Source organism: Phycicoccus endophyticus, from assembly GCF_011326735.1.
Classification (GTDB): Bacteria; Actinomycetota; Actinomycetes; order Actinomycetales; family Dermatophilaceae; genus Phycicoccus; species Phycicoccus endophyticus.
Window position 1 is genome coordinate 167,662 of the sequence record NZ_JAANCN010000001.1, and the last position, 56,027, is coordinate 223,688.

Annotated in this window: 55 protein-coding genes, 1 tRNA gene, 1 other RNA gene and 1 pseudogene (1 of these 58 running past the window's edge); 43 read left to right on the plus strand and 15 right to left on the minus strand. The window is 74.5% G+C overall.

Annotated features, from left to right (window positions below; all coding sequences use genetic code 11):
- Positions 1-7: 7 nt before the first annotated feature.
- The 4 genes from G8D98_RS00800 (at position 8) to G8D98_RS00815 (ending at position 2,578) form a co-directional block, all read left to right on the plus strand.
- Positions 8-80: transfer RNA gene (locus G8D98_RS00800), tRNA-Val, on the plus strand.
- A gap of 1 nt (position 81) precedes the next feature.
- Positions 82-933: a Nif3-like dinuclear metal center hexameric protein gene (locus G8D98_RS00805; protein ID WP_166097848.1), complete on the plus strand. Its 852-nt coding sequence runs from the start codon at positions 82-84 to the stop codon at positions 931-933.
- Positions 930-1,670 (plus strand): zinc ribbon domain-containing protein, encoded by a 741-nt coding sequence (locus G8D98_RS00810; RefSeq protein ID WP_166097851.1) that lies wholly within the window; start codon positions 930-932, stop codon positions 1,668-1,670. Before G8D98_RS00805 ends, G8D98_RS00810 begins: the two co-directional genes overlap by 4 nt.
- Entirely contained in the window at positions 1,667-2,578 is a 912-nt protein-coding gene (locus G8D98_RS00815; RefSeq protein ID WP_166097853.1) for a reverse transcriptase-like protein, read from the plus strand. Before G8D98_RS00810 ends, G8D98_RS00815 begins: the two co-directional genes overlap by 4 nt.
- A gap of 5 nt (positions 2,579-2,583) precedes the next feature.
- Here G8D98_RS00815 and G8D98_RS00820 read toward each other — a convergent pair whose 3' ends face one another.
- Positions 2,584-3,246, minus strand: coding sequence for a maleylpyruvate isomerase N-terminal domain-containing protein (locus G8D98_RS00820; RefSeq protein WP_166097855.1), 663 nt, complete (start codon positions 3,244-3,246; stop codon positions 2,584-2,586).
- A gap of 50 nt (positions 3,247-3,296) precedes the next feature.
- Between G8D98_RS00820 and G8D98_RS00825 the strand changes: the two genes are divergently transcribed.
- Complete coding sequence (locus tag G8D98_RS00825) at positions 3,297-3,773, plus strand: GNAT family N-acetyltransferase (RefSeq protein WP_166097858.1); 477 nt, start codon at positions 3,297-3,299, stop codon at positions 3,771-3,773.
- A 13-nt stretch (positions 3,774-3,786) separates the two neighbouring features.
- Here the strand turns inward: G8D98_RS00825 and G8D98_RS00830 are convergent, their stop codons facing one another.
- The gene (locus G8D98_RS00830) at positions 3,787-5,223 is read right to left on the minus strand and encodes an HNH endonuclease signature motif containing protein (RefSeq protein WP_166097860.1); all 1,437 of its coding nucleotides are present in this window, start codon (positions 5,221-5,223) and stop codon (positions 3,787-3,789) included.
- A gap of 79 nt (positions 5,224-5,302) precedes the next feature.
- On the minus strand, positions 5,303-6,052 hold the full coding sequence (locus tag G8D98_RS00835; RefSeq protein WP_166097862.1) for a dihydrofolate reductase family protein: 750 nt from the start codon (positions 6,050-6,052) through the stop codon (positions 5,303-5,305).
- An 82-nt stretch (positions 6,053-6,134) separates the two neighbouring features.
- Between G8D98_RS00835 and G8D98_RS00840 the strand changes: the two genes are divergently transcribed.
- The 3 genes from G8D98_RS00840 to G8D98_RS00850 are packed head-to-tail and all read left to right on the plus strand — an operon-like array spanning position 6,135 to position 8,266.
- A complete protein-coding gene (locus tag G8D98_RS00840; RefSeq protein WP_166097865.1) occupies positions 6,135-6,548 on the plus strand; it encodes a rhodanese-like domain-containing protein in 414 nt (137 codons plus the stop codon).
- Positions 6,533-7,771: an O-succinylhomoserine sulfhydrylase gene (locus G8D98_RS00845; RefSeq protein WP_187566779.1), complete on the plus strand. Its 1,239-nt coding sequence runs from the start codon at positions 6,533-6,535 to the stop codon at positions 7,769-7,771. The genes G8D98_RS00840 and G8D98_RS00845 overlap by 16 nt, the downstream gene beginning before the upstream one ends.
- A gap of 27 nt (positions 7,772-7,798) precedes the next feature.
- Complete coding sequence (locus G8D98_RS00850) at positions 7,799-8,266, plus strand: SRPBCC family protein (protein ID WP_166097870.1); 468 nt, start codon at positions 7,799-7,801, stop codon at positions 8,264-8,266.
- Here G8D98_RS00850 and G8D98_RS00855 read toward each other — a convergent pair.
- Together G8D98_RS00855 and G8D98_RS00860 are read right to left on the minus strand one after the other, a co-directional pair.
- Positions 8,250-9,137, minus strand: coding sequence for an oxygenase MpaB family protein (locus G8D98_RS00855; RefSeq protein ID WP_166097872.1), 888 nt, complete (start codon positions 9,135-9,137; stop codon positions 8,250-8,252). The genes G8D98_RS00850 and G8D98_RS00855 overlap by 17 nt on opposite strands.
- Positions 9,134-9,880, minus strand: a complete 747-nt coding sequence (locus G8D98_RS00860) for a YaaA family protein (RefSeq protein ID WP_166097875.1) — start codon at positions 9,878-9,880, stop codon at positions 9,134-9,136. Before G8D98_RS00860 ends, G8D98_RS00855 begins: the two co-directional genes overlap by 4 nt.
- Positions 9,881-9,912: 32 nt before the next feature.
- On the opposite strand from G8D98_RS00860, the gene G8D98_RS00865 reads away from it, so the two are divergent.
- Positions 9,913-11,361 (plus strand): RNB domain-containing ribonuclease, encoded by a 1,449-nt coding sequence (locus G8D98_RS00865; protein ID WP_166097877.1) that lies wholly within the window; start codon positions 9,913-9,915, stop codon positions 11,359-11,361.
- 24 nt (positions 11,362-11,385) lie between these two features.
- On the opposite strand, the gene arcC is transcribed toward G8D98_RS00865, so the two are convergent.
- Genes arcC through arcD form a run of 4 tightly spaced genes read right to left on the minus strand, consistent with a single transcriptional unit; the run spans position 11,386 to position 16,126 of the window.
- Positions 11,386-12,297, minus strand: a complete 912-nt coding sequence (arcC, locus tag G8D98_RS00870) for a carbamate kinase (protein WP_166097880.1) — start codon at positions 12,295-12,297, stop codon at positions 11,386-11,388.
- Between the two features lie 18 nt (positions 12,298-12,315).
- Positions 12,316-13,320, minus strand: a complete 1,005-nt coding sequence (locus G8D98_RS00875; protein ID WP_166097881.1) for an ornithine carbamoyltransferase — start codon at positions 13,318-13,320, stop codon at positions 12,316-12,318.
- Positions 13,321-13,336: 16 nt separating this feature from the next.
- Entirely contained in the window at positions 13,337-14,605 is a 1,269-nt protein-coding gene (locus G8D98_RS00880) for an arginine deiminase (protein ID WP_166097883.1), read from the minus strand.
- 15 nt (positions 14,606-14,620) lie between these two features.
- Positions 14,621-16,126, minus strand: a complete 1,506-nt coding sequence (arcD, locus tag G8D98_RS00885; protein WP_166097887.1) for an arginine-ornithine antiporter — start codon at positions 16,124-16,126, stop codon at positions 14,621-14,623.
- A gap of 127 nt (positions 16,127-16,253) precedes the next feature.
- Here arcD and rnpB point away from each other — a divergent pair.
- The 3 genes from rnpB (at position 16,254) to G8D98_RS00900 (ending at position 18,114) form a co-directional block, all read left to right on the plus strand.
- Positions 16,254-16,636, plus strand: an RNA gene (rnpB, locus tag G8D98_RS00890) — RNase P RNA component class A.
- 91 nt (positions 16,637-16,727) lie between these two features.
- Positions 16,728-17,414, plus strand: coding sequence for a cobalamin B12-binding domain-containing protein (locus tag G8D98_RS00895; RefSeq protein WP_166097890.1), 687 nt, complete (start codon positions 16,728-16,730; stop codon positions 17,412-17,414).
- Between the two features lie 43 nt (positions 17,415-17,457).
- Positions 17,458-18,114 carry an MBL fold metallo-hydrolase gene (locus G8D98_RS00900; protein WP_166097891.1) on the plus strand — a complete coding sequence of 219 codons (657 nt, stop codon included), beginning with the start codon at positions 17,458-17,460 and terminating at the stop codon, positions 18,112-18,114.
- Between the two features lie 4 nt (positions 18,115-18,118).
- Here the strand turns inward: G8D98_RS00900 and ppgK are convergent, their stop codons facing one another.
- Positions 18,119-18,898, minus strand: coding sequence for a polyphosphate--glucose phosphotransferase (gene ppgK, locus G8D98_RS00905; protein WP_166097893.1), 780 nt, complete (start codon positions 18,896-18,898; stop codon positions 18,119-18,121).
- Entirely contained in the window at positions 18,895-19,767 is an 873-nt protein-coding gene (gene map, locus G8D98_RS00910; RefSeq protein WP_166097896.1) for a type I methionyl aminopeptidase, read from the minus strand. Before map ends, ppgK begins: the two co-directional genes overlap by 4 nt.
- A gap of 43 nt (positions 19,768-19,810) precedes the next feature.
- Between map and G8D98_RS00915 the strand changes: the two genes are divergently transcribed.
- On the plus strand, positions 19,811-20,014 hold the full coding sequence (locus G8D98_RS00915; RefSeq protein WP_166097898.1) for a methionine aminopeptidase: 204 nt from the start codon (positions 19,811-19,813) through the stop codon (positions 20,012-20,014).
- Positions 20,015-20,018: 4 nt separating this feature from the next.
- On the opposite strand, the gene G8D98_RS00920 is transcribed toward G8D98_RS00915, so the two are convergent.
- Positions 20,019-20,708, minus strand: a complete 690-nt coding sequence (locus G8D98_RS00920; RefSeq protein WP_205859661.1) for a class I SAM-dependent methyltransferase — start codon at positions 20,706-20,708, stop codon at positions 20,019-20,021.
- Positions 20,705-21,577: a 3-methyl-2-oxobutanoate hydroxymethyltransferase gene (gene panB, locus G8D98_RS00925; RefSeq protein ID WP_166097901.1), complete on the minus strand. Its 873-nt coding sequence runs from the start codon at positions 21,575-21,577 to the stop codon at positions 20,705-20,707. Before panB ends, G8D98_RS00920 begins: the two co-directional genes overlap by 4 nt.
- 266 nt (positions 21,578-21,843) lie before the next feature.
- Between panB and G8D98_RS00930 the strand changes: the two genes are divergently transcribed.
- The 15 genes from G8D98_RS00930 (at position 21,844) to G8D98_RS01000 (ending at position 38,085) form a co-directional block, all read left to right on the plus strand.
- Positions 21,844-24,153, plus strand: coding sequence for an immune inhibitor A domain-containing protein (locus tag G8D98_RS00930; protein WP_166097904.1), 2,310 nt, complete (start codon positions 21,844-21,846; stop codon positions 24,151-24,153).
- Positions 24,154-24,257: 104 nt separating this feature from the next.
- Positions 24,258-25,595 carry a type I glutamate--ammonia ligase gene (gene glnA, locus G8D98_RS00935; RefSeq protein ID WP_166097906.1) on the plus strand — a complete coding sequence of 446 codons (1,338 nt, stop codon included), beginning with the start codon at positions 24,258-24,260 and terminating at the stop codon, positions 25,593-25,595.
- A 10-nt stretch (positions 25,596-25,605) separates the two neighbouring features.
- The gene (locus G8D98_RS00940) at positions 25,606-28,605 is read left to right on the plus strand and encodes a bifunctional [glutamine synthetase] adenylyltransferase/[glutamine synthetase]-adenylyl-L-tyrosine phosphorylase (RefSeq protein WP_166097908.1); all 3,000 of its coding nucleotides are present in this window, start codon (positions 25,606-25,608) and stop codon (positions 28,603-28,605) included.
- Between the two features lie 63 nt (positions 28,606-28,668).
- The gene (gene hisD, locus G8D98_RS00945) at positions 28,669-30,018 is read left to right on the plus strand and encodes a histidinol dehydrogenase (protein ID WP_166097910.1); all 1,350 of its coding nucleotides are present in this window, start codon (positions 28,669-28,671) and stop codon (positions 30,016-30,018) included.
- 54 nt (positions 30,019-30,072) lie between these two features.
- Positions 30,073-31,197, plus strand: coding sequence for a histidinol-phosphate transaminase (locus tag G8D98_RS00950; protein WP_166097913.1), 1,125 nt, complete (start codon positions 30,073-30,075; stop codon positions 31,195-31,197).
- Positions 31,194-31,808: an imidazoleglycerol-phosphate dehydratase HisB gene (gene hisB / locus G8D98_RS00955; RefSeq protein WP_166097915.1), complete on the plus strand. Its 615-nt coding sequence runs from the start codon at positions 31,194-31,196 to the stop codon at positions 31,806-31,808. Before G8D98_RS00950 ends, hisB begins: the two co-directional genes overlap by 4 nt.
- Before the next feature lie 4 nt (positions 31,809-31,812).
- Entirely contained in the window at positions 31,813-32,475 is a 663-nt protein-coding gene (locus G8D98_RS00960; protein ID WP_166097919.1) for a hypothetical protein, read from the plus strand.
- Positions 32,472-33,104, plus strand: a complete 633-nt coding sequence (gene hisH, locus G8D98_RS00965; RefSeq protein WP_166097923.1) for an imidazole glycerol phosphate synthase subunit HisH — start codon at positions 32,472-32,474, stop codon at positions 33,102-33,104. The genes G8D98_RS00960 and hisH overlap by 4 nt, the downstream gene beginning before the upstream one ends.
- 79 nt (positions 33,105-33,183) lie before the next feature.
- Positions 33,184-33,924, plus strand: coding sequence for a bifunctional 1-(5-phosphoribosyl)-5-((5-phosphoribosylamino)methylideneamino)imidazole-4-carboxamide isomerase/phosphoribosylanthranilate isomerase PriA (gene priA / locus G8D98_RS00970; protein WP_166097926.1), 741 nt, complete (start codon positions 33,184-33,186; stop codon positions 33,922-33,924).
- Positions 33,921-34,610, plus strand: coding sequence for an SseB family protein (locus G8D98_RS00975; protein WP_166097928.1), 690 nt, complete (start codon positions 33,921-33,923; stop codon positions 34,608-34,610). Before priA ends, G8D98_RS00975 begins: the two co-directional genes overlap by 4 nt.
- A 269-nt stretch (positions 34,611-34,879) precedes the next feature.
- Positions 34,880-35,506: a translation initiation factor IF-3 gene (gene infC, locus G8D98_RS00980; protein ID WP_187566815.1), complete on the plus strand. Its 627-nt coding sequence runs from the start codon at positions 34,880-34,882 to the stop codon at positions 35,504-35,506.
- Between the two features lie 54 nt (positions 35,507-35,560).
- Positions 35,561-35,755 (plus strand): 50S ribosomal protein L35, encoded by a 195-nt coding sequence (rpmI, locus tag G8D98_RS00985; RefSeq protein WP_166097930.1) that lies wholly within the window; start codon positions 35,561-35,563, stop codon positions 35,753-35,755.
- 47 nt (positions 35,756-35,802) lie between these two features.
- A complete protein-coding gene (rplT, locus tag G8D98_RS00990) occupies positions 35,803-36,177 on the plus strand; it encodes a 50S ribosomal protein L20 (RefSeq protein WP_166097932.1) in 375 nt (124 codons plus the stop codon).
- Positions 36,178-36,188: 11 nt separating this feature from the next.
- Positions 36,189-36,992, plus strand: coding sequence for a TrmH family RNA methyltransferase (locus G8D98_RS00995; RefSeq protein ID WP_187566780.1), 804 nt, complete (start codon positions 36,189-36,191; stop codon positions 36,990-36,992).
- Between the two features lie 10 nt (positions 36,993-37,002).
- Entirely contained in the window at positions 37,003-38,085 is a 1,083-nt protein-coding gene (locus G8D98_RS01000; protein WP_166097934.1) for a sensor histidine kinase, read from the plus strand.
- 26 nt (positions 38,086-38,111) lie between these two features.
- Here G8D98_RS01000 and G8D98_RS01005 read toward each other — a convergent pair whose 3' ends face one another.
- Positions 38,112-39,683, minus strand: coding sequence for a catalase (locus tag G8D98_RS01005; RefSeq protein WP_166097937.1), 1,572 nt, complete (start codon positions 39,681-39,683; stop codon positions 38,112-38,114).
- Positions 39,684-39,820: 137 nt separating this feature from the next.
- Here G8D98_RS01005 and G8D98_RS01010 point away from each other — a divergent pair, with 137 nt between their 5' ends.
- The 15 genes and pseudogenes from G8D98_RS01010 (at position 39,821) to G8D98_RS01080 (ending at position 55,176) form a co-directional block, all read left to right on the plus strand.
- Entirely contained in the window at positions 39,821-40,996 is a 1,176-nt protein-coding gene (locus tag G8D98_RS01010) for an MFS transporter (RefSeq protein ID WP_166097939.1), read from the plus strand.
- Positions 40,997-41,190: 194 nt separating this feature from the next.
- The gene (gene pheS, locus G8D98_RS01015; RefSeq protein ID WP_166097942.1) at positions 41,191-42,285 is read left to right on the plus strand and encodes a phenylalanine--tRNA ligase subunit alpha; all 1,095 of its coding nucleotides are present in this window, start codon (positions 41,191-41,193) and stop codon (positions 42,283-42,285) included.
- The gene (pheT, locus tag G8D98_RS01020) at positions 42,285-44,834 is read left to right on the plus strand and encodes a phenylalanine--tRNA ligase subunit beta (protein WP_166097944.1); all 2,550 of its coding nucleotides are present in this window, start codon (positions 42,285-42,287) and stop codon (positions 44,832-44,834) included. Before pheS ends, pheT begins: the two co-directional genes overlap by 1 nt.
- Positions 44,831-45,571, plus strand: coding sequence for an SDR family oxidoreductase (locus G8D98_RS01025; protein WP_166097947.1), 741 nt, complete (start codon positions 44,831-44,833; stop codon positions 45,569-45,571). The genes pheT and G8D98_RS01025 overlap by 4 nt, the downstream gene beginning before the upstream one ends.
- 43 nt (positions 45,572-45,614) lie before the next feature.
- Positions 45,615-46,658, plus strand: coding sequence for an N-acetyl-gamma-glutamyl-phosphate reductase (argC, locus tag G8D98_RS01030; RefSeq protein ID WP_166097949.1), 1,044 nt, complete (start codon positions 45,615-45,617; stop codon positions 46,656-46,658).
- A gap of 5 nt (positions 46,659-46,663) precedes the next feature.
- A complete protein-coding gene (locus G8D98_RS01035) occupies positions 46,664-47,068 on the plus strand; it encodes an ACT domain-containing protein (protein ID WP_166097952.1) in 405 nt (134 codons plus the stop codon).
- Positions 47,065-48,216, plus strand: coding sequence for a bifunctional glutamate N-acetyltransferase/amino-acid acetyltransferase ArgJ (gene argJ / locus G8D98_RS01040; RefSeq protein ID WP_166097954.1), 1,152 nt, complete (start codon positions 47,065-47,067; stop codon positions 48,214-48,216). The genes G8D98_RS01035 and argJ overlap by 4 nt, the downstream gene beginning before the upstream one ends.
- 7 nt (positions 48,217-48,223) lie before the next feature.
- Entirely contained in the window at positions 48,224-49,171 is a 948-nt protein-coding gene (argB, locus tag G8D98_RS01045; protein WP_166097956.1) for an acetylglutamate kinase, read from the plus strand.
- Positions 49,164-50,378: an acetylornithine transaminase gene (locus G8D98_RS01050; protein ID WP_166097958.1), complete on the plus strand. Its 1,215-nt coding sequence runs from the start codon at positions 49,164-49,166 to the stop codon at positions 50,376-50,378. Before argB ends, G8D98_RS01050 begins: the two co-directional genes overlap by 8 nt.
- A 2-nt stretch (positions 50,379-50,380) precedes the next feature.
- Positions 50,381-51,322, plus strand: a complete 942-nt coding sequence (gene argF, locus G8D98_RS01055) for an ornithine carbamoyltransferase (protein WP_166098843.1) — start codon at positions 50,381-50,383, stop codon at positions 51,320-51,322.
- Positions 51,319-51,822 (plus strand): arginine repressor, encoded by a 504-nt coding sequence (locus G8D98_RS01060; protein WP_166097961.1) that lies wholly within the window; start codon positions 51,319-51,321, stop codon positions 51,820-51,822. The genes argF and G8D98_RS01060 overlap by 4 nt, the downstream gene beginning before the upstream one ends.
- Positions 51,819-53,261 carry an argininosuccinate lyase gene (gene argH, locus G8D98_RS01065; protein WP_166097963.1) on the plus strand — a complete coding sequence of 481 codons (1,443 nt, stop codon included), beginning with the start codon at positions 51,819-51,821 and terminating at the stop codon, positions 53,259-53,261. Before G8D98_RS01060 ends, argH begins: the two co-directional genes overlap by 4 nt.
- A 3-nt stretch (positions 53,262-53,264) precedes the next feature.
- Positions 53,265-53,459 (plus strand): annotated as a pseudogene (locus G8D98_RS01070) (DNA-3-methyladenine glycosylase); the annotation flags it as partial.
- A 34-nt stretch (positions 53,460-53,493) separates the two neighbouring features.
- The gene (locus G8D98_RS01075) at positions 53,494-54,111 is read left to right on the plus strand and encodes a DNA-3-methyladenine glycosylase (protein WP_166097965.1); all 618 of its coding nucleotides are present in this window, start codon (positions 53,494-53,496) and stop codon (positions 54,109-54,111) included.
- 621 nt (positions 54,112-54,732) lie between these two features.
- Positions 54,733-55,176 (plus strand): hypothetical protein, encoded by a 444-nt coding sequence (locus G8D98_RS01080; protein WP_166097968.1) that lies wholly within the window; start codon positions 54,733-54,735, stop codon positions 55,174-55,176.
- Here G8D98_RS01080 and G8D98_RS01085 read toward each other — a convergent pair.
- Positions 55,133-56,027: the 3' portion of a phosphotransferase gene (locus G8D98_RS01085; RefSeq protein ID WP_166097970.1), read on the minus strand. Its footprint extends 23 nt past the window's final position; the window shows 895 of its 918 coding nt (coding positions 24-918); the start codon falls outside the window, past its right edge; the stop codon is at positions 55,133-55,135. The two genes, G8D98_RS01080 and G8D98_RS01085, sit on opposite strands and share 44 nt — an antisense overlap.

Sequence of the window (56,027 nt, forward strand, 5' to 3'; positions counted from 1 at the left end):
CCGTCCGGGGCCTGTAGCTCAGCTGGTAGAGCGCCGCGTTTACACCGCGTCGGTCGTCGGTTCGATCCCGGCCGGGCCCACATGAGCGACGAGGCACCCCTGACCCTGCGGGAGGTGCTCGAGGTGATCGAGCGCCTCTACCCACCCGAGAGCGCGCAGTCGTGGGACCGCGTCGGGCTGGTCACCGGCGACCCGACCCAGCCGGTGCGGCGGGTGCACCTGGCGGTCGACCCCACCCTCGCGGTCGTCGCCGAGGCCCGCGACCTCGGGGCCGACCTGCTGCTGACCCACCACCCGCTGCTCCTGCGCGGGGTGCACTCGGTCGCCACGACGTCCGCGAAGGGCGCCACGGTCACCGAGCTCGTCGTCGGCGACGTCGCGCTGTACGTCGCCCACACCAACGCCGACGTGGCGGCCGAGGGCGTGTGCGAGGCCTTCGCCGAGGCGTGCGGGCTCGGGCACACCGAGCCGCTCGCGCTCGTCGAGGACCGGCCGCTCGGCCGGGTGGGTGACCTGCCACGAGCGCAGCCGCTCGGGGCCTTCGTCGAGGCGCTGGCGGCCCGGCTGGAGCCGACCGCCGGCGGGGTGCGGGTGGCGGGCCCGCCCGGGGCCGAGGTGCGGCGGGTCGCGGTCCTCGGAGGGTCGGGCGACGACCTCTTCGACGCGGTGCGGGCCGCCCGCGCCGACGTGTACGTCACCGCCGACCTGCGCCACCACCCGGTCCTCGAGGCCCGCGAGGAGGCCCGCGGCGGGACGCCCTACCTCGTCGACGCCGGGCACTGGGCGAGCGAGCAGCTGTGGCTCGCGCGCGCGGAGCGGGCGCTGCGTGCGGGCCTGGGCGAGCGCGCGACTAGGGTGGACACCCACATCAGCACAGTGCGCACCGACCCGTGGACGTTCGTCGTCGGTGCCGCCGAGGGAGGTAGCACGTGAGAGCCGAGTCCGCCCGTCAGCACCGGCTGCTCGACCTCCAGGCGATCGACACCAGGCTGGACCAGATCGCCCACGCCCGGCGCACCCTGCCGCAGCTGGCCGAGCTGGCCGACCTCGAGGGCAAGGCGCGGCTGCTCGACGACCAGCTCGTCCGCTCGCGTACGGAGCTCGGCGACATCCAGCGCGAGGTGACCAAGGCCGAGGCCGACGTCCAGCTCGTGCGCGACCGCGCCGCGCGCGACCAGGCGCGGCTGGAGGCCGGCGCCGGCAGCGCCAAGGACCTGCAGGCCCTGCAGCACGAGCTGGAGTCCCTCGGGCGGCGGCAGGCCGAGCTCGAGGACGTCGAGATCGAGGTCATGGAGCGGGTGGAGGCGACCGAGCACGACGTCGCCGAGCTCGAGCGCGGCCGGGCCGAGCTCGCCGAGCGCATCGAGGGCCTCGCACGGGCTCGCGACGAGGCGCTCGGACGGCTGGACGCCGAGGCGACTGAGGTGGCCGCGCCCCGGGAGAGCGTCGTCGGCGAGGTGGGCGAGGACCTCGTCGCCCTCTACGAGAAGATCCGTGCCGGCTCCGGGGGCACCGGTGCTGCGCCGCTGCGTCAGCGGCGGTGCGGAGGGTGCCAGCTCGAGCTGAACCCGGTCGACCTCCAGCGCATCCGCGGCGCCGAGGAGGACGAGGTCGTCCGCTGCGAGGAGTGCGGCCGGATCCTCGTGCGGACCGCCGAGTCCGGGCTGTGAGCCGGCGGCTCACCGTCGAGGCCGACGGCGGGTCGCGGGGCAACCCCGGCGTCGCCGGCTACGGCGCCCTCGTCCGCGACACCGACACCGGGGCGCTGCTCGCCGAGCGTGCCGCCCCGCTCGGGAAGGCGTCGAACAACGTCGCCGAGTACCGCGGGCTGATCGCCGGTCTCGAGGCGGCCCGGTCCATCGACCCGGGCGCCGAGGTCCTCGTGCGGATGGACTCCAAGCTCGTCGTCGAGCAGATGTCGGGCACGTGGAAGATCAAGCACGAGGACATGCGGAGGCTGGCGCTCCAGGCGCAGGAGGTGGCCCGGTCGATCCGGGACGCCGGCGGGTCGGTGCGCTACACGTGGATCCCGCGTGCCGAGAACTCCGCCGCCGACGCCCTCTCCAACGACGGCATGGACGGCCGGACCGTGGACCGCGATCTCGGGGCGCCCCCCGAGCGGACGGGGACGGCGGGCGCCTCGGGTTCCCCGGCGCCCCCGGCCACGACGCCCACGCGCGTCCTGCTCGTGGCCGCCGGCGAGGCCTCCGCGGCCCGGCGCGCGGCCGAGGCCGTCGAGGCGCTGCTCGGCGGCGGCCCCCGGTACCTGCTCGAGGCCGGCTCGCCCGACGCGACCGAGACGGCGGCCGAGATCGCCGACGTCCTGCGGGTCGAGCCGGTCGTCGACCCGGGGTGGGCCGGCGCCGGGGACGTGGCCGCGGCCTGGGATCGGGTGGCGGCACGAGGAGGGACGACGGTGGTCGTCTGCCCGGCGGAGGTCGTCCAGGCCGTCCTCGCGCACGTGCTGGGGACACCGCCGGAGCGGGCCGGGCGTCTCGTCGTGGACCCCGGGTCGCTCACGGGGCTCGAGGTGGACGGGGACCTCGATGTCGCGGTGAACTTCACGAACCGCGCCTGAACGGCTCAGCCGAGCACCGGGAGCCGGTCGGCGAGATGCCCCTGTCCGGCGGGCACGGGCACCCGGCCGGTCGCGACGAGGGTCGCGGTGACGTCGTCCCACCCGTCCGGGAGCGGCTCATCGAGCAGTGACTCGACAGTGGCGCGGGCGAGGCGGAGCGGCGCGGTGGGCGCGGACACCCCGACCAGGAGGTCGAGGTGGTGCACGACGTTCTCGACGGCCCACGAGGCGAGCAGGTCGCCGCTGGTCAGGACGTGGCCTTGGAAGAGGTGGCGGCCCTCCCGCAAGGCGTCGGCCGCCGTCAGCGTGCGGTGCCCGAGGTCACGCAGCTTCTCGACGGCGCCCGCCGGCCGCCGGTAGGCGTCGGTGTGTCGGCGCTGGTCCATGAGGGTCAGGACGGGGTCGGTACCTCGGCGGCCCTGCGCGTAGGCCCTCCAATACGTCGCCGCGTCGACGGTGGCCGTCGCAGATGTCGGCGTCGCGAACCCGCCGAGGAGCTCCTCCCATCCCACGACGACGTGCGTGACGACGTCCAGGCGTAGCCACCCCCGGCAGCGGGACGGGGCGAGGAGGTCCAGCTCCTCGAGCCCCGTGCACGCCTCGAGAAAGGCGCGCACCGAGATACCGAAGGTCGTCAGCGCCTCAGGGTGGGGGATGGTGACTCCCATCGGGCCACTGTCGCACGCGTGGCAGTCCGCGAGGCGGCTACGGTCGGATCATGCCGGTGCTGCGGTCGCTGCGCCTCGAGGACCTGGACGCCCTGATGGACCTCCAGCGGGCCGGGGCCGTCGCGGGGCTCGGGCACATCTTCCCGCAGGAGACCCATCCCTTCCCGACCGCGCAGGTGCGGGCCCGCTGGGAGGCGGAGATGCAGGACCCGGGCGTCGACTGCTACGCCGTGGTGACCGCTGCCGGCATCGGCGGGTTCGCCGCGACCCGGGGCGCCGAGCTGCTGCACTTCGGCACGGCGCCGGAGACCTGGGGGAGCGGGCTCGCCGGGTGGGCCCACGACGCGGTGGTGGAGCGGTTGCGGCGGCGGGGACACGGGGCGGCCCGGCTGCGCGTGTTCGAGGAGAACGGGCGCGCCATCCGGTTCTACGAGCGGCGAGGTTGGGTGCCCACGGGGGAGCGGACGCGTACCTCCTTCGCGCCGTACCCGCTCCTGCGGCACTACGAGCTGGCGTTGTCTCCGTGAGCCGGAGGCAGCCTCAGCGGTCCGCGCGGTGGGCGGGTTCGGTGGTGCGCGTCGCACCGTCGGGGCCGTGCCAGGTGACGCTGCCGGTGTCGTCGAGGCGGTAGCGCCATCGGCCCTGGTGCTTCATCCGATGGTGGCGTCGGCAGAGCGCGGCGAGGTTTCCCGGGTCGGTGCCGCCCTCGGGCCAGGGCAGGGTGTGGTCGAGGTCACAGCGGTCGGCCGGCCGGGTACAGCCCCACATCCGGCAGGTGCCGTCGCGGACCGTGACCAGCTCGCGGGTGGCCGCGGGCGGTCGGTAGGCGGTGGAGGTGTGCGAGACGAGCGTGCCGGTGTCGGCCTCGAGGACGGCCCGGGCCACGTGCAGCGGGAGCGTCCCGAGCAGGGCGGCCATGGTGGCGGGGTCGACCCACCCCAGCCCGGGGAGCGGTGTGCCGCTGACCGCGGTGCCGCCGGAGAGGGCTGCCATGGTCGTGGTGAGATCGCCGTCGGGCTCGGGACCCATCTCGACCCAGGACATCTCCTCCCGGGAGGCGGGGGTCAGCTCGCCCAGGGTGGTGACCTGGCCGGTGACCGCGTCGACGACGGTCTCCTCGTCGTCGCGCTCGATGCGGAACCGCTCGCCCTGACGGGCCTCGGGCCCGGTGTCGCCGGTGAGGACGGGAACTCCGAGGGTGACCGAGGCGGCGACCGTGACGTTGCGCAGCACGAGGTCGCTCAGGGCGTCGGCCCGGGACTCGCGGACGCTCAGGTCGGTGTCGAGGGCGCGGTAGTCGGTGGCGAGGGACTCGACGGCGGCCCACATGGCCGCGCTCGTCGCCGTGGGCAGGGCGGCGAACCACTCGGTCATCCCGTCCTCACCGGGGGAGACCTCGACGAGCCGCCCCCGCCGGGTGTCGGCGTCGCGGGCGGCGACCTGGTCGGCGGCGACCCGGGTGGCGACCGTGCGGGCCTGTGCGCTCACCCGGGCGGGGTCCATCCCCGGCAGCCGGGCCGAGAGCCGGGCGTCCACGCGCTCGCACGCGGCGTGGTCGAGACCGCTGCACGCGTCGAGGACCTTGTGCACGCTCGACGCCGCCACCTTCCCGGCGAGCACGAGGTCGTGCAGGACGGGGAAGCGGTGCACGGTGCCGGCGCCGAGGCGCACCTTGCGGCCGGCCAGACCCTCGGTGACCCCGGTGGCGAGCGCCATCTCCGAGGGAGCCATCGGCTCGACGTAGCCGAGCGGGTGGACGCGCTGGGTGCCGGTCAGCGTGAGCTCGAACCGTGCACCCCAGGCGCCGACCGCCCCCTGCGCGGCCTCGGCCGCGTTGACGACCCCCTGGAGGGCACCGGCGAGGGCGTACGCCTCGTCCTGGGTGAGCGCCTGACCGTGCGTGGCCAGCTCACGGCCGAGCGCCGCAGCCTCCTCGTGGAGGGCCGCGATGCGGTCGGCCAGGTCCCCTGCGTCCATACCTCATCATACCGAACGGATGTTCGAAACACAACCCCTGAGAAGCATGAATCACCCTGCGTCACAAACAGTTCCGGCATCAGGGCACGACCTCGAAGTGACTCCACCGGCTGCCGTGGGAACCCCGTTCCTCGTGGACCAGGCGGAGGCGGACGGGGATGTCGCAGGGACCCAGGGGGGGACCGTCGACGACGGAAGGGGTCCCGAGACCGCCGACAAGCATGGGCACCGTGACGACGTGGAGCTCGTCCACCAGGCCCGCCCGCAGCAGCGCCCCGGTCAGCCCGCCTCCACCGTCGGCGACGACGGTCTGGACCCCGAGCAGGTCCCGCAGCCGCACCAGGGCCTCCCGCAGGTCCACCCGACTCCCGTCGGTGACGAGGTAGCCGACCCCGAGCTCGCGCAGCCGCGCGAGGTAGCCGCTCGGCGTCGCCCGGCACCCGAGGACGAGGAGGGCGGTCTCCTCGTCCCCGGTGTACGACCAGTCGACGCGCCCCCTGCCGTCGACGACCCCGAACCACCGCGGTGCCCTGCGCGGGAGGTGGTCGGCCACCCGCCCGGCCGGTGCCGTGCCCGCCCAGGGGGAGTGCCGACCATCGCCGACGAACGAGCCGCTGCCCTCCAGAGTCAGGGTGGGCCGGTGCGTGCGAGCCACCCACTGTCGCCGCGACTCGAGCAGCGCCGTGACATCGGGCGGCCACGGATGCCGCCAGCGCTCGCCCACGGCGGGGTCGAGGAGCCGCTGGCCCCGCGCCGGCGCCACGCGGCCGTCGACGCTGGCCGTCGTGGTGACGACGACCCGCGGGCGTGCGGTAGGAGAGTGCGTCATCCGGGCACCGTAGGACGAGGCGGTGACGTGGCCGAGGTGAGACGGGAACCGGGGCTACAGGGACCCGTCCTACCCTCGGGGCATGAGCTACGCAGGAGACGTGACGCCCCCCGAGGCGTACGCCGCGGTGACCGGGCCCGAGGAGGCCCTGCTCGTCGACGTGCGCACGAGTGCCGAGTGGAGCTTCGTCGGGGTCCCGGACCTCAGCGGCACCGGGCACGAGGCGGCCTTCGTCGAGTGGACCACCTTTCCCGGGGGCACGGTCAACGACCGGTTCGTGGAGGACCTGCGCGACGCCGGTCTCGAACCCGGCCGGCCCGTGTACTTCCTGTGCCGCTCCGGGGTGCGCTCGGTGGCCGCGGCGGAGGCGGCCACGGCCGCGGGCCTGGGGCCGGCCTACAACATCCTCGAGGGCTTCGAGGGCCCGGTCGACGCCGCCGGGCACCGCGCCGTGTCCGGGTGGAAGGTCGACGGCCTCCCGTGGCGCCAGCGGTGACCGGCGGCGAGCCGCTCCCGGACGGCCTGCGGCCGCGCACCCTCGCCGTCCGCGGTGGGCTCGCCCGCAGCGGCTTCGACGAGACCGCCGAGGCGCTCTACCTGACATCGGGGTTCGTCTACGAGTCCGCCGCCCAGGCCGAGGCCGCCTTCGCCGACGAGGTCGACCACTACATCTACAGCCGCTACGGCAACCCCACCGTCGGGGTGTTCGAGGAGCGCATGCGGCTGCTCGAGGGTGCCGAGGCGTGCTTCGCCACGGCCTCCGGCATGGCCGCCGTCTTCACCGCGATGGCGGCGCTCTGCGGCGCCGGTGACCGGGTGGTGGCCTCCCGGGCCCTGTTCGGGTCGTGCTTCGTCATCCTCGAGGAGATCCTCCCGCGCTGGGGCGTCGAGACGGTCTTCGTCGACGGGGCCGACCTCGAGCAGTGGCGCGCGGCCCTCGGCGAGCCGACGACGGCCGTGTTCTTCGAGACGCCGAGCAACCCGATGCAGGAGCTCGTCGACATCGCCGCCGTCAGCGATCTCGCGCACGCGGCCGGCGCCACCGTCGTCGTCGACAACGTCTTCGGCACGCCGGTGTTCAGCCACCCGCTGGCGCACGGCGCCGACGTCGTCGTCTACTCGGCGACCAAGCACGTCGACGGGCAGGGGCGGGCGCTCGGCGGCGCGGTGCTCGGCCCGGCCGCGTTCGTCGACGGCCCGGTGCGCCACCTCATGCGGCACACCGGACCGGCCATGTCGCCCTTCAACGCCTGGCTGCTCGCCAAGGGGCTGGAGACCCTCGACCTGCGGGTGCGCGCCATGGCCGGCTCCGCCCTGACCGTCGCCCAGACCCTCGAGCAGTGGATGGCCGACGGGCGTGGTCTGGCCCGGGTGGTCTACCCACACCTGCCGAGCCACCCGCAGCACGACCTCGCGCTGCGCCAGCTCGAGGGTGGGGGCGGGACGGTCGTCACCGTCGAGCTCGACGGCGGCAAGGACGCCGCCTTCGCCTTCCTCGACGCCCTGCGGCTCGTGGACATCTCCAACAACCTCGGGGACGCCAAGTCGATGACGACGCATCCGGCCACGACGACCCACCGCCGGCTCGGTGCCGAGGCGCGCGCGGCCGTCGGGATCACCGACGGCACCGTGCGGCTCTCGGTCGGGCTCGAGGACGTGGACGACCTGCTCACCGACCTCGACCGCGGCCTCTCCGCCGCCCGGGCCGCCCGCGCCTGACCGGTCGGCGGCTGTTAGCGTCCGGCCATGGCCTCCCGTGACGTCGTGTCCGTCCAGCGGGTCCTGCCCGCACCCCCCGAGCCGATCTTCGCGCTGCTCGCCGACCCCGCGGGGCACGCCCGGATCGACGGCGGTGGCTCGGTGCGCGGGGCGCGCAGCGGTGGGCGCCGGCTCGCGCTCGGCGACCGCTTCGGGATGGACATGCGCATCGGGCTCCCGTACTCGACCCTCAACACCGTCGTCGAGTACGAGGAGGACCGGCGGATCGCCTGGCGGACCGACGCGAGCGGGCCGCTGTCGGCGCTCGTCGGGGGCCGGGTGTGGCGCTACGAGCTCGAGCCGGTCGAGGGCGGCACCCGGGTCACCGAGACCTGGGACCTCTCCGGCGAGGCGGCGCCCAGCCGGCCCGTCGTGCGGCGGATGGCGGGGATGACCCGGCGGAACATGGAGGCGACGCTCGAGCGGCTCGAGACGCTCGTCACCGAGGGACGCTGACCCGCCGCTCCGGCGGCACCCCGGCCATCGCCCAGCGCACGGCCCTCGTCCCGACCAGCCCGAGGACGCCGGCCACCCCGGCCGCCGGCCCGGTGACCGGCAGCCTCAGCTCGCGCCGGGCCCAGCCGGGCAGCAGCGCGACGCCGCCGGACGCGAGCAGGCCGTACCCCGGCCGCGACGTCCACGGCAGTGGCGGGTCGAGCAGGAGGAAGCGCGCGGCGTCCCGGGCGGCCGGCGTCGCCCGCAGCACCGGCCGGTACCGCTCGACGGTGGCCGCGAGCCCGGCCACGTCGGTCGGCACGTCGACCGCCCCGAGGCTGCGGGCCACCACCGCGGCCTGGGCGACGTAGGTGTCGGCCTCCTCGGCACCGAGCGGGTCCGCCGCGAAGCGCTGGAAGGCCGCGAGGAAGCTCCACGCCTCGGCCGCGTGCACCCACAGGAGCAGCTGCGGGTCCGAGGCCCGGTAGGGCACACCGTCCTCGTCCCGGCCCCGGACCCGCTCGTGGATGGCCCGGACCCGCTCGACCGCGGCGTCGGCGGTCGCGACGGTGCCGAAGGTCGTCGCGGCGATGAAGTGCGAGGTGCGCTGCAGGCGCCCCCACGGGTCGCCCCGGTAGCCGCTGTGCCCCGCGACGCCGGCCATGGCCGAGGGGTGCAGGGACTGCAGCAGCAGGGCGGCGATGCCGCCGGGGAACATGGCGGCGTCGGCGTGGACGCGCCACACCGGGTCGCCCGGGCCGAAGCGGCGTTCGCCGTCGGCACCCCAGATGACCGCGGCCCGGTCGGCGGCGTCGGCCCCGGCGACCCGCGCCCGCAGGGCCGCCCCGAGCCGCCGCTGCGCGGCCCGGCCGAGGCGGTCGACGGCGCTCACGGAGGGCTCACCTCGAGCACCCAGGGCGCACCCTCGCGGGCCGGCTCGCGCAGCCGCGTCGGGAACGCCCCGGACACCACGTCCGCCACCGCGGGCACCGAGCGGGCGGTGGTGCCGGCGAGGCACACGTGGCGCGCCACGAGCCCCCGGGTGTGCTTGGCCCCGTGGCTCGCGCCGGGCACCCGTACGTGCACCCAGCGCTCGGCCAGCGCGGGCCCCGGAGCCCAGGCCGCAGCGTAGGCGGCGGAGCGGCAGTCGAGGACGACCCCGCGACCGGCGGCGCGCGTCAGCGGCTCCTCGAGCACCGGGCGCCACCACCGCGCGAGCGGGCCGACCCCCGGCAGGTCGGTGCCCATCGAGAGCCGGTAGGCGGTCACCCGGTCCCGGAGACGGACCGCGCCGTGCAGGGCGGACACGACGACGACCCAGCGGTCGGCGCGGCGCCGGGCGGCCGGGTCCAGCGAGGCCAGGCCGAGGGCGTCGAAGAGGACCCCGGTGTACACCTGCGCCCCCGGGGTCGCCGGCAGGGTGTCGAGCTCGAGGTTGCGCCGGACCTCCTCGTGCAGCCGCGGCGAGACGCCGAGGACCTCGCCGGCGGCGGGGGAGGCGCTCACCCGGGCGAGCGCGGCGGCCACCTCGGCGCGGGCGGGAGCCAGCTGCGGGAAGGACCACGACGCCGGGTCGGCCGGACGCCCCCGGGGCCGGTTCCACTTCGACTCCGACGGCGGGAGGAGGATGAGCACCGCCTCAGCCTACGGACGTTAGGTTGGGCCGCATGCCCCATCCCCGCGTCGTGCTGCGCCCCACCGACGCCGACATCGCCCGGCGCGTCGAGGAGCCGCTGCGCGCGCGCTTCGCCGCGGTCCGCTCCGAGCTCGGCATCGCGGGGCCGTACCCCGCCGACGCCCTCGCCGAGGCCGAGCGGGTCGCCGCCGCGCCGCCCCAGGAGGGCTACCGGGACGAGACCGACGTCCCCTACGTCACGCTCGACCCGCCCGGGTCGATGGACCTCGACCAGGCCCTGCACCTCGAGCGGGCCGGCGAGGGCTACCGGGTGCGCTACGCCATCGCCGACGTGCCCGCGTTCGTGCGGGCCGGTGGTGCCCTCGACGAGGTGACCCGGCAGCGGGGCCAGACCGTGTACTGCCCCGACGCGCGGGTGCCGCTGCACCCGCCCGTGCTCTCCGAGGCGGCGGCCAGCCTGCTCCCCGGCGCGGTCCGGCCGGCCTTCGTTTGGGATCTCGCGCTCGATGCCGAGGGCGTCCTCACCGCGGCCGAGGTCCGCCGGGCCCTCGTGCGCAGCCGCGAGCGGCTCGACTACGCCGGCGTCCAGGCCGCGGTCGACGGCGGTCGGGCCGACGAGCGGCTCGTCCTGCTCCGGGAGGTCGGTGAGCGCCGCATCGCCAGGGAGCGGGCCCGCGGCGGCGCCAGCCTCCCCATGCCCGAGCAGCAGGTGAGCGCCCAGGACGACGGCGGGTTCACCCTGGAGTTCCGCCCACCGGTGCCGGCCGAGGAGTGGAACGCCCAGCTCTCCCTGCTCACCGGCATGGCCGCGGCGCGGATGATGCTCGACGGCGGCGTCGGCGTGCTGCGCACCATGCCCGCCCCGACGCCGGAGGCGGTCGCACGCTTCCGCCGGGCGGCGCGTGGGCTCGGGGTGGAGTGGCCCGAAGGGGTGCCCTACGGCGACCTCGTGCGCGGGCTGGACCGCAGCGACCCGCACCACCTCGCCCTGATCCACGAGGCGACCTCGCTCTTCCGCGGAGCCACGTACACCGCCTTCGCCGGGCAGGTGCCCGAGCAGCCCGAGCATGCAGCCGTCGCGGCGCCGTACGCCCACGTCACCGCGCCGCTGCGCCGGCTCGTGGACCGTTTCGGGCTGCTCGTCTGCGAGGCGCTCGCGCGGGGCCGGGAGGTGCCCGACCCCGTCCGCGCCGCGCTGCCCACCCTGACCGAGCTGATGACCTCCTCCGACCGGGTCGCCCGCACCGCCGAGCGGGCCTGTGCGGACGCCACCGAGGCCGCCGTGCTCACCGGCCGCGAGGGGGAGCGGTTCGCCGCGGTCGTCGTCGACCACACGGAGAAGGGGATGGAGGTCCAGCTCGTCGACCTGCCCGTCCTCGCCGACGTCCGCGGCGGGCGTGGGCCGCTCGGGTCGGCGGTCACCGTGCGCCTGGAGTCGGCCGACGTCGCGAGCGGCCGGGTCGTGTTCGCCGCCGGCTGAGCGGCGCGACGCGGCCCGGGCAGGTCAGCGCGGCAGGCGCACCCGGGTCCCGGCCCGGCCCGCGACGATGTCGGCGATGTCGGCGAGGGCACCGATGACCGCGTCGTGGCCGGTCGCCGTCACGAGGCCGCAGGCCGCCTCCACCTTCGGCCCCATCGACCCGGCGGGCAGCTCGAGCCCGGAGAGCTGCTCGGGCGTGACCGTGCCGAGCCGCCGCCGGCGGGGGGTCCCCCAGTCGAGGTAGACGCCGTCGACGTCCGTGGCGATGACGAGCAGGTCGGCGCCCAGCTGGCGCGCCAGCAGCGAGGAGGCGAGGTCCTTGTCGATGACCGCCTCGACGCCCCGGAGGCGGTGCTCGGCGTCGTAGCACGTCGGGATCCCGCCGCCACCGGCGCAGATGACGACCGTGCCGTCGGCAAGGAGTGAGCGGATCGGCTCGATCTCGAAGATCCGGCGCGGCCGGGGGCTGGCGACGACCCGCCGCACGCCGTCGCCGTCGGGCGCGAGGGCCCAGCCGTGGAGCGCGGCGAGGCGCTCGCCGGTCGCGCGGTCGTACACCGGACCGATGGGCTTGGTCGGGTGCTCGAAGGCCGGGTCGTGCGGGTCGACCTCGACCATGGTGAGCACCGTCGCGAGGTGCTGGTCGGCCGGGAGGAGGTTGCCGAGCTCCTGCTCGACGACGTAGCCGATCATCGCCTCCGTCTGGGCCCCGAGCACGTCCAGCGGGTAGGGGTCCACCGCCCGGTAGGCCGCCGCCTGGAGGGAGAGCAGCCCGACCTGCGGGCCGTTGCCGTGCGCCACGACGACCTCGTGCCCGGGGACGACGAGCGCGAGCCGCTGGGCGGCGACCCGGATGTTGGCGCGCTGGTTCTCGGCCGTCATCGGCTCGCCGCGCCGGAGCAGGGCGTTGCCGCCGAGGGCCACGACGATGCGCATGGGGTCTCCTCCGCGGCGTCAGGCGAGTGCGGAGACGAGGACCGCCTTGACCGTGTGCATCCGGTTCTCGGCCTGGTCGAAGGCGATGTTCGCCTCGCTCTCGAAGACCTCGTCGGTCACCTCGACACCACCGGCGAGGGCCGGGTACTGCGCGGCGACGCTGGCACCGAGCGTCGTCGAGGTGTCGTGCAGCGCCGGCAGGCAGTGCATGAACCGGACACCGGGGTTGCCCGTCGCCGCGAGCAGCTCGCGGTTGACCTGGAAGGGCAGGAGCGCCTCCACCCGCTCGGCCCAGGTCTCGACCGGCTCACCCATCGAGACCCAGACGTCGGTGTAGACGAAGTCGACTCCGCGGACCGCGTCGGTCGGGCTGTCGGTGACCGTCAGGCGGGCACCGGAGCCCTCGGCGAACCCTCGGCACATCGCGACGTGCTCCCTGCTCGGCCACAGGTCCCGGGGCGCGCCGATGCGCACGTCCATGCCGAGCTTGGCGGCCACGAGGAGCAGCGAGCTGGCGACGTTGTTGCGCCCGTCGCCGAGGAAGGCGAACGAGATCTCCCGTAGCGGCTTGCTCGAGTGCTCGGTCATCGTCAGCACGTCGGCGAGCATCTGGGTCGGGTGGTACTCGTCGGTCAGGCCGTTGAACACCGGGACGCCGGAGTAGCGCGCCAGCTCCTCGACGGCCTCCTGGCTGGCGCCGCGGTACTCGATGGCGTCGTACATCCGCCCGAGCACCCGGGCGGTGTCCTTGGTCGACTCCTTGTGCCCGATCTGCGAGGACACCGGGTCGATGTACGTGACGTGGGCGCCCTCGTGGTAGGCCGCCACCTCGAAGGCGCAGCGGGTGCGGGTGGAGGTCTTCTCGAAGACCAGCGCGATGGTGCGCCCCTGCAGGGCCGGCCGGCGCTGCCCGGACGCGCTGGCCCGCTTGAGGTCGCGGGCGAGGTCGAGCAGGTCGAGCAGGTCGCGCTCGCTGTGGTGGACGAGCGAGAGCAGGCTGCGCGGGCGGGTGGTGGAGGACATGGTTGGGTGCTCCTCGTCAGGTGTAGAGCGGGTCGCGCAGGATCGGGCAGGTCATGCACCGGCCTCCGCCGCGGCCCCGGCCGAGCTCGCTCGCGGTGATGGTGACGACCTCGACGCCCGCCTTGCGCAGGGCGGTGTTGGTCTGGATGTTGCGGTCGTAGCCGATGACGACGCCGGGCTCGAGAGCGACGACGTTGTTGCCGTCGTCCCACTGCTCGCGCTGGACCCCGTAGAGGTCCCCGGCGGCCTCGACCACCCGCAAGCGCACCCCGAGAGCGTCGCCGACGGTCTCGACCAGCCCCTGCGGCTCGCGGCGGATGTCGAGCCCGGAGGGGCCGTCGCCGGGGCGCAGGCTGAACGGGACGATGCCGTCGACGACCGGGGCGTAGCTCGTGACGAGGTCGTGGTCGGCGACGGTGAACACCGTGTCGAGGTGCATCGCCGAGCGCGCCCGGGGCAGGCTGGCGACGATGACCCGCTCCGCCGCGCCGGCGGTGAAGAGGTTGCGGGCCACCTGGGTGATCGCCTGGTGCGAGGTGCGCTCGCCCATCCCGATGAGGACGACGCCGCGGCCGAGGGGCATGACGTCACCTCCTTCGAGGGTGGCCAGCCCGTGGTCGCCCGCCGAGCCGTCGAGGTCACCGAGCCAGACCGCGTACTCCTCACCGGCGACGGCCGGGTGGAAGCGGTAGACGGCCGTCGTCAGCAGCGTCTCGCGGCGGCGGGCGGGCCAGTACATCGGGTTGAGGGTGACCCCGCCGAAGATCCACGAGGTGTTGTCCCGCATGAACTGCGTGTTCGGCAGCGGGCGCAGGACGAACCCCGTGGGGTCCAGCTCGCGGAAGGCGGAGAGGAAGCCGGGCCCGAGCTCGGCAGGGACGTCCTGGTAGGACACCCCGCCGATGAGCAGCTCGGCGAGCCGGTCGCCGGGCAGCTCGCCCAGCCAGCTGCGCACCTCGCGGGTCAGGCCGGCCCCGACGAGCCCGTCGGTGACGGTCCGGTCGAGCACCCAGGCGCGCCCCTCCGGCTGCTCGAGGACCTCGGCGAGCAGGTCGTGCAGCTCGAGCACCTCGATGTCGCGCTCGGCCATCTTGGCGACGAAGTCGAAGTGGTCCCGGCGGGCCTGCTGGACCCAGATGACGTCGTCGAAGAGGAGCTCGTCGCAGTTCTGCGGGGTCAGCCGCTGGTGGGCCAGGCCGGGTGCGCAGACGAGCACCCGGCGCAGCCGGCCGGCCTCGGACCAGACCCCGACGCGGGGCGAGACGGTGGGCGTGGTGTCGGTCATCGTCGCCACGCCCGCTCAGAGCACCGCGAGGTGGCCGGTGGCGAGCATGGCGACCGCGACGACGGAGACGACGCCGACGACGCCGACGACCACCCGCTCGGGTGGGGTGAACACCGGCAGGTGGCTCTCCCGGCGGGCCCAGACGAAGAACCCGGTCCCCACGAGGTAGAAGAGCGCGGCGACGAGCAGGTAGTCCAGGCCACCGGCGTAGACCAGCCAGCAGGCGTAGACCAGGGCGAGGGAGCCCACGACGAGGTCACGGGTGCGTCCGTGCCCCGTCTCGTAGGTCTCACCGCGAGCGGCGAGGAGCACCTGGTAGCCCGCCGACCACAGGTACGGCAGGAGGATGAGCGAGGTCGCCAGGTAGACGAGGTTGGTGTACGTGCTGTCGTTGACGAGGGTCCACAGCAGGAGCAGCTGGACGCAGCCGTTGGTCAGCCACAGCGCCGTCGCGGGGGCGCCGTGGGCGTTCTCGCGGGCCAGCGCGGCCGGCATGACGTGCTCGAGAGCCGGCAGCCGCAGGATCTCCACGCAGAGCAGGACCCACGCGAGCAGCGCGCCGAGCAGGGAGACGACGAGCCCGACCGAGATGAACGCGGCACCCCAGCTGCCGACCTCGTGCTCCAGGAGCGCGGCCATGGACGGGTCCTCCAGGCCCGCGATGTCCGCCTGGGCCATCAGGCCGTAGGAGAGCAGGTTGACCAGGAGCAGCAGGGCGAGCACGGCGGCGAACCCGAGCACGGTGGCGCGCCCGACGTCCCAGCGCGAGCGTGCCCGCTGGGAGTAGACCGCCGCGCCCTCGATCCCGATGAACACCCACACGGTGACGAGCATCATCGTGCGGACCTGCTCGAGGGTGCTCCCGAGGCCGGCGCCGTCGACCTGGGTGGTGCGGCCCCACACGTCGGCGGTGAACAGGCCGGCCCGGAAGCCGACCGCCGCGATGGCGACGAAGGTGAGGATCGGGACGACCTTGGCGATGGTCACGATGGTGTTGACGACGGCCGCGCTGTGCACGCCGCGCAGGACGAGGGCGTGGACGACCCAGAGCAGGACCGAGGCGCCGACGACCGCCGGCAGGGTCGAGCCACCCTCGAACGCCGGCACGAAGTACCCGAGGGTCGCGAAGAGCAGGACGAGGTAGGCGACGTTGCCCACCCAGGCCGAGACCCAGTACCCCCACGCCGAGCTGAAGCCGATGTAGCTGCCGAAGCCCGCGCGGGCGTACCCGTAGACCCCGCCGTCCACCTCCGGCTTGCGCTGGGCCAGGGTCTGGAAGACGAAGGCGAGCATGAGCATCCCGACACCGGTGACCACCCAGCCGATGAGGAGGGGGCCGGGCGCGGCGCTCGCGGCCATCTGGGAGGGCAGGGCGAAGATGCCGCTGCCGATCATCGAGCCCACGACGAGGGCGGTGAGTGCGGCCAGCCCCAGCGCGGGTGTCGCGCGGTCGGGGCGGGGGGCTGCGGACGGGGTCGAGGGGGCCTCGGTGACGGGGCGCCCGGTGACGTGCTGAGACATCATTGCCTCCTCGGGCGAGCCGGCCGGGGTCTCCGGCCCGGCACTTCGACGGTACGACCGGCGCCACGGGCCGCCGCCCACCTGACTGTGAGATCACACCCCGGTCGCCGGTACACTGCGACGCGGACGAGTCGGGCGGACGGTCGCGTCGGCGGGGTCACCCGCCGCCGAGGAAGGTCCGGGCTCCGAAGGGCAGGATGGTGGCCAACAGCCACCCGGGGCGACCCGCGGGACAGTGCCACAGAGAACAGACCGCCCCCACCGCGTGAGCGGCGGGGGCAAGGGTGAAACGGTGGTGTAAGAGACCACCAGCGGCCGGGGTGACCCGGCCGGCTCGGTAAACCCCATCCGGAGCAAGCCCAGACAGCGTGCGCTCGAGGGTTGCCCGCCCGAGCACGCGGGTAGGGCGCTGGAGGTGGTCGGCAACGGCCACCGGAGATGGATGACCGTCACCGCGGCGCCGGCGACGGCGCCGCGGGACAGAACCCGGCCTACAGCCCGGCTCGTCCCCCGCGCACGGCCGTGACCAGCGGGTTCCTCGGCCCGGACGCGGGGCCGGAGGCTACAGTGCTGAGGTCCGCAGACCCCAGGAGGACCCGACGTGCCCGCAGACCCCGCGATCGACCTGGGCCTGGCGCGACGGCGCGTCCTCGCCGCGACCCGCGAGCTCGACGGCGCCGCGGTGCGTGAGGTGCTCCTCGACGCCCTGCTCGTCTCCGGTGTCGACGCGACCGTGACCGCGGTCATCATGCCGGTCCTGAAGGAGGTCGGCGACGCGTGGGAGTCCGGGCGGCTCGGCGTCGCCCACGAGCACTTCGTCTCCAGCGCGTTCCGCGGCGTCCTCGGCGAGCTGCGCCTGCCGGTCCAGGGGCCGCAGGCGCGCACCGTGGTCCTGGCCTGCCCGCCCCGCGAGCTGCACGACCTGCCGCTGGAACTCTTCGGCGCGATGCTGCACGCCCGGTGGTGGCGCGTGGTCAGTCTCGGTGCGAACTCCCCGATGGCGGCCGTGGCGGAGGCCGCCCGCTTCCTCGACGCGGACGCGGTGGTCCTCGCCGGCGTGCGCCGGACCGCCTTCGAGGCCCGGATGCCCTCACTGACCCGCCTCGGCGCGTGGGTGCCGCTGTTCGTCGCCGGCGAGGGCGCCAAGGCGCTGCACTCGCCGCCCCCGCAGGTCACGGTGCTGCCGGACGACCTCGTCGAGGCGGCGCAGCTCGTCGACGCCCGGGTCCCCGCCGCCGGAGCGGCCACCGCCCCCGCCGTCGGTGACGCGGAGCCGCTCGTCGGCTGACCGGCCGCCGCCGGTCGGCCGGCGCGGGGCCTACCGTGGGGGGATGCGGATCACCCATCTCGGCCACGCCTGCCTGCTCGTGGAGATCGCCGACGCGCGCCTGCTCCTCGACCCAGGGACCTTCGCCGAGGACCTCGCGCCGGTGCGCGACCTCGACGCCGTCCTCGTCACCCACCAGCATCCCGACCACCTCGACCCCGAGCGGGTGCCGCAGCTCGCCGCGGCCAGCCCCGGGGCACGGTGGCTGTGCGACCCGGGCAGCCTCGAGGTGCTCACCGGTCTCGGCGTCGCGGCCCAGGCGCACGACGGGCCCTCGACCGTCGGCGAGGTCACGGTCACCCCGGTCGGGCACGTCCACGCCCTCATCCACGAGGACATCCCCCGGATCCCCAACGTCGGGGTCCGGCTCGACGCCGCGGGCGAGCCGTCGTTCTTCCACCCCGGCGACGCCCTGGACGCCGAGCCCGGCCCGGTCGACGTCCTCGCCTTCCCCCTCCAGGCCCCGTGGCAGCGCAGCCGCGAGATGACGGCGTTCCTGCGCCGGCACGCGGCACCGCACGCGGTGCCCGTCCACGACGGCCTGCTGCGCGAGCGGGGGCGGGCGCTCTACCTGCGCCAGGCCGCCGACCTCGGCAGCCCGGACACCCGCATCCACGACCTCGCCGGCGCCGGCCCGACGGACTTCCGGGCGGGGGAGTAGCCGCTCAGCCGGTGTGCCGGCCGCGGCGGCGCTGGGAGGCGGTGGCGAGCACGGCGGCCCCGATGATGCCGGCGCGGTTCTTCAGCGTCGCGGGCACGATCGGGGTGCGGATGTCGAGCAGCGGCAGGAACTCCTCGGAGTCCTTCGAGACCCCGCCGCCGACGACGAACAGGTCCGGCCACAGCAGGTCCTCGAGCACGCGGTAGTAGCGCTGGAGCCGTTCGGCCCACTGCGGGTAGCTGAGCCCCTCGCGGGTCTTGGCCGAGCTCGCCGCGCGGGTCTCGGCGTCGTGCCCGTCGATCTCGAGGTGGCCGAGCTCGGAGTTCGGGACGAGCACCCCCTCGTTGAAGATCGCCGTCCCGATGCCCGTGCCGAGGGTGGTGAGGACGACGAGGCCCTCGTGGCCCTTGGCCGCGCCGAAGGTCAGCTCCCCGACGCCGGCGGCGTCGGCGTCGTTGACGACGACGACGTCGTGCTGGAGGCGCTCCTCGAGCAGCTCCTCGATGTGGCAGCCGATCCACGCCTTGTCGATGTTCGCGGCCGTCTTGACGACACCGTGCTGGACGACCCCGGGGATGGTCACCCCGATCGGCGAGTCCCCGCGGACCTCGTCGAAGTGGTCGACCACCTGCGCGATGACGTCGCACACCGCCTCGGGGGTCGAGACCTCCGGGGTGTCGATGCGCAGCCGCTTCTGGGCGAAGTCGCCGGCCTCGAGGTCGACCGGCGCCCCCTTGATGCCGCTGCCGCCGACGTCGATGCCGAGCGGGTGCCCGGCGCTCATGCCGCCGCCCCGAGGGTGAGGATCTCCGGCCCGTCCTCGGTGACGAGGATCGTGTGCTCGAACTGTGCCGAGCGCCTGCGGTCGCGCGTGACGACCGTCCACCCGTCCTCCCACATCTCCCACTCGTGGGTGCCGAGGTTGAGCATGGGCTCCACGGTGAAGGTCATGCCGGGCTCGATGACCGTCGCGTACGACGGCGAGGCGTCGTAGTGCGGGATGACGAGGCCGCTGTGGAAGGCGCTGCCGATGCCGTGGCCGGTGAAGTCGCGCACGACGCCGTACCCGAAGCGCTTGGCGTAGGACTCGATGACCCGCCCGATGACGTTGACCTCGCGACCGGGCCGGGCGGCCCGGATACCGCGCATCATCGCCTCGTGGGTGCGCTCGACGAGCAGCCGCGACTCCTCGTCGACGTCGCCGACGAGGTAGGTGGCGTCGGTGTCCCCGTGGACCCCGTCGACGTAGGCGGTCAGGTCGATGTTGACGATGTCGCCGTCCTGGAGGGGGCGGTCGTCGGGGATGCCGTGGCAGACCACCTCGTTGACCGAGGTGCACAGCGACTTCGGGAAGCCCCGGTAGCCCAGGGTCGAGGGGTAGGCGTCGTGGTCGAGGAGGTACTCGTGGCCGACGCGGTCGATCTCGTCGGTGGTCACCCCGGGGGCGACGACGGCGGCGGCCGCGGCGAGCGCGTCGGCCGCGATGCGCCCGGCGACCCGCATCCGCTCGATGGTCTCGGCGTCCTTGACCTCCGAGCCGGTGAACGGAGCGGGCGCCGGCTTGTCGACGTACTCCGGGCGGGGGATCCGTGGGGGGACGGGACGGCGGGGGGCGACCGTCCCGGGGGCGACGCTGGCGTGGGTCACGGGCATAGTTGGAGTCTAGGCAGAGCCTCCCCGTGAAGGAGAACCACCGATGCCGTACTGGTACAACGTCGACACCGCCCAGGTCGAGACCGACGAGCGCCGCAGTAGGGACGCCACCGTCCTCGGCCCGTACGACACCCGGGAGGAGGCGGCCGCGGCCCTCGAGCACGCCCGGGAGAACACCGAGCGCTGGGAGCAGGAGGACCGCGACTGGGACGAGCGGGGAGCGCGGCCGGCCGGCGGCGAGGCGTGAGCGGTCAGCCGTTGACCAGCCGGTGCACCGTGAGGGCGTAGTCGCCGTCCGGGGCGAACGGCGCGCGGTCCCACGACGAGTACCGCGCGATGAACGACAGCCCGGCCGCGCGCGCCCACCGGTCGTAGTCGCCCGGGTCGACGGGGGCCGCGCCGGGCGGCAGGGCGCCGGGCAGGGCGAAGCCCGCCACGAGGTAGCCACCGGGCGCCAGGTGCGCGCCGAGCCGCTCGAGCACCTGCGCCAGCGTGCCGTCGGCGAGGTAGGGCACGACGTTGCCCGCCAGCACCGCGACGTGGAACTCCTGCTCGGTGCGCAGGTCGAGGGTGGACAGGTCGGCGAGCACGAACCGGGTGTCGGCGTCCTCGCGGGCCAGGGCGAGCAGGTCGGGGTCGGCGTCGACGCCGAGCACGTCGTGCCCGAGCCGGGTCAGCTCGCTGGCCACCCGCCCGTAGCCGCAGCCGGCGTCCAGCACGCGCGAGGGGGGCGGGACGAGCGTCGTGACGAACCGTGCCTCGCCGTGCAGGTCGGCGCCGTCGGCGGCCAGGTCGAGGAAGTGCTGGCGGTAGGCGCGGGCCGCCTCCGGCCCGTGCTGGCGCCGCGACCAGCGGGTCGGCGGGCCGGGGCGGTTCGGGGGTGGTGCCGTGCTCCACATGCCGCTCGGACGCTCCCTGCGCGCCTGCGGGTTCCCGCTCACGCCTCGAAGGAGTGCTCGGGCGCCGGGAAGACCCCCTGGGCGACCTCGTCGGCGTAGGCCTGGGCGGCGGCCCGCAGGTCACCCCGCAGGTCGGCGTACTTCTTGACGAACCGAGGTGCCCGCCCGCCGCGCAGTCCGGCCATGTCCTGCCAGACGAGGACCTGGGCGTCGCACTCGGGCCCGGCGCCGATGCCGATCGTCGGGATGCGCACGGCCGCGGTGACCTCGGCGGCGACGGGGGCCGGGACCATCTCGAGGACGACGGCGAAGCAGCCGGCCGCCTCGAGGGCACGCGCGTCGGCGACGAGGCGCTCGGCCCCCGCGCCCCGTCCCTGCACCTTGTAGCCCCCGAGCACGTGCTCGCTCTGCGGGGTGAAGCCGATGTGCCCCATGACGGGGATGCCGGCCCGCACGAGCAGCTCGACCTCGGGCACCATCGGCGCCCCGCCCTCGAGCTTGACGGCGTGCGCCAGCCCCTCCTTCATGAACCGGGTGGCCGTCGCGAGCGCCTGCTGGGGGCTTGCCTGGTAGGAGCCGAAGGGCAGGTCGGCCACGACCATGGCGCGCCGGGCGGCGCTGGTGACGGCGCGGACCAGGGGGAGGAGGTGGTCGACCGTCACGGGCACCGTGGTCTCGAAGCCGTAGACGTTGTTGCCCGCGGAGTCGCCGACGAGCAGCACCGGGATGCCCGCCTCGTCGAAGATCTCGGCCGTGTACATGTCGTAGGCGGTGAGCATCGCCCACCGCTCACCCCGCTCCTTCATCGCCTGCAGGTGAGGGACGCGCACCCGCCGCTGCGGGGCCGCCTGCACGCCGGTGCCGTAGGGGGCGGTGGTCTCGGGGCTCGGGTCGGCGGGGCGCTCGGTCATGACCCGATCGTAGGCCGCGTCCGCACGGCCGTCCTTACGAAACTTTTACCCTCCCCTGGGGACCTCCTGGGTCACCACAGATCCGGTTGTCCCACAGGGCATCCCAGGCGGGTTTATGGGGCGCGGACCGGCGATCCGGGCGCCCCGGGCCCCGACCGCCGGAAAAAAGTCCCGGGCGGACTCTCGATCCTGAGCGATTCCTGTGGTTGGGTCCACGATGCCCCGTGCTGACAGGACGCGGGGCCACACCCCATGGAGGAGATCTCGTGAAGAGACGACACGTCAGCGTGCTGTCGGGAGTGGCAGCCGCGGCCATCGCCGTGACCCTGGCCCCGGCGACGGCCCAGGCGGTGCCCGCCGCCCCGGACGCCCCGGAGAAGGGCGCCGCCCGGCAGGACGACCTGCCCAACCCCCTCGCCGAGGCGCAGGCCGAGCTGCGCGAGGACGCGATCCAGCAGCTCGTGCGCGGCGAGGCCAAGACCAAGATGATCAACGGCAACCGGGTCATCGAGGTCAAGAGCAAGCGCGGCGACCGCAACCGCAAGGGCAAGGGCGACGGCCGCACGAAGTACGTCAACTACCCCGTCGACCGCGAGGAGGACATCTTCACCATCCTCGTCGACTTCGGCGACCAGGTGAACCCGGCCACCGGCGGCAGTGCGGGCCCGCAGCACAACCAGATCCCCGAGCCGGACCGCTCGATGGACAACTCGACGTACTGGCTGCCCGACTTCGACCGCGAGCACTACCTCGACATGATGTTCGGGGACGGCGAGTCGTTCAAGGACTTCTACCTCAAGCAGTCCAACGGTCGCTTCCTCGCCACGGGTGACGTCTCCGACTGGGTGCAGGTCCCCTACAACGAGGCCCGCTACGGCTCGAACAAGTACAGCGACGCCTCCACCTACTGGCCGTTCATCCGGGACACCGCAGCGGCCTGGTACGAGGACCAGAAGGCCGCCGGCAAGTCCGACGCCGAGATCAAGGACTACCTGGCGCAGTTCGACCAGGTCGACCGCTACGACTACGACGGCGACGGCAACTTCAACGAGCCCGACGGCTACATCGACCACTTCCAGGCCATCCACGCCGGTGAGGGCGAGGAGGCCGGCGGGGGAGCCCAGGGCGACGACGCCATCTGGAGCCACCGCTGGTACGCCTACTCGACGAACGTCGGGGTCACGGGTCCGGACAACAACAAGCTCGGCGGCGTGCCGCTGGGCGACACCGGGCTGTGGATCGGCGACTACACGACCGAGCCGGAGAACGGCGGCCTCGGCGTCTTCACCCACGAGTTCGGCCACGACCTCGGCCTGCCCGACCTCTACGACACCGCCGGTGGCGACAACGGCACCGGCTTCTGGACCCTGATGTCCGGCGGCTCGTGGCTCAACCACGGCGGTGACGCCATCGGCACCACCCCCGGCTACATGGGCGTGTGGGAGAAGCTCCAGCTCGGCTGGCTCGACCCGCAGGTCGTGCCCTACGGCCAGAACACGACCGTCAAGCTCGGCTCGGCCGACAAGGTGACGCGCAGCGAGGCCCAGGCGGTCATCGTCCCGCTCCCGGAGCGCACGGTGACCACCGAGCACAACACCCCGCACTCCGGTTCGGGTGAGTGGTGGACCGGCTACGGCAACGACCTGTCCGCGACGCTCGCCCACGACGTCGACCTCACCGGCGCCTCGAGCGCCGAGGTGAGCGCGTACGTCTCGGGCGACATCGAGGTCGGTTACGACTACCTCTACGGCGAGGTCTCGACCGACGGCGGCAGCACGTGGACCCCGGTGGGCGACGGCATCGACGGCTCGGTCGACGGTGACGAGGACAGCGCGCTCGACTGGACCGAGCTGAGCTGGGACCTGTCGGCGTACGCCGGCCAGGACGTGAAGTTCCGCTTCCGGTTCGCGACCGACGGTGGTGTCGGCAGCGAGGCGTTCATCGACGACATCACGACGACGGTCGACGGCGAGGCCACGACCGACGACGTCGAGTCCGGTGCCGACGGCTGGAGCGCCGCCGGTGGCTTCCAGATCATCAACGGGACCACGACGCGCGAGGTGCAGGACATGTACCTCGCCGAGAACCGGACCTACAGCGGGTACGACACGACGCTCAAGCAGGGCCCGTACAACTTCGGCTGGGCCAACACCAAGCCGGACTGGGTCGAGCGCTTCCCGTACCAGAACGGTCTGCTCGTGTGGTTCGCCAACGGCGAGTACGACGACAACAACACGAGCGTCCACCCGGGCGCCGGCCAGGTCCTGCCCGTCGACGCCCGGCCCAACCCGGTGACGTTCGCCGACGGCAGCTTCCTCGGCAACCGCCGCCAGCCGTTCGACGCCACCTTCGGCCTCGAGCGCACCGACCGGGTCACCTTCCACAAGAACGGCTCGCCGACGACGGTGCCCTCCTCGCGAGGCATCCCGACGTTCGACGACCGCAACCCGGAGCGGTACTGGTCCTCGCTCAACCCGTGGAGCTCGACGAAGGTCGCCGGGTCGGGCACGACCATGACGGTCAAGCAGTCGAAGAACCGGGGCCGCACGCTCAAGGTGCGGGTCGCCTTCAAGTGACCTGACGAGCAACGGCTCTCGCGACGAGGGGGCCCGGGCACCGCCCGGGCCCCCTCTCGTGTGCCGTCACACGCAGGACACGTCGATGAGGCAGGATGCTGGGCATGGACCGCCAGCAGGAGTTCGTCCTCCGCACCATCGAAGAACGTGACATCCGGTTCGTCCGGCTGTGGTTCACCGACGTCCTCGGCACCCTGAAGTCCGTGGCCGTCGCCCCGGCCGAGCTCGAGGGGGCCTTCGCCGAGGGGATCGGCTTCGACGGCTCGGTCATCGAGGGGTTCGCCCGCGTCTACGAGTCCGACATGCTCGCCAAGCCGGACCCCGCGACCTTCCAGGTCCTGCCCTGGCGGGGCGAGAGCAACGGCACCGCGCGGATGTTCTGCGACATCACCCTCCCGGACGGCACCCCGAGCATGGCCGACCCCCGCCACGTGCTGCAGCGGGCCCTGGCCAAGGCCGCGGAGATGGGGTTCACCTTCTACACCCACCCCGAGATCGAGTTCTTCCTCCTGCGCCAGGACTGGGTGCCCGGCCACCGCCCGACCCCGATCGACACCGCGGGCTACTTCGACCACACCCCGCACGGCAGCAGCGCCGACTTCCGACGTGCGGCGATCACGATGCTCGAGGAGATGGGCATCTCGGTGGAGTTCAGCCACCACGAGGCCGCGCCCGGGCAGAACGAGATCGACCTGCGCTACGCCGACGCCCTGACCACGGCGGACAACATCATGACCTTCCGCACGGTGGTCAAGGAGGTCGCGCTCGAGCAGGGCATCTACGCCTCCTTCATGCCCAAGCCGTTCGCCGAGCACGCCGGGTCGGGCATGCACACCCACATGTCGCTCTTCGAGGGCGACACCAACGCCTTCCACGAGCCGGGGGCCCCCTACCAGCTCTCCCGCGTCGGGCGGCAGTTCATCGCCGGGCTCGTCCGGCACGGCGCGGAGACCGCGGCCGTGACCAACCAGTGGGTCAACAGCTACAAGCGGCTCTGGGGCGGGGGAGAGGCCCCGGCCCACCTGACCTGGGGGCACAACAACCGCTCCGCCCTCGTGCGGGTCCCGATGTACAAGCCCGAGAAGGGCCAGAGCACGCGGGTCGAGGTCCGCAGCATCGACACCGCGTGCAACCCCTACCTCACCTTCGCCGTGCTGCTCGCCGCGGGCCTGAAGGGGGTCGAGGAGGGCTACGAGCTGCCCCCGGAGGCCGAGGACGACGTGTGGAGCCTCACCGACGCCGAGCGGCGGGCCATGGGCATCCGGCCGATGCCGGCCAGCCTCGTGGAGGCCATCGAGACGATGGAGTCCAGCGAGCTCGTCGCCGAGACCCTCGGCGAGCACACCTTCGACTTCTTCCTGCGCAACAAGCGGGCCGAGTGGGCCGACTACCGCAACCAGGTCACCGCCTTCGAGCTCGAGCGCTACCTGCCCTCGCTGTGACCCCGCGGCCGTGAGCTCCCGCGCCCCGGAGTCCCTGCCGGCGGGCATCGCCCGGCTCGGCTTCGCCGACGCCCGCCGGGCCCGCGCCCTCCTGGACGACCCCGCCCTCGAAGGCCTCGCCGGCGACCCCGACCGGATCGAGGCGGGCGGGCTGAGCGAGGCGCTCTCGCGCACCGCCGACCCCGACCTGGCCCTGCTGGGGCTCGTGCGCTTCCTGGAGGCCGTCGGCGCCGACCCCACGGCGCGCACCGAGGTCGTCGAGACGCTCGCCCGGGACGCCACCGCCCGGCACCGGCTGCTCGCGGTGCTCGGTGCCTCGGGGGCCCTCGGTGACCACCTCGTGGCCCATCCCGGGCACTGGCGAGCCGCCGCCTTCGCCGTGCCGGTGGCCGCCGGGGAGCGGGTCTCCCGGCTCGTCGAGGCGGTCACCGACCCCGCGCCCGGGGTCACCCCGGCCGACGCGCTGCGCATCGGCTACCGCGAGCAGCTGCTCGGGGTCGCGGCGCTCGACCTCACCGCCCCGGACCCGCTCGAGGTGCTCGCGCCCACCGCGGCCGCGCTCGCCGACCTCGCCGCGGCGGCGCTCGAGGCGGCGCTGCGCATCGCCCGGGAGCAGGTGGGGGCGGGCGCGGGCGCGGCCCGGCTGGCGGTCATCGCCATGGGCAAGACCGGTGGGCGGGAGCTGAACTACGTCTCGGACGTCGACGTCGTCTTCGTCGCGGAGCCCGCGGACGGCGTCCCCGAGGAGGAGGCGCTCTCGCTCGCCACCGACCTCGCGACCCGGCTGATGCGGCTGTGCTCGGCCGCCACGGGCGCGGGTTCGCTGTGGCAGGTGGACCCCGCCCTGCGCCCCGAGGGCAAGAACGGCCCCCTCGTGCGGACCGTCGCGAGCCACCGGGCGTACTACGAGCGCTGGGCCAAGACGTGGGAGTTCCAGGCGCTGCTCAAGGCGCGGGTGGTCGCGGGGGACGCCGAGGTCGGTGCCGCGTACTGCGAGGCCGTGCAGCCGATGGTGTGGCAGGCCTCGAGCCGGGAGAACTTCGTCGACGACGTCCAGGCGATGCGGCGCCGGGTCGAGGAGCACATCCCCACCGCCGAGGCGGACCGGCAGATCAAGCTCGGTGCCGGGGGGCTGCGCGACGTCGAGTTCTCCGTCCAGCTGCTCCAGCTCGTCCACGGTCGGGCCGACGAGTCGCTGCGCACCCCCTCGACGCTCGAGGGTCTGCGGGCACTGTCCGCCGGCGGCTACGTCGGCCGGGAGGATGCCGCCACCCTCGAGACCGCCTACCGCTACCTGCGCGCACTCGAGCACCGCATCCAGCTGTACCGCCTGCGGCGCACCCACCTGATGCCGACGGCGCCCGCGGACCTGCGCCGGCTCGGCCGCTCCCTCGGGCACCGCACGGGGCCGGCGGAGGCGGTCCAGGAGCAGTGGCGGGTCCACCGCCGGGAGGTGCGCCGGCTCCACGAGCGGATCTTCTACCGCCCCCTGCTCTCCGCCGTGGCCCGGCTCTCGGACCAGGAGGTGCGGCTGACCCCCGCGGCGGCCCGCGAGCGGCTCTCCGCGCTCGGCTTCCGCGACCCCGCCGGCGCCCTGCGCCACCTCGAGGCGCTCACCGGCGGGGTGAGCCGGCGCGCCGCGATCCAGCGTCAGCTGCTGCCGGTCATGCTCGGCTGGTTCGCCGACGAGGCCGACCCGGACGCCGGCCTGCTCGCCTTCCGCAAGGTGAGCGAGGAGCTCGGGTCGACGCACTGGTACCTGCGGCTGCTGCGCGACGAGGGGTCCGCAGCCGAGCAGCTCGCGCACACCCTCGGGCGCAGCCGCTACGCCGCGGCCCTGCTGGAGCAGGCGCCCGAGTGCGTCCAGTTCCTCGGTGGCGCCGGCGGGCTGACCCCCCGCTCGCGCGGCGAGGTCCTGCGCCGGATGCGCTCGGCCGCCGGGCGCAAGGACGACCCCGAGGCGGCGGTGCTCGCGGCCCGGACCATCCGGCGCTCGGAGCTGTTCCGGATCGCCGTGGCCGACCTCGGCGGCAGCATCGGGCTGACCGAGGTGGGCAGGGCGATGACCGACCTCACGGCCGCCCTGCTCGAGGTGACCCTCGAGGTGTGCCTCGGCGAGGTCGCCGCGGCGAGCGGGCGCGCGCCGCTGACCCGGCTGCTCGTCGTCGGCATGGGGCGCCTCGGTGGGGCCGAGCAGGGCTACGGCTCGGACGCCGACGTCCTCTTCGTCCACGACCCGACCGAGGGGGCCGACGAGGTCGCGGCCCAGGCGCAGGCCCTCGAGGTGGTCCAGCGCCTCGTGGCCCTCCTGCGCCGCAACGGGCCCGACCCCGTGCTCGACATCGACGCCTCGCTGCGCCCCGAGGGGCGCGGCGGCCCGCTCGTGCGCTCGCTCGCGTCCTACCGCGAGTACTACTCGCGCTGGTCGCTCGTCTGGGAGGCCCAGGCACTGCTGCGCGCCACACCCGTGGCCGGCGACCCGGGGCTCGCCGAGCGCTTCCTCGACCTCGTCGCGCCCATCCGGTGGCCCCGCGAGGGCCTCGACGGCGCCCAGGTGCGCGAGATCCGCACCCTCAAGGCCCGGATGGAGGCCGAGCGGCTGCCCCGCGGCGGCGACCGCAAGACGCACTTCAAGCTCGGCCACGGCGGCCTCTCGGACGTCGAGTGGGTTGTCCAGCTGCTCCAGCTGCGGCACGCGGGCCGCCACGCGGAGCTGCGGACCACCTCGACGCTCACCGCGCTCGAGGCCGCCGCCCGGCTCGGGCTGGTCGAGGCGGGGCACGCCGAGGCGCTCGGCGCGGCCTGGCGGCTCGCCTCGGCGATGCGCAACGCCGGCGTCCTCTCCCGGGGCAAGCCCGTGGACTCGGTGCCGACCTACGACCGGGACGCCGAGGGGGTCGCCCGCATCCTCGGGCTCGAGGAGGCCACCGCCCAGGGGCTCGCCGAGCGCTACCGGCGTACGGCCCGCCGGGCCCGGGCCGCCTTCGAGGCCGAGTTCTACGACGGGTAGCCGGCCGCCGCCGAGGCCCGGACGCCGCGCCGGCCTCCGGGGGCGCGAACCTAGACTGAGGCCATGTCCGCCAGCCTGTCCGGCACCATCCCCCGGCTCGACCTGCGGGGGCGCCGCCCCGGCCTGCGCGAGCTGCGCGCCGCCCTGCCCCGGGCCGAGGTCGACGTCGAGGCCGCGCTGCTCGCCGTGCGCCCGATCGTCGAGGACGTCCGCGACCGGGGTGCCCCGGCGCTCTACGACGCGGCCCGGCGCTTCGACGGCGTGGCCCCGCCGGCGCTGCGGGTACCGCCCGAGGTCCTCGCCACAGCGGCGCAGGGGCTGGACCCGGCCGTCCGCGCCGCCCTCGAGGAGTCGGTCCGGCGGGCCCGGGTGGTCCACGCCGACCAGCGCCGCCACGACACGACGACCACGGTGGCCGACGGCGCCGCGGTCACCGAGCGGTGGGTGCCGGTGGACCGGGTCGGGCTCTACGTCCCCGGCGGCCTGGCCGTGTACCCGAGCAGCGTCGTGATGAACGTCGTCCCCGCCCAGCTCGCGGGCGTGCCCAGCCTCGCGGTCGCCAGCCCCCCGCAGCGGGACCACGGCGGGTGGCCGCACCCGAGCATCCTCGCCGCCTGCCACCTGCTCGGGGTGGAGGAGGTCTACGCCGTCGGGGGCGCCCAGGCGGTCGCCGGCTTCGCCTACGGGTTCGAGGACGAGGGGTCGGTCTGCGAGCCGGCCGCGCTCGTCACCGGGCCCGGCAACATCTACGTCGCAGCGGCCAAGCGGATGCTCAAGGGTCTCATCGGGATCGACGCCGAGGCCGGCCCGACGGAGATCGCGATCCTCGCGGACGCGGGCGCCGACCCCGAGCACGTCGCGGCCGACCTCGTCTCGCAGGCCGAGCACGACCCGCTCGCGGCCGCCGTCCTCGTCACCGACAGCGCCGAGCTGGCGGCCGCGGTGCAGGAGGCGCTCGCGCGGCGGGTCGCCGGCACCAAGCACACCGAGCGGGTCGCCACCGCCCTCGCCGGCCGCCAGTCGGGCATCGTCCTCGTCGACGACCTCGACGTCGGCCTCGACGTCGTCAACGCCTACGCCGCCGAGCACCTCGAGATCCACACCGCCGACGCGGCCGCCGTCGCGTCGCGGGTGCGCAGCGCGGGCGCGGTCTTCGTCGGCACGTGGGCGCCGGTGAGCCTCGGCGACTACTGCGCCGGGTCCAACCACGTCCTGCCCACCGGCGGCTGCGCCGCGCACAGCAGCGGGCTGTCGGTGCAGTCCTTCCTGCGCGGCATCCACGTCGTCGAGTACTCCGAGGAGGCGCTGCGGGCCGTCGGCGGGCACGTCGTCTCGCTCGCCCGGGCCGAGGACCTGCCCGGCCACGGCGAGGCCGTCCTCGCACGGGTCCCCGACGTCGAGCCCGGCGGCTGACCGAACCCCGGTCGGTCCGCACCGCACCCGAGCGGTCCTCCTAGACTCGCCGGCATGGACCCCCGCGCACAGGTCGAGTCGCTGCTGCGCCCCGACCTGCGTGGGCGCACCGCCTACGGTGCGCCCCAGCTCGAGGTCCCGGTCGCCCTCAACACCAACGAGAGCTCCTACCCGGTGCCCGAGGTCGTCGCGAGCGCCATGGCGCGCGCCGTCGCGCAGGTCGCGCGCGACCTCAACCGCTACCCGGACCGGGAGTTCACCGCCCTGCGCGCCGACCTGGCCGCCTACCTCTCGCGGGGCGGCGTGAGCGTCGCACCCGAGCAGGTGTGGGCCGGCAACGGCTCCAACGAGGTGCTCCTGCACCTGCTGCAGGCCTTCGGTGGCCCGGGCCGCACGGCCTTGGGCTTCACCCCCGCCTACTCGATGCACCCGGTCATCACGACGACGACCGGCACCACGTGGGTCGACGGGATGCGCGGGGTCCCCGGCGCCGGGCGCTTCGACCTCGACGTCGCCACGGCGCGCGCCCAGGTGCGCGAGCACCGGCCGGACGTCGTCTTCCTCTGCTCGCCGAACAACCCCACGGGGACCGCCCTCGGGCTCGACGTCGTCGAGGCGGTGTACGAGGCCACGACCGGCCTCGTCGTCGTCGACGAGGCGTACGCCGAGTTCGCCCGGCCCGGGACGCCCTCCGCGCTCACCCTGCTCCCCGGTCGCCCGCGGCTCGTGGTCACCCGCACGATGAGCAAGGCCTTCGCGCTCGCCGGCGGCCGGCTCGGCTACCTCGCGGGCGACCCGGCCGTGCTCGACGCCCTCCGGCTGGTCCGGATGCCCTACCACCTCTCGACGCCGACCCAGACGCTCGCGCGCACGGCGCTCGCGCACGCCGACCTCATGCTCGAGACGGTGGGGGTGGTCAAGGACCAGCGTGACCGGATCGTCGCCGAGCTCACCGCGATGGGGCTCTCCCCGGTCCCGAGCGACGCCAACTTCGTCCTGTTCGGCGGCCTCGCCGACGCCCACGCCACGTGGGAGGCGCTGCTCGAGCGGGGCGTCCTCGTCCGCGACGTCGGCATCCCGCACTATCTTCGTGTCACCGCGGGGACGCCGACGGAGACCACGGCCTTCCTCGACGCCCTCGCCGCCCTCGTCCCGACCCACGCTGGAGCAGCCCCGTGAGCACCGCAGAGACCCACCGCACCGCCACCGTGCGCCGGGCCACGTCCGAGAGCACCGTCGAGGTCACCGTCGACCTCGACGGCACCGGCCGGGGCGAGGTGCACACCGGGGTCCCGTTCTACGACCACATGCTGCTCTCGCTCGCCAAGCACTCGCTGCTCGACCTCACCGTGCGGGCCGAGGGCGACACCGACGTCGACGCCCACCACACCGTCGAGGACGTCGCCATCGTCCTCGGCCAGGCGGTCCGCGAGGCCCTCGGCGACAAGTCGGGCATCTCCCGCTTCGGCGACGCGACCGTGCCGCTCGACGAGGCCCTCGTCCTCGCGGTCGTCGACGTCGCCGGGCGCCCCTACGTCGTCCACGAGGGCGAGCCGGCCGGCCAGGAGTACGCCCTGGTCGGCGGCCACTACATCGGCTCCCTGACCCGGCACGTCCTGGAGTCCTTCGCGTTCCACGCCCAGCTGGCGCTGCACGTCCGGGTGCTCGCCGGCCGCGACCCCCACCACATCGTCGAGGCGCAGTTCAAGGCGCTCGCCCGGGCCCTGCGGGTCGCGGTCGCCCGCGACCCGCGGGTCGACGGCGTGCCGAGCGCCAAGGGCGCGCTGTGATGCCGTGAGCGCCGAGGCGCGCTCGGGCGCGGGGCACGGGCTGCTCCTCGTGCGACGCTCGCCCGCGGCCGTGACCCGGTGGCTGCGTCAGGGCCTCGTCGCGGCGACGGTCGCGCCTCTCGGGGCCTGGACGGGCGTCACCGTCGCCGAGCGCGCGGCGCGCAGCGCCGCGCCGTACGACGTCGGGCTCGAGGTGCTCGCCGCCCGCCCGGTCCCGCGGCGGGGGCGGCCGGCCATCGGGCTGTTCGACCTCGGCGGGCGGGCGGTCGTCACGCTCCAGCCGCGCGGTCTGCGCCACCGGCAGCACTGGGTGGTCTGGCAGCCCCGGACCGGTGTCGTGCAGACGCCGTCGCTGCCCCGCCTCGGGCTGCCCATGCTGCTCTCCGCGGCCCGGGCCGGCTCGACGGCGCGGGCCGAGGACGTCGCCGGCGTCCTGCGCTCGGGCGAGGGCGAGCCGCTCGACGTGCTCCTCACCCTCCTCGGGATGCTCCACCTCCCCGGGGAGGACCTGCTCGTACGCGGCGACAGCGCGGGAGCGAGCGACATCGAGCCCGCAGCGCGCGGGGTCGCCGCGTTCGACCGTCTCGTCGCCGACGAGGCCCGCCACCGCGCGGAGTGGGAGGCCGCGTGGGGCGGGCGCCCCCCCGGGGACCGGGAGCTGCGATGAGCCGCGACGTCGTCGTCCTCGACTACGGGAGCGGGAACGTCCGCTCCGCCGTGCGCGCGCTCGAGCGCGTCGGAGCCCGGGTCGAGCTCACCGCCGACCGTGAGGCGGCGCTGGCTGCGGACGGGCTCCTCGTGCCCGGGGTGGGCAACTTCCACGCCTGCATGGCCGGGCTGGCCGCCGCCGACGGCCCGACACTCGTCCGTCAGCGGGTGGCCGCGGGTGGCGCGGTGCTCGGGGTGTGCGTGGGCATGCAGGTGATGTTCGACGCCTCCACCGAGCCGAGCACCGCGCCGTTGCCGGGCGTGGGGGAGTGGCCGGGGACGGTCTCGCGGCTGCACGCCCCCGTCGTGCCGCACATGGGCTGGTCCCGGGTCGAGGCCCCCGAGGGCAGCGTCCTGTTCGCCGGGCTCGAGAGCGAACGCTTCTACTTCGTGCACTCCTACGCCGCCCACACCTTCGAGCCGTCGGCCGCCGCGGGTCACCCGGCCGCGCGCGCGACGTGGGCCACCCACGGCGAGCGGTTCGTCGCCGCCGTCGAGGACGGCCCGCTCACGGCCACGCAGTTCCACCCGGAGAAGTCGGGGTCGGCCGGGCTGGCCCTGCTCGAGAACTGGGTCCGGGCGCTCTGAGCCGACCCCCGTCCGCGCGCCCTCGGGCCGCTCGGCAGACTGGACCCTGCGCCCCGACCACCCACCACCGGAGGACCCCGTGAGCCACCCCGCGCCCCTGCTGCAGCTGCTGCCCGCCGTCGACGTCGTCGACGGCCGCGCCGTCCAGCTCGTCCAGGGCGTCTCCGGCAGCGGGCAGGAGTTCGGCGACCCGGTCGCGGCCGCCCTGCGGTGGCAGGAGCAGGGCGCGCAGTGGCTGCACCTCGTCGACCTCGACGCGGCGTTCGGGCGTGGGGAGAACGCCGCGCTGCTCGCGCAGATCGTCGGCCGGCTCGACATCGACGTGGAGATGAGCGGTGGCATCCGCGACGAGGAGAGCCTGGAGCGCGCGTTGGCGACCGGCGCTCGCCGCGTCAACGTCGGCACCGCGGCCCTCGAGCACCCCGAGTGGACCGCCCACGCCATCGCCGAGCACGGCGACCGGGTGGCCGTCGGGCTCGACGTCCGGGGCAGCACGCTGGCGGCGCGCGGCTGGACGAGCGAGGGCGGCGACCTGTGGGAGACCCTCGAGCGGCTCGACCGGGAGGGCTGCGCCCGGTACGTCGTCACCGACGTCGCCAAGGACGGGATGATGGCCGGGCCGAACCTGTCCCTGCTGCGGGAGGTCTGCGCCCGTACCGACCGCCCGGTCGTCGCCTCGGGCGGTGTCTCCACCCTCGAGGACGTCGCGGCCCTGCGCACGCTCGTGGCCGACGGGGTCGAAGGGGCGATCGTCGGGTCTGCCCTCTACCGGGGGGCGTTCTCCCTCGGCGAGGCGCTCGAGGTCGCCGGGCGGCCGTGAGCCACCCGGGAACGGGCGACTCCGCGGGCACCCCGTGGGGGGAGCGCACCCTCTCCGCGAGCGGCTTCGAGGGCGATGACGGGCGGGCCGACCCGAGCGTGCGGCGCGCGCTCTCCGGCACCGACGACCTCGCCCTCGTGCGCGCCGTGGAGGCCGCCCGGCTCCTCGTCCCGGTCGTCGCCGAGCCTGCCGCCGAGATGTCGGGGGTCACCCTGGTCGCGCCCGACGGGCGGCGCGCCCTGCCGGTCTTCACCGGGGTGGACGCCCTCGCCGCGTGGGACGCGGCGGCCCGGCCGGTGCCGGTCACCCCAGCCCGCGCCGCCCAGGCGGCCGTCGCCGAGGGGTGTGAGGTCCTCGTCGTCGACGTCGCCGGGCCGGTGAGCCGGGTGCTGCGGCCCTCGATGGTGTGGGCGCTGGCCCAGGAGCGCCCCTGGGAGCCGGCACCCACCGACCCGTTCGTCGCTCGCGCCGTCGCCGCGGCGGTGGCCGGCGAGCCGGACGTCGAGCACCATGCCCTCGAGGAGGGCCGGCCCCCGGGGGAGGGGGTGCTCGGGGTGGTCCTCGGGCTGCGGCCCGGCCTGGCCGCCGAGGAGGTCCGGGCGCTCGCCTCCCGCGTCGGCGAGCGCCTCGCGACCGACGGCGAGCTGCGCGCGCGGGTGGACGGGCTGGCCTTCCGGATCGTCTGAGGATTTCCCGCGGCCTGGCGCGGCTGGTAGCCTTGGGTGTTGACCGACCGCTCCAGTACGGGGCGGTGTGCAAGAGGAGCCTCGGCTTCCACCCGCGTCGACCAGCAGGTCGCCGGGTCCCCGGTCCGTGACGAGAGGTCACGCGCGTTGCTCGTGCGTGGTCTCCCGTTGCCGGCCGGACGGAGCTCACTGGCCCCTCGCGCACCAGCGGCGAGGGGCCTTTCTCGTCGCCGGGTCGCCAGCTGCAGCACCCGACGAAGGAGAAGCACATCAGCGAGCCACGCATCAACGACCGCATCCGGGTCCCCGAGGTGCGGTTGGTCGGCCCCAACGGCGAACAGGTCGGCATCGTCCGGGTCGAGGACGCGCTCCGTCTGGCGGCGGAGGCCGACCTCGACCTCGTCGAGGTCGCCCCGATGGCCAAGCCCCCGGTCGCCAAGCTCATGGACTACGGCAAGTACAAGTACGAGACCGCCATGAAGGCCCGTGAGGCACGCAAGAACCAGGTCAACACGGTCATCAAGGAGATCAAGCTCCGCCCGAAGATCGACCCGCACGACTACGGCACGAAGAAGGGCCACGTCGTGCGGTTCCTCGGCGGCGGGGACAAGGTCAAGGTGACGATCATGTTCCGCGGTCGCGAGCAGTCCCGCCCCGAGCTGGGCTTCCGGCTGCTGCAGCGCCTCGCGGAGGACGTCGCCGACCTCGGCACCGTGGAGTCCCAGCCCAAGCAGGACGGCCGCAACATGGTCATGGTCCTCGCGCCGACGAAGAAGAAGGCGCAGGCGATGGCCGAGCAGCGTCGCCGGCGCGACGAGGCCAAGAGCGGCCCCGAGCCGGTCGAGACCGACGCGGCCGAGCACGAGGCGGCCACCGAGACCGCCGACGCGGGCTGAGCCCGCCCCCCGACACCCCCACGACGACAGCAGCAACCCAAGGAGAGCGGCACCATGCCGAAGAACAAGACGCACAGCGGCACCAAGAAGCGCTTCCGGGTCACCGGCTCGGGCAAGGTGATGCGCGAGCAGGCCGGTCACGTCCACAAGTTCCACGAGAAGACCCCGCAGAAGGCCCGCCGCCTCTCCAAGGACGTGCTCGTCTCCCCGGCGGACACCAAGAAGGTCAAGAAGCTCCTCGGCAAGTGAGCCGGTCCACCCCCCAGAACTGACGAAGCAGAGCAAGGAGAACTCACGTGGCACGCGTGAAGCGGGCGGTCAACGCCCAGAAGAAGCGCCGGGTCGTCCTCGAGCAGGCGAGCGGTTACCGCGGGCAGCGCTCGCGCCTGTACCGCAAGGCCAAGGAGCAGGTCACCCACAGCCTCGGCTACGCCTACCGCGACCGCCGGGCCCGCAAGGGCGACTTCCGGCGCCTGTGGATCCAGCGGATCAACGCCGCCGCCCGCGCCCAGGGCATGACGTACAACCGGTTCATCCAGGGCCTCAAGGCCGCCGAGGTCGAGGTCGACCGCCGCATGCTCGCCGAGCTCGCGGTCAACGACGAGGCCGCCTTCGCCGCGCTCGTCGAGGTCGCCAAGGCCCACCAGGGCGCCGAGAAGGTCTCCGCCTGAGCCGAGCCGCGGTGCTGACCAACCCCCGGTCGGACCGGGTGCGACAGGTCCGCGCGCTGCACAAGCGGCCGGTGCGCCAGCGCACCGGCCGCTTCTGCGTCGAGGGACCCCAGGGCGTGCGGGAGGCCGTCCGGCACGCGCCCGGGCGCGTCCGGGACGTCTACGTCACCCCGCAGGCCGCCGAGCGGTACGCCGAGGACATCCTCGCGCCCGCCCGCGCGGCCGACCTGTGGGTCCACGAGGTCTCGGGCGAGGTCCTCGCGGCGATGGCCGAGGCCCAGGCGCCCCAGGGCGTGCTCGCCGTCGTCGAGGATGCACCGGTGACCCTCGCGCAGGTGCTCGAGGCCGGCCCGCGCCTCCTCGTCCTCCTCTCCAGCGTGCGGGACCCGGGCAACGCCGGCACGGTCGTGCGGGGCGCCGACGCCGCGGGGGCCGACGCCGTGCTCGTCAGCGAGGCCTCGGTCGACGTGCACTCCCCGAAGGTCGTGCGCTCCACGGCCGGCTCGCTCTTCCACCTACCCGTCGTCACGGGCCTGGAGGTGGCCGGGACGATCGAGGCGCTGCGGGCCCGTGGCGTGCGCTGCTACGCGGCCGACGGTGCCGGGAGCACCCTCCTGCCGGAGGCCGACCTGGGCCCGCCGCACTGCTGGGTCATGGGCAACGAGGCCCGCGGGCTGCCGGCCCCGACGCGAGCGGCCTGCGACGACGTCGTGCGGGTGCCCGTCTACGGCCGGGCCGAGTCGCTCAACCTCGCGATGGCCGCCACCGTCTGTCTGTACGCCTCCGCGACGGCCCAGCGTCCGGCCGCGCGGTAGCGTGCGGCCCATGCCCGAACGGTTCCTCGTGCCGGACGGGGTGGACGCCCCCTGGCCGGACCTCGTCCCGGACGGCCTCGTCGCCGCCGTCGGCGACGCCCGCACGGTGGCGCTGATGAACGCCCGGGCCGAGCAGATCACCGGGCTGTGCGCCGAGGACGTCCTCGGCCGGGACCTTTTGCAGGCCCTTCCCCTCCAGGACCTCGGGGGAGAGTCGTGGTGGGCGCTCACCAACCCGTGGGCGGGGCTGGCAACCCGCACCGGCCACCGGGAGCGGCTGCTCGTCCTGCCCAGCGGCCGCGAGCTGCTCGTCACCGCGCGGTACAACCGCTCCGTGCGCGGCGGGCCGGTGGAGTCCGTGGTCCTCGCCCTCCGGGACGCGGAGGGGCGGCGGCGGGCGGAGGCGGAGAGCGCGGCCCTGCTCACCGCGGTCGCCCACGAGCTGCGCTCGCCCCTCACGGGGGTCAAGGGCTTCTCCTCGACCCTCCTGCGCAACTGGGAGCGGTTCACCGACGACCAGAAGCGGCTGATGCTCGAGACGATCGAGGCCGACGCCGGCCGGGTCACCCGGCTGATCACCGAGCTGCTCGACACCTCGCGGATCGGAGCCGGCCGGCTCACCGTGCACGCCCAGCCGCTGCCGGTGCGCCCCTGCCTCGAGACCGAGGTCGAGCGACGGGTGGCCGCCGGCACCCCGAGGGAGCAGTTCGAGGTCGAGGTCGAGGACGGGGTGGAGGTCGTGTGGGCCGACCCCGACCGGCTGGCCCAGGTGGTGACCAACCTCGTGGACAACGCCCTGCGCCACGGCCGGGGTCTCGTGCGGCTCACGGCGCAGCGTTCGCGATGGGGCGGGCCGCCCGCGGTCGACCTCGTCGTGGCCGACGACGGGGACGGCATCGCGCCCCAGCACCGCGAGCTCGTCTTCTCCCGTTTCTGGCAGGGGGGTGCCAAGCACGGCACCGGGCTCGGCCTCTACCTCGTGCGCGGCCTCGTCGCGGCGCACGGGGGCCGCGTCGTCGTCGAGGACGCGGCCGGCGGCGGAGCGCTGCTGCGAGCGACCTTCCCCGACCTCGACGCGCCCGAGGCCCTCTAGGGCCCCGGGCGCGTCGACGGTGCGGCTCAGGCGCCGGCGGTCTCCGGCAGCGGCTCGCGGACCTCGGCCTTGTCGTCGTCGGCGACGCCGGGGATCGGGTCGCCGGCGCCGGCACGCACCCGCTGCTCGATCCGGGCGCCGACCTGGGCGTCGACGTTCTTCCAGTACACGAACGCGCGCTCGAGGACGTCCTCGCGCACGCCGTCGAGGGCGCCCGCGACGGTCTCGACGAACCGGTCGCGGGCGGCGTCGTCGAAGACCTCGCGCACGAGCGCCCCGGCCTGGCCCCAGTCGTCGTCCTCGGCGTGCAGGACGTAGGCCTGCCGGACCATCTCGCCGTCGGCCTCCCATCCCTCCGGCACCGGGCCCTGGAAGGCCGAGTGGCCCCGGCCCATGCTGTTGGGGATGTACGTCGGCCCCGGGTCGACCTGGTAGTTCATCGCCCCGTCGAAGACGAGGTGGTTCTCCCGCTCCTGCACCGAGGGCAGCGGCCGGTTGACCGGCAGCTGGTGGTGGTTGGTCCCGACCCGGGCGCGGTGGGCATCGGCGTAGGAGAACACCCGGGCGAGGAGCATCTTGTCCGGCGAGAAGCCGATGCCCGGCACGACGTTGCTCGGCGCGAACGCGGCCTGCTCGATCTGGGCGAAGTGGTTGACCGGGTTCTCGTTGAGCTCGAAGGTGCCGACCTTGACCAACGGGTAGTCCGAGTGCGGCCACACCTTCGTCAGGTCGAACGGGTTGAACCGGTAGTCCTTGGCGTCCGCGTAGGGCATGGCCTGGATGTACAGGGTCCACGAGGGGAACTCACCCGCCTCGATGGCCTCGAAGAGGTCGCGCCGGTGGAAGTCGGAGTCGGCGCCGGCGAGCCGCTCGGCCTCCTCGTTGGTGAGGTTCTCGACGCCCTGGTCGGTGTGGAAGTGGAACTTCACCCAGTGCTTCTCGCCCGCGGCGTTGGTCATCAGGTAGGTGTGCGAGCCGTACCCGTTCATGTGCCGCCACGAGCTCGGGAGCCCGCGGTCGCCCATGAGGTAGGTGACCTGGTGGGCCGACTCGGGGGAGTTGGTCCAGAAGTCCCACTGCATCGTGCCGTCGCGCAGCCCGGAGTCGGCGAGGCGCTTCTGGCTGCGGATGAAGTGCGGGAACTTCATCGGGTCCCGGAGGAAGAAGACCGGGGTGTTGTTGCCGACGAGGTCCCAGTTGCCCTCCTCGGTGTAGAACCGGGTGGCGAAGCCGCGCACGTCGCGCCAGGTGTCTGGCGAGCCGAGCTCGCCGGCGACGGTGGAGAAGCGGGCGAGGGTGCGCACCGTCGCGCCGGGCTGGAAGACGGCGGCCTTGGTGTAGCGCGTGATGTCCTCGGTGCACGTGAAGGTGCCGAAGGCGCCCGAGCCCTTGGCGTGCGGCTTGCGCTCGGGGATGTTCTCGCGGTTGAAGTGGGCCAGGGTGTCGAGCAGGTGCACGTCGTGGAGCATCAGCGGGCCGTTGGGGGACAGGCTCAGGCTGTGCTCGTCGCTCTCCGCGGCGGCGCCGTTGGCCATCGTCGAGCCGGTCGGCGTGCCGAGCTGCTCGGGGTGGTCGTAGGGAGTGGTGTCGGTCGTCATGGCTGCTCCTTCGGTGCGGTTTCCCCGTCCCTGCCACCTTGGCACCTTGTCTGGAACCAGTCAAGACAAGCGGGGTGGGCGGTGGCCCCGTCCCGCTCGCGTGGCGGGGTCCACCACCTGGTGCCACGATGTCGCGGGTGACGACGGTGACCTTCGCGCCCTACCGGCGCGTCCTCTCCCGGGCCGGGCTCCGTCGCATCCTCGTCCTCGGGGCTCTGACCCGGGCGCCGATGTTCGCGACCGGCGTGCTCGTCACCGTCCACGTCGTCACCACCCTCGGGCGCAGCTACGGGATGGCCGGGATCGTCGGTGCCGCCGTGACGAGCGCGGTGGCGGTCAGCGGGCCGTGGCGCGGCCGGCTGCTCGACCGGTACGGCCTGCGCCGGGTGGTCGCGCCCTCGGTCCTGGTCTCGGGGACGTGCTGGGCGCTTGCCCCGTTCGTGGGCTACTGGCCCCTGCTCGTCCTGGCGACCCTCGCCGGGCTCTTCGTCGTCCCGGTCTCCTCGGTCATCCGCCAGGCGGTCATCGCCGCCGTCGACGAGCAGGACCGGCGCACCGCGATCTCCCTGGACTCCTCGGTCATCGAGCTGTCCTTTATGGCGACACCGGCCCTCGCGGTGTGGGCCGCGACCCAGTGGTCGACCGTGTGGGTGCTCTTCTCGGTCCAGGCCCTCGGTGCCGTCGCCGGGCTCGGTCTCTGGCTCGCCGACCCGCCGCTGCGCTCGGAGAGCGAGCCCGGCGCCTCCGTCCACGGCGTCGGACGGGCGGCGTGGTTCACCGGGCCGTTCCTCACGGTGCTCGTCATGGTCGCCGCGACCGCGGTGATCCTCGCCGGCTCCGACCTGACCTTCGTCGCCGCCGTCCGCACCCTCGGGGCGGTGAGCGCCCTCGGGGTCGTGCTCGTGCTGTGGGGGCTCGGCTCCCTCGTCGGCGGCCTGCTCTACGGCGCCCTCCCGCGCGAGGTCCCCGCCCGGTGGCTGCTCGGTGCGCTCGCCCTCGTCACCGCGCCCATGGCTCTGGCGACGAGCGTGCTCCAGCTGGCCCTGCTCGCCCTCCTCGCGGGTCTGCTGTGCGCCCCGACGATCACGGCGACCGTCGACGAGGTGGCCCGGCTGGTGCCGGCGCAGGTGCGCGGGGAGGCGATGGGCTGGCACGGCTCGTCGCTCACCGCCGGCGGTGCCCTCGGCGCGCCCTTCGCGGGCTTCGTCGTCGACCACTACGGCGCCGGCGGGGGGTTCCTCGCCGTCGCCGTCGTCGGCGCCGCGGTGGCCCTGCTCGGGTTCGCCGCCAGGACGCCCCGCCGCGGGCGCTAGGGTGGGTGGCGTGACGACACCAGCGCAGCGATTTACCGGGCCCTCGGGCCCGAGCGCGCGCCTGTTCTGAGCGCCGTCCGTGCCCCGGCCGGCTGCCGGGGCACCACCTCGCCCGGGGGCCGAGCCCCGTCCCTCCCCGCGCGCGGCGCTCCCTAGACTCACACCGCGCCCCCACCGACGACGAAGTGGACCCGATGTCCGGACCGAACACCAGCTACGACCCCGTCGAGGTCGCGGCCCTCGACCCCAGCGCGCTCGACGCGGCCGTCGAAGCCGCCCTCGCGGCCGCCGCCGCGGCGGCCACGCTCGAGGAGCTCAAGGCGGCGCGGGGAGCCCACCAGGGCGACCGCAGCCCCCTGGCGCTCGCCAACCGCGAGATCGGCGCCCTGCCCCCGAGCGCCCGGGCCGAGGCGGGCAAGCGGGTCGGTGAGGCCCGCGGCCGGGTGGGGCGGGCCTTCGCCGCCCGCCAGGCCGACCTCGAGGCCGAGCGCGACGCCCGCATCCTCGTCGAGGAGGCGGTCGACGTCACGCTGCCCACGGGCCGGCGGCCGCTCGGGCGCCGGCACCCCGTGGAGCTGATGTCCCAGCGGATCGCCGACCTCTTCGTCGGGCTCGGCTGGGAGGTCGTCGAGGGGCCCGAGATCGAGGCCGAGTGGTTCAACTTCGACGCCCTGAACTTCGACGCCGACCACCCCGCCCGGCAGATGCAGGACACCTTCTACGTCGACCCCCCGCAGGGAGGTCTCGTCCTGCGCACGCACACCTCTCCGGTGCAGGCGCGCACGCTGCTCGAGCGGGGCGTCCCCGTGTACGTCGCCGCGATCGGCCGGGTCTTCCGCACCGACGAGCTGGACGCCACCCACATGCCGGCCTTCCACCAGGTGGAGGGCCTCGCCGTCGACGAGGGCATCACGATGGCCCACCTCAAGGGCACCCTCGACCGGCTCGCGGCCGAGCTCTTCGGCGAGGGCATCACCACCCGGCTGCGCCCCTCGTACTTCCCGTTCACCGAGCCGAGCGCGGAGATGGACCTGCGCTGCTTCGTCTGCCGCGGCGAGGACCCGCAGTGCCGCGCCTGCAAGGGCACGGGCTGGATCGAGTGGGGTGGCTGCGGGATGGTCAACCGCAACGTGCTGACCGCCTGCGGGGTCGACCCCGAGCGCTACACCGGGTTCGCCTTCGGCATGGGCGTGGACCGGGCGCTGATGTTCCGCACCGGGGCGAGCGACATGCGGGACATGATCGAGGGCGACGTGCGCTTCGACGCACAGTTCGGGATGGAGGTCTGATGCGGGTCCCCGTCGACTGGCTGCGCGAGTACGTCGAGGTCCCCTCGGAGGCGACCGGCCAGGACATCGCCGCCGCCCTGGTCTCCGTCGGGCTCGAGGAGGAGGCCGTCCACACCGGTGGGGTCAGGGGCCCGCTCGTCGTGGGCCGGGTCCTCACGATGGAGCCGGAGGCGCACAAGAACGGCAAGACGGTCAACTGGTGCTCGGTCGACGTCGGCGCGGCCAACGGCACCGGCGAGCCCCAGGGCATCGTCTGCGGCGCCCACAACTTCGCGCCCGGCGACCACGTCGTCGTCGTCCTCCCCGGTGGGGTCCTCCCGACGCCCGACGGTCCGCTCGAGGTGTCCGCCCGCAGGACCTACGGGCACGTCTCGGCCGGCATGATCTGCTCCGAGCGCGAGCTGGGCCTCGGCGAGGACCACGACGGGATCCTCGTCCTCGAGCGCCGCTACGCCGAGGACCCGGACGCCCTCGCGCGGTGCGTGCCCGGCGCGGACGCCCTCGCGCTGCTCGGCCTGGACCGCGAGACCGTCGAGGTCAACGTCACGCCGGACCGTGGGTACTGCTTCTCCGTGCGGGGGGTGGCCCGCGAGTACGCCCACGCCAGCGGAGCCACCTTCACCGACCCGGTCCAGGCGCTGGCCGCGGCGGCCCCCGGGCCCACCGCCTCGGGCTACCCGGTCCGGGTCGCCGACGACGCACCGGTCCGCGGGCGGGCCGGCTGCGACCGGTTCGGTGCCCGGGTCGTGCGGGGGCTGGACGTCGCCGCCCCCACCCCGCAGTGGATGCGCACCCGGCTCACCGAGGCCGGCATGCGCCCGATCTCGCTGGCCGTCGACGTCACCAACTACGTCATGCTCGGGCTGGGGCAGCCGCTGCACGCCTACGACCTGGCCACCCTCGGCAGCGAGATCGTCGTGCGCCGGGCGCGGCCGGGGGAGCGGCTGCGCACCCTCGACGACGTCGAGCGCACGCTCGACCCGCAGGACCTGCTCATCACCGACGGCGGCGAGACGCCGCTCGGGCTCGCCGGCGTCATGGGCGGCGCGAGCACTGAGGTCTCCGGGGCGACGACGGACGTCCTCCTCGAGGCCGCGCACTTCGACCCGGTGACCATCGCCCGGTCCGCACGCCGGCACCGGCTGCCCTCGGAGGCGTCACGACGCTTCGAGCGGGGTGTCGACCCCGCGCTGGGCCCGGCGGCCCTCCAGCTGGCCGTCGAGCTGCTCGTGCGCTACGGCGGGGGAGAGGCCGGGGAGGAGGTCACCGACGTCGGCAGCCCGCAGCCGCCGGCCCCGGTCGCGATGGACGTCGACTTCCCGAGCCGGCTCGTCGGTGTCGACTACGCCCGCGGCACGGTCGTGTCGGTCCTCGAGGCCATCGGCTGCGCCGTGGACGGGCATGCCGACCGGCTCACGGTGACCCCGCCGTCCTGGCGCCCCGACCTGCGCACCGCCGAGGACCTCGTCGAGGAGGTCGCCCGCATCCACGGCTACGCGCGCATCCCCTCGGTACTGCCCACCCCGCCCGGCGGGTCCGGGCTCAGCCACGCCCAGCGGGTTCGCCGCACCGTGGCCGACGTGCTCGCCGCGCGGGGGCTCTTCGAGGTCTGGGGTGCGCCGTTCGTCGGCGAGGACCGGCTCGCCGCCCTCGGGCTCGACGTCGCCGCCGAGACCGCCCGCACGGTCCGGGTCGCCAACCCGCTCTCGGACGAACAGCCGTGGATGCGTCCGAGCCTGCTCGCCACCCTGGTCGACGCCCTGCGCCGCAACGTCTCCCGGGGTGCCAAGGACGTCGCCCTCTTCGAGGTCGGTCTCGTCACCGCCCTCGACGGGCCGCAACGCGCGGCCCCCACCGTCGAGGTCGGGGTGCTGCCCCCACCGGAGACGCTCGCGGCGATCCGCGAGGCCGTCCCGCCCCAGCCGCGCCACCTGGCCGTGCTGCTCACCGGTGAGCTGGACCGTGCCGGCTGGTGGGGCCCCGGGCGACGCGCCGACCTCGGCGACGTGCTCGAGCTCGTCGACGCACTGGCCGAGGCGCTCGCCGTGGAGACGGTCGTCACCGCCGACGACGTCATGCCCTGGCACCCGGGCCGCTGCGCCCGGGTGGCCCTCGCGGACGGCACCGTCCTCGGGCACGTCGGCGAGCTGCACCCGACGGTGGTGCAGGCGCTCGGGCTGCCGCCGCGGACGGTCGGCGGCGAGCTGGACCTCGACGCGCTCACCGTCGCCGCCGACCACCCGGTACGGGCTCGCACGCTGGCGACCTACCCGATGGCCCAGAGCGACGTCGCCCTCGTCGTCGACCGCGCGGTGCCGGCCGCCGCGGTGCGGGGCTCGCTCGTCGCCGGCGGCGGCGACCTGCTCGAGGCGGTGCAGCTCTTCGACGTGTTCGAGGGCGAGCAGGTCGGAGCGGGCCGCAAGTCCCTGGCCTACCGGCTGACCTTCCGCTCCCCGGAGCGGACCCTGACGACCGAGGAGGTCTCCGGCCTGCGCGACGCCGCCGTGGCCGCGGCGGCCCGGGACCACGGGGCGGTGCAGCGGGCATGACCGAACAGGAGCGGGTCGCCGTCGTCACCGGAGCCTCGCGGGGCATCGGCCGGCACGTCGCCGACGCCCTCGAGGGGGCGGGGTGGGCACTCGAGCGGGGCTCCTCGAGCGTTGCCCCCGTCACCGACCGGGAGGCGCTGACCGCCTGGGTCGGTGACATCGTCGACCGGCGCGGCCGCATCGACCTGCTCGTGAACAACGCCGGCGTCGTCGACACCGAGGTCGACCTCTTCGCGTCCGACCCGGACCAGTGGTGGCACACCGTCGAGGTCAACGTCCGCGGCGCCTACCTGATGACCTGGCTCGTCGCCCCGCATCTGCTCGCGGCCGGCGGCGGGCGCGTGGTCAACCTCAACTCCGGCGCCGCCCGCCGTCCCGCGCGGGTGGCGAGCGCCTACACCGTGAGCAAGACGGCGCTGGCCCGGCTGACCGGCTCGACACACCTCGCCGGGTGGGAGCGCGGGATCCGCGCCTTCGACCTCATGCCCGGCGTCGTGCGCACCGACATGACCGCCTCGATGCAGGCCCACACCGCGCGGACCGAGTGGACCTCGCCGCAGGAGGTGACCGACCTCGTCCTCGCGCTGGCCGGCGGCGAGCTCGATGCCTTCTCGGGGCGCTTCCTGCGGGCGGGTATCGACACCGTCGAGTCCCTGCGGGCCCTGGCCTCGCGCGGGCTCGGTGCCGACGAGCGCACGCTCGAGCTCGTGCTCCGGCCGGGAGACCCGCTCGCCTGAACCCGTTGTGCATGGGCATGACGACTGCTGTATGATCATGCGAATGCAGCGCAAGGTGGCCGTCGCCGGGGCGAGCGGGTACGCCGGAGGAGAGGTCCTCCGGCTGCTCCTGGCCCATCCCCAGCTCGAGGTCGGGGCGGTGACCGCCGCGGGCAACGCGGGGCAGCCGCTCACGAGCATCCACCCGCACCTGACGCCGCTCGCGGACCGCGTCCTGCAGGAGACGACCCCGGAGGTGCTCGCCGGCCACGACGCCGTCGTCCTCGCCCTCCCGCACGGACACTCCGGCGCGCTCGCCGCGGCACTGCCGCAGGAGAGCGTGGTCATCGACTGCGGGGCCGACTTCCGCCTGCGCGACCCGCAGGCCTGGAGCGCCTTCTACGACACCCCGTACGCCGGCTCCTGGCCCTACGGGATGCCGGAGCTGCCGAGCGCGGACGGACCCACGCGCGCCGCGCTCGCCGGGGCGACCCGGGTGGCCGTCCCCGGCTGCTACCCGACGGCGGTCTCGCTCGCCCTGGCGCCGGGCCTGGCCGCCGGGGTACTCGACCCGGGCGACCTCGTCGTCGTCGCCGCCTCCGGCACCTCGGGGGCCGGGCGCTCGCCCAAGGCGCACCTGCTGGGCTCGGAGGTCATGGGGTCGATGTCGCCCTACGGCGTCGGTGGGGTCCACCGGCACCTGCCGGAGATCGAGCAGAACCTCTCCGCGTGCGGCGCCGGGCCGGTCACCGTGTCCTTCACCCCCACACTCGCCCCGATGCCTCGAGGGATCCTCGCCACGTGTACGGCGCTCGCGGCCGAGGGCGTGAGCGCGGCCGAGGTGCGCCGGGCTTGGGAGGCCGCCTACGCCGACGAGCCGTTCGTCCACCTCCTGCCGCAGGGCAGCTGGCCGAGCACCGGCGCGGTGCTCGGCAGCAACGCCGTCCACGTCCAGGTCACCCTCGACGAGCGTGCTGGCCGGGTGGTCGCCGTCGCGGCGGTCGACAACCTCACCAAGGGGACCGCCGGTGCCGCCGTCCAGTGCCTCAACCTCGCGTTGGGGCTGCCCGAGACGAGCGGGCTGCCCGCGGTGGGGGTGGCACCGTGAGCTCGATGCCGCTGCACCTGATGGAGCACCCCGAGGACGTCTCGGTCGTCCGGCTGCCGCGGGACGAGGACCCCACCTTCGAGTGGCGCAGCGGCCCGCTGGCGTCGTTGACCCGGACCGCGGAGGAGACCTCGGTCGTCTGCGCGAGCGCCGCGGTGCCACCGGACGCGCGCAGCGAGGGCCCGTTCCGGGCGGTCGAGGTGGCCGGGCCGCTGGACTTCTCCGCCGTGGGGGTCTTCGCCGAGATCCTCGCGCCGCTCGTCGAGGCTCGCATCTCCGTCCTCGGGCTCTCGACCTTCGACACCGACTGGGTCCTCGTGCCGGCCGAGCGCACCGGCGAGGCCTCGGCCGCCTGGCGGCGGGCCGGGTTCGTCATCACCCCGACGACCCTCGGTGGCGGCGCGTCGTGAGCGTGACCCAGCCCCGCGGGTTCCGCGCCGCCGGCGTCGTCGCCGGCCTCAAGGCCTCCGGACGGCCCGACCTCGCCCTCGTCGTCAACGACGGGCCGGACCACCACGCCGCCGCCGTGTTCACCACCAACCGCGTCCAGGCCGCGCCGGTGACCTGGTCGCGCCACGTCGTCGCCGACGGCCGCGCCGACGCCGTCGTCCTCAACAGCGGTGGCGCCAACGCCTGCACGGGCGCCCCGGGGTTCCAGGACACCCACCGCACGGCCGAGCACACGGCCGACCGGCTCGGCGTGGCGGCCGGGGACGTCGTCGTGTGCTCGACCGGCCTCATCGGTGAGCGGCTGCCGATGGAGCCGCTGCTGGCCGGGGTGGACGCGGCGGCGAGCGCCCTCGCGCCCGACGGGGGGCCGGACGCCGCCGAGGCGATCCTCACGACCGACACCGTGCCCAAGACCGCCCAGGCGACCCGAGAGGGCTGGTCGGCCGGGGGGATGGCCAAGGGCGCGGGCATGCTCGCTCCCGCCCTCGCGACGATGCTCGTGGTCCTCACGACCGACGCCGTCGTCGACCCCTCGCGGCTTCACGCCGCGCTGCGGGAGGCCACCCGGACCACGCTCGAGCGGGTCGACTCCGACGGGTGCATGTCGACCAACGACACCGTCGTGGTCCTGGCCTCCGGCGCCTCCGGGGTCGAGGTCGACCAGGACGAGCTCACCGGCGCCCTGACCGAGGTGTGCGCCGACCTGGCCCGTCAGCTCGTCGCGGACGCCGAGGGCGCCCACCACGACATCGCGGTGCAGGTGCGGACCGCGGCGACCGAGGAGGACGCCCTCGAGGTGGCCCGCTCGGTCGCGCGCAACAACCTCCTCAAGTGCGCGGTGTTCGGCAACGACCCGAACTGGGGACGGGTGCTCGCGGCGGTCGGCACGACGGCGGCGGCCTTCGACCCGGACGACCTGGACGTCGCCATCAACGGGGTGCAGGTCTGTCGCGGCGGCGGGGTGGGGGAGGACCGCTCGCTCGTCGACCTGGGCGGCCGGGAGGTCCACATCGACGTCGACCTGCACGCCGGCGACGCCGAGGCGACGATCTGGACCAACGACCTGACCCACGACTACGTCCACGAGAACTCCGCCTACTCCACGTGAGGACGAGATGAACGCACCGACGCAGCAGGCGCTCCGCGGCGCGATCGACGCCGCCGCGCTGCGGGTCGCCCAGGGCAAGGCCTCGACCCTCGTCGCCGCCCTGCCCTGGCTCGAGCGCTTCCGTGGCGCGCTCGTCGTCGTCAAGTACGGCGGCAACGCGATGACCGACGACGCCCTCAAGGCCGCGTTCGCCCAGGACATCGTCTTCCTGCGCTACGCCGGGCTGCGCCCGGTCGTCGTGCACGGGGGCGGCCCCCAGATCAAGGGGATGCTCGACCGCCTCGGGCTGGAGTCCGAGTTCCGCGGTGGGCTGCGGGTCACGACGCCCGAGGTCATGGACGTCGTGCGGATGGTGCTCACCGGCTCGGTCGGGCGCGAGCTCGTCGGCCTGCTCAACCAGCACGGGCCGGTGGCCGTGGGGCTCTCCGGCGAGGACGCCCACCTCTTCGGGGCGCGGCGGCGCGGCGTCGTCGTCGACGGCGAGGAGCACGACCTCGGGCTCGTCGGCGACGTCGTGCAGGTCAACCCGGGTGCCGTGCTCGACCTGCTCGACGCCGGGCGCATCCCGGTCGTCTCGACCGTCGCGCCCGACCTCGACCAGGACGGACAGGTCCTCAACGTCAACGCCGACACCGCGGCGGCGGCACTGGCGGCCGCGCTCGGGGCACGCAAGCTCGTCGTCCTCACCGACGTCGAGGGCGTCTACGCCAGCTGGCCCGACCGGGGCTCGCTGCTCTCCGAGCTGCGGGTCTCCGCCGCCCGCGAGCTGCTCGGGCGGGTCGAGGCGGGCATGATCCCCAAGCTCGAGGCGTGCATCCACGCCGTCGAGCGGGGGGTGCCCCAGGCGCACGTCGTCGACGGGCGCCAGCCGCACAGCATCCTCCTGGAGCTGTTCACCTCCGAGGGGATCGGGACGATGGTCCTGCCGGACCGGGACGGGAGCACCGATGACTGACGCGACGACCGCACCGCTGACCCACGAGTGGCTCGGGCGCTACGAGTCGGCGCTGCTCGGCGTCTTCGGGCGCCCCCAGCTCGTGCTCGAGCACGGCGACGGCGCCTGGGTGTGGGACGTCGACGGCCGCCGCTACCTCGACCTCGTCGGGGGCCTCGCCGTCAACGCGCTCGGGCACAACCACCCGGCGCTCGTCAGCGCCGTCTCCAAGCAGGCCGGGCAGCTCGTCCACGTCTCGAACTTCTTCACCACCCCGAGCCAGGTGGAGCTCGCCGAACGGATCCTCGGGCTCAGCGGCGCCCCCGAGGGGTCGGCGGTCTTCTTCTGCAACAGCGGGACGGAGGCCATCGAGGCCGCCGTCAAGCTCGCCCGACGCACCGGCCGCACCGGCATCGTCGCCGCCGAGGGCGCCTTCCACGGCCGCACGACCGGCGCGCTCGCCCTGACCCACAAACCGGCCTACCGCGAGCCGTTCGAACCGCTCCTGCCGGGCGTCGTCCACCTGCCGTGGGGCGACGTGGAGGCGCTCGAGCGGTCCGTCGGCCCGGACACGAGCGCGGTCGTCCTCGAGCCCATCCAGGGCGAGGGGGGCGTCGTGCCCGCCGCGCCGGAGTACCTGCAGGCGGCGCGCCGCGTCGCGACCGAGGCCGGAGCGCTGCTCGTCCTCGACGAGATCCAGACCGGCGTCGGCCGGACGGGCAGCTGGTTCGCCTGCCAGCAGGCCGGGGTCGTCCCGGACGCGATGACCCTCGCCAAGGGCCTCGGTGGCGGGCTGCCGATCGGCGCGCTCGTCACCTTCGGCCCCGAGGTCACCGGGCTGCTCGGTGCCGGGCAGCACGGCAGCACCTTCGGCGGCAACCCGCTCGCCTGCGCCGCCGGCCTCGCGGTCCTGGACACCATCGAGTCCGAGGGGCTGCTCGAGCACGTGCGGGCCGTCGGCGAGCACCTCGAGACGCGGGTCACGGCGCTGGACGACCCCCGGGTCACGGGCGTGCGCGGCCGCGGGCTGCTGCGGGCGGTGACGCTCGCGCAGGAGTGGGCACCGGCGGTCGCGGCGCACGGCCGTGACGCCGGCCTCATCCTCAACCCCGTGGCCCCCGACGCCATCCGGCTCGCCCCGCCGCTCGTCGTCACGGCCGAGCAGCTCGACCTGTTCGTCGACGCGCTGCCCGGGCTGCTCGACCGGGCCGGCGAGGAGGGACGGTGACCGTGCGCCACTTCCTGCGCGACGACGACCTCTCGCCCACCGAGCAGGCCGAGGTGCTGCGCCGGGCAGCCGCGCTCAAGCGCGAGCCGTTCGCCGACCGGTGCCTCGAGGGGCCCCGCACCGTCTCGATCATCTTCGACAAGCCCACCCTGCGCACCCAGGTGTCGTTCATGAACGCCGTCGCGGGCCTGGGCGGGCACCCCATGGTCGTCGACGGCCGGCTCGCCGGCATCGGGGAGCGCGAGTCGGTCCCCGACGTCGCCCGCATCCTCGGTCCGCAGTCGGCCGCGGTCGTCTGGCGCACCTTCGAGCAGGACCGGCTGGCCGAGATGGCCCGGTACGCCGGTGTGCCGGTGGTCAACGCCCTGACCGACGACTTCCACCCCTGCCAGGTGCTCGCGGACCTGCAGACCGTCCGGGAGGAGCTCGGGGAGCTGCCCGGTCGCACCCTCGCCTACGTCGGCGACGGCGCGAACAACATGGCCCACTCCTACCTCCTCGGGTGTGCGACCGCGGGGACGCACGTGCGGGTCGGCTGCCCGGCCACGCACCGGCCCGCGGCGGAGGTGCTCGCCCGCGCCGAGGAGGTGGCCCGGGGCACGGGCGCCACCGTGGTCGTCACCGACGACCCGGCGGCGGCGGTCGCGGGGGCCGACGTCGTCGCGACCGACACCTGGGTCTCCATGGGGATGGAGGCCGAGGCGGACGCCCGGCACGGCGCCGACGGCCCGTTCGCGCCCTTCCGCGTCGACGCCCACCTGCTCGACCGGGCAGCGCCGAACGCGCTCTTCCTCCACTGCCTCCCGGCCTATCGTGGGTACGAGGTGACCGCCGAGGTCATCGACGGACCGCGCTCGCGGGTGTGGGCCGAGGCCGAGAACCGGATGCACGCCCAGAAGGCGCTGCTGTCCTGGCTCGTGGAGCAGGCGGAGGAGGACCGATGACGGTCTCCACCTCCCGGGGCGCGCGCCAGCAGCGGATCGTCGAGATCCTCCAGGCCGTCCCGGTCCGCAGTCAGACCGAGCTGCTCGACCTGCTCGCGCGCGACGGCATCGAGGTGACCCAGGCCACCCTCTCGCGCGACCTCGTCGACGTCGGCGCCGAGCGGGTCCGGGTCGGCAAGTCGCTCGTCTACGCCGTTCCCGGCGAGGGCGGCGACCGCACCGTGCGGGCCGCGAGCGCCGAGCAGGAGCGCTCCGGCCGGCTCGTCGGGCGGGCCCAGGAGCTGCTCGTCTCGGCGCAGGCCTCGGGCAACCTCGTGGTCCTGCGCACCCCGCCCGGCGCGGCCAACTACCTCGCCTCGGCGATCGACCACACGAGCGTCGAGGGGGTCCTCGGCACCATCGCCGGGGACGACACCATCATGGTCATCACCTCGGGGGCGGCCCGCAGCCGCGAGGTCGCCGACCTGCTCATGTCGTACGCCCGGAAGGACATCCCGTGACCGCTGCAGACTCCTCCACGCGGCCCGTCAGCCTGTGGGGCGGCCGCTTCTCCGGCGGACCGGCGCAGGCCCTGGCCGCGCTCTCGCGCTCGACCCACTTCGACTGGCGGCTCGCGCCCCACGACATCGCCGGCTCGCGCGCCCACGCGCGCGTGCTCCACCGCGCCGGTCTGCTCGACGACGCCGCGCTCGCCACGATGCTCGACGGCCTCGAGCGGCTGCGTGCCGATGTCGAGTCCGGGGCCTTCGTCGCGGCCGAGGACGACGAGGACGTCCACACCGCGCTCGAGCGCGGGCTCATCGAGCGGGTCGGGCCCGACGTCGGCGGCCGGGTGCGCGCGGGGCGCTCGCGCAACGACCAGATCGCGACGCTGCTGCGGATGTACCTGCGCGAGCAGTCACGCGCCCTCGGTGGCCTCGTCCTCGACGTGGTCGACGCGCTCGTGGGGCAGGCGCGCGCCCACCTCGGGGTCCCGATGCCCGGGCGCACCCACCTGCAGCACGCCCAGCCGGTCCTGCTGTCCCACCACCTGCTCGCCCACGCCTGGGCCCTGCTGCGCGACATCGACCGGCTGCGCGACTGGGACGCGCGGACCTCCCTGTCGCCCTACGGCTCCGGTGCCCTGGCGGGGTCCTCCCTCGGGCTGGACCCGGAGGCCGTCGCGGCCGACCTCGGGTTCGCGGGGGCGGTCGAGAACTCGATCGACGGGACGGCCTCGCGCGACGTCGTGGCCGAGTTCGCCTTCGTCGCCGCGATGACCGCCGTGGACGTCTCCCGGATGGCCGAGGAGGTCATCCTCTGGGCCACCAAGGAGTTCTCCTTCGTCACCCTCGACGACGCCTACTCGACCGGCTCGAGCATCATGCCGCAGAAGAAGAACCCCGACGTCGCCGAGCTCGCCCGGGGCAAGGCGGGCCGGCTCGTGGGCGACCTCGCCGGTCTGCTGACGACGCTCAAGGCGCTTCCCCTGGCGTACAACCGCGACCTCCAGGAGGACAAGGAGCCGGTGTTCGACGCCATCGACACCCTCGAGGTCCTTCTCCCGGCGTTCTCCGGGATGGTCGCCACGCTGACCTTCCACACGGAGCGGATGGCCGCGCTGGCCCCCCAGGGCTTCTCGCTCGCGACCGACGTCGCCGAGTGGCTCGTGCGCCAGGGGGTGCCCTTCCGGGTCGCTCACGAGGTGGCCGGTGCCTGCGTGCGGCTGTGCGAGGAGCGGGGCTGCGAGCTGTGGGACCTGCGCGACAGCGACCTCGCCGGCATCTCCGAGCACCTGACGCCTGGGGTGCGCGAGGTGCTCAGCGTGGAGGGGTCCCTCGCGTCACGGGCCGGCAAGGGCGGGACCGCCCCGGTCCGCGTCGCCGAGCAGCTCGAGCGCGTGGCCGCCGTCGCGACCGAGGCACGCGGCTGGGTGGCCGACGTGCCACAGGCCCGCTGAGCAGTGCTCGCCCGGCTGCTCGCCGGTGACGTGCTCGACGTCGCGCCGCGGCTGCTCGGAGCGCACCTGACGCACGCCGGGGTGACCGTGCGGCTCACCGAGGTCGAGGCCTACGGCGGCGCGGACGACCCGGGGTCGCACGCCTTCCGGGGCAGGACCCGGCGCAACGCCGTGATGTTCGGGCCGCCGGGGCGCCTGTAGGTGTACTTCACCTACGGGGTGCAGATGCCAGATGCAACCAATACGGCGGACGGAGTGTGGCGTGGCCCTGTTTGACCTCCTAGCCGGCCGCCCCGAGGACGTGGCTCCTCGGCTCCTAGGCGCCACCGTCCGACACGTGACCGATGAGGGGCCCGTGTCACTCGTCTTGACTGAGACCGAGGCATACGGGGGAGAGGCTGACCCGGCTTCGCATGCGTGGCGGGGTCGCAGGCCGCGCAACCTCAGCATGTACATGCCCGCCGGGCACGCGTACATCTACCAAACTCGCCATCACCTCGCGCTCAATGTGGTCACGGGGCCGCAGGACGAGGCGTCAGCCGTCCTCCTGCGCGCCGGCAGGGTGACGGAGGGCGAATCCCTAGCTCGTGCCAGCAGAGGCCCGCAGATCGCCGCACAGCGCCTCGCCCGTGGTCCCGCCAACCTCGCCCGATCCCTCAGCCTCACACTCGACCTCGACGGTTTAGACCTGATGGGGGAGGGGCCGCTCACTCTGACGTTGGGTGATCAGGTGGCCCGGATTGATGTAGGTCCACGAGTTGGCGTGACCCGCGCTCAAGATGTCCAGTGGAGGTTCTCAGTCCCGGGAGACTCGACGGTCTCTGCCTACAGGCGTGCGAGCCTGCGCTAGGAACTGAGCCGCCCCCGAGAGCCGTCAGGCCATGCCTGTGGATTTGTCTCGCCTGACCTGTGGTCGGGCGGGCTTAAGATGGCCCTGGAACGCGATGGTTACACCGATGTAGTTCACGTGACCGGTTCGGTTGTGCCGTCGGGTTCCGCGCGGCAACGCAAAGCCCCGACCTCGGGGTGAGCCGACTGCCGGGGCGATGCTTCATCGTGGTGGATGAGCGAGTAACCCGGGTGATCGGGATCAAAACTGGACGGAGCGAGGACTCCATTCGGTCGCGTGCGTCGGACATCGGCGTCAGCCTCAAGCCCACGAACCAGTCCCCGTACGGCACGAAGAAGCGCTGACGCGCAGGGCCTCCATGAGCACGTGGAGGTCTGACGCGCAGCGACCGCGCCCCCGACCATGACGGCCGGGGGCGCGGTCGCGTCAGCGTCAAGGGGCGGTCACTCCAAGGGGCTTGGTGGCGACTACCGCAGCGGGGTCCAGCCCGCAGTCGGGGCACGCCATAGCGTCGGACGGACCCTCGATGTAGTTGAGCCGCTCGGCACTGGCCGTCGTCTCGACCACGTGGCCGCAGTACAGCCGGACTCGCCATCGCATAACGGGCCGAGGTTGCAGCCGGTGTCGCAGCCTTATGGCCCTGATGAGCTCGATGGCATCCTGCACGTCCACCCCGCGTACCTCGCCAAGGCGCCAACCTCGCGCGGACTGTCCGACCTGGCCCTTAGCATCGGTCCCCCAACGGCGACCTGCGAGGAATGCATGACTCTCTCGAAAGATCAGCTCGACAAGCATGAGCTGTGGTCGACGATCGGTCAGGTGCGACCCAAGATCGCCAGCGCACTGGGCAACGCGGACGAGACCGAGGCTCAGCGACTGGCCGAGTGGCAACACGCCCTCACGTTCACCGAGCGCCTCAAGGATGTGGAGCCGTGGCGGTTTCCCGATGCCGCGACGCCACCTCCGACGACGGCGACGCGGCGGACGGGGGTGCGGGCCATCCGGCCACTCTGGCAGAGGGTCAGCCGGCGTCGGCGAGGATGCGCCGCAGCGTGCGCCGCATGACGTCGGCCAGTGGGTGGCGACGGGGTGTGTAGTAGGCGAGGGCGCCGAGCGCCTGCTCGAGCGCATTGGCCCGGGCCCGCTCCCACGTCGCGTCGTCGGGGGCCAGCCGGGCCCGGAAGCGTGCTCGGGCCCGGGGCCCGAGCACCGCCCACGCCGGGACGAGGTCGAGCGCCGGGTCGGCGGTCGAGAGATAGCCCCAGTCGATGACCGCGGACAGCCGACGCCCGTGGAGCAGGAGGTTGCCGGGGATGAGGTCGCCGTGGCTCAGGACGTACGGCACATCGTCGTCGGCCGCGTCGGGAAGCGCGTGGAGGAGCCGCCGCACGGCCGCCACGTCGACGTCGTCCGGCAGCGGGCCGGAGGCGCCCTCGAGCCACTGGTGGGCGCGCTCCAGTACCCCGGCGAGCGGGCCGCCGCGGCGACCGGTGTCGCGCGCGGGCACGTCGGGGTGCACCCCGTCCCGGAGGGCGAGCACGGCGTCGGCGAGGTCGTCGGCGAGGTCGGACCCGTGGGGGTCCTCGACCGCCTCCCGGGCCGCCCACGCGTCCCGGCCCCCGAGCCAGCGGAGCACGGCCCACGGGTGCGGGTAGCCCGCGGCGGGCGTCCCGACGTGCTCGACCTCGGGGACGGCGACGGTCAGGCGCGGCGCCAGCCAGGGCAGCCACCCCACCTCGCCGGCGAGGCTCGCGGCTGCGGCCGGGGTGCGGGGCACCCGGACGAGGTGCCGGGCGCCGAGCCGGTACACCGCGTGGTCCGTGCCGGTCCCGGCGACGGCGCGCAGGGGCAGGTCGGCACCCGCGGGCCACTGCTCGCGCAGCAGCGCCCGCACCACCGCGGGGTCGGTGGCGTCC

Excerpts from the sequence above, each read along its gene's own strand:
- argC (WP_166097949.1), top strand. The coding sequence starts at position 45,615 with ATGCAGCGCAAGGTGGCCGTCGCCGGGGCGAGCGGGTACGCCGGAGGA.
- G8D98_RS01000 (WP_166097934.1), top strand. The coding sequence starts at position 37,003 with ATGCCCGAACGGTTCCTCGTGCCGGACGGGGTGGACGCCCCCTGGCCG.
- G8D98_RS00820 (WP_166097855.1), bottom strand. The coding sequence starts at position 3,246 with ATGGGAGTCACCATCCCCCACCCTGAGGCGCTGACGACCTTCGGTATC.
- G8D98_RS01075 (WP_166097965.1), top strand. The coding sequence starts at position 53,494 with ATGCAACCAATACGGCGGACGGAGTGTGGCGTGGCCCTGTTTGACCTC.
- rpmI (WP_166097930.1), top strand. The coding sequence starts at position 35,561 with ATGCCGAAGAACAAGACGCACAGCGGCACCAAGAAGCGCTTCCGGGTC.
- hisD (WP_166097910.1), top strand. The coding sequence starts at position 28,669 with ATGTCCGCCAGCCTGTCCGGCACCATCCCCCGGCTCGACCTGCGGGGG.
- arcD (WP_166097887.1), bottom strand. The coding sequence starts at position 16,126 with ATGTCTCAGCACGTCACCGGGCGCCCCGTCACCGAGGCCCCCTCGACC.
- G8D98_RS00850 (WP_166097870.1), top strand. The coding sequence starts at position 7,799 with ATGGCCTCCCGTGACGTCGTGTCCGTCCAGCGGGTCCTGCCCGCACCC.
- G8D98_RS00875 (WP_166097881.1), bottom strand. The coding sequence starts at position 13,320 with ATGTCCTCCACCACCCGCCCGCGCAGCCTGCTCTCGCTCGTCCACCAC.
- G8D98_RS00825 (WP_166097858.1), top strand. The coding sequence starts at position 3,297 with ATGCCGGTGCTGCGGTCGCTGCGCCTCGAGGACCTGGACGCCCTGATG.
- pheT (WP_166097944.1), top strand. The coding sequence starts at position 42,285 with ATGCGGGTCCCCGTCGACTGGCTGCGCGAGTACGTCGAGGTCCCCTCG.
- panB (WP_166097901.1), bottom strand. The coding sequence starts at position 21,577 with ATGACCGAGCGCCCCGCCGACCCGAGCCCCGAGACCACCGCCCCCTAC.
- G8D98_RS00950 (WP_166097913.1), top strand. The coding sequence starts at position 30,073 with ATGGACCCCCGCGCACAGGTCGAGTCGCTGCTGCGCCCCGACCTGCGT.
- G8D98_RS00805 (WP_166097848.1), top strand. The coding sequence starts at position 82 with ATGAGCGACGAGGCACCCCTGACCCTGCGGGAGGTGCTCGAGGTGATC.
- G8D98_RS01025 (WP_166097947.1), top strand. The coding sequence starts at position 44,831 with ATGACCGAACAGGAGCGGGTCGCCGTCGTCACCGGAGCCTCGCGGGGC.
- G8D98_RS00880 (WP_166097883.1), bottom strand. The coding sequence starts at position 14,605 with ATGACCGACACCACGCCCACCGTCTCGCCCCGCGTCGGGGTCTGGTCC.
- G8D98_RS00900 (WP_166097891.1), top strand. The coding sequence starts at position 17,458 with ATGCGGATCACCCATCTCGGCCACGCCTGCCTGCTCGTGGAGATCGCC.
- argB (WP_166097956.1), top strand. The coding sequence starts at position 48,224 with ATGAACGCACCGACGCAGCAGGCGCTCCGCGGCGCGATCGACGCCGCC.
- G8D98_RS01060 (WP_166097961.1), top strand. The coding sequence starts at position 51,319 with ATGACGGTCTCCACCTCCCGGGGCGCGCGCCAGCAGCGGATCGTCGAG.
- pheS (WP_166097942.1), top strand. The coding sequence starts at position 41,191 with ATGTCCGGACCGAACACCAGCTACGACCCCGTCGAGGTCGCGGCCCTC.
- ppgK (WP_166097893.1), bottom strand. The coding sequence starts at position 18,898 with ATGAGCGCCGGGCACCCGCTCGGCATCGACGTCGGCGGCAGCGGCATC.
- glnA (WP_166097906.1), top strand. The coding sequence starts at position 24,258 with ATGGACCGCCAGCAGGAGTTCGTCCTCCGCACCATCGAAGAACGTGAC.
- hisH (WP_166097923.1), top strand. The coding sequence starts at position 32,472 with ATGAGCCGCGACGTCGTCGTCCTCGACTACGGGAGCGGGAACGTCCGC.
- G8D98_RS00865 (WP_166097877.1), top strand. The coding sequence starts at position 9,913 with ATGCCCCATCCCCGCGTCGTGCTGCGCCCCACCGACGCCGACATCGCC.
- G8D98_RS00835 (WP_166097862.1), bottom strand. The coding sequence starts at position 6,052 with ATGACGCACTCTCCTACCGCACGCCCGCGGGTCGTCGTCACCACGACG.
- arcC (WP_166097880.1), bottom strand. The coding sequence starts at position 12,297 with ATGCGCATCGTCGTGGCCCTCGGCGGCAACGCCCTGCTCCGGCGCGGC.
- G8D98_RS00830 (WP_166097860.1), bottom strand. The coding sequence starts at position 5,223 with ATGGACGCAGGGGACCTGGCCGACCGCATCGCGGCCCTCCACGAGGAG.
- G8D98_RS01035 (WP_166097952.1), top strand. The coding sequence starts at position 46,664 with ATGCCGCTGCACCTGATGGAGCACCCCGAGGACGTCTCGGTCGTCCGG.
- G8D98_RS01050 (WP_166097958.1), top strand. The coding sequence starts at position 49,164 with ATGACTGACGCGACGACCGCACCGCTGACCCACGAGTGGCTCGGGCGC.
- G8D98_RS00915 (WP_166097898.1), top strand. The coding sequence starts at position 19,811 with ATGCCGTACTGGTACAACGTCGACACCGCCCAGGTCGAGACCGACGAG.
- map (WP_166097896.1), bottom strand. The coding sequence starts at position 19,767 with ATGCCCGTGACCCACGCCAGCGTCGCCCCCGGGACGGTCGCCCCCCGC.
- G8D98_RS01005 (WP_166097937.1), bottom strand. The coding sequence starts at position 39,683 with ATGACGACCGACACCACTCCCTACGACCACCCCGAGCAGCTCGGCACG.
- G8D98_RS00840 (WP_166097865.1), top strand. The coding sequence starts at position 6,135 with ATGAGCTACGCAGGAGACGTGACGCCCCCCGAGGCGTACGCCGCGGTG.